Genomic DNA, 56,416 nt, shown 5'->3' with positions numbered 1-56,416 from the left:
CCGACGCCGCCCCGTACGGTCACGCAGCCTTGCCGTGCGTCTGCTCGGGCAATGCGAACGCCGCGCGCGCATGCGCGGCGACGGCCGCGAGCGGTGCGTCGAAGCGGGCCGCATCGTGCCGGCGCAGCAGCCACAGATCGATCTGCGGCTTGAAATCGGCGAGCGGCACGATGTCGAGCGCATCGCGCAGCGGGCTGCCTTCGACGAGCGGCAGCGGCATCAGCCCGACGCCGAAGCCGTTCGCGACGCTCCGCAGTTGCAGGTCGCGGCCGTAGGTGTCGAGCGTGACCGGCATCGGCAGGCCCTGCGCGTCGAGCGCGCGCCGCAGGCCCGCGCGAAAGCCGCAGCCGTCGGGATTGAGCACCCAGCCGCGCGCGTGGCAATCGGCGAGCCGGTAGCTGCGGCGCGGCCAGTCGCCCTTGCGGCCGACCGCGACGAGCCGCGTGGCCAGCAGCCGTTCGCCCTCGACCTGCGCCGGCAGCACCATCTCGCGTGCGAGGAACACGAGCGCCGCATCGAGTTCGCGGCGTGCGACGCGCTCGACGAGCATACCGCCCCACGCGGTCGTGACCTGCGTCGCGAGCGCGGGCCACTGCGCGGCGAGTTCCGCGATGAGTGCGGGCAGCATCAGTTCGCCGAGCCCCTGCGTGAGCCCGATCCGGAATTCGCCGGTGGGCGGCTGCTGGCCGGCCGTCAGTTCGCGCAGCGCATCGACTTCGCGCAGGATCGCGCGACACTGCTCGAATACCTGCCGGCCGATATCGGTCGGGCGCGGCGGCTTCGTGTTGCGATCGAGCAGGATCACGCCGAGCGCTTCTTCGAGATTCTGGACGCGCCGCGTGATCGCGGGCTGCGTCATCCCGAGCTCGGTCGCGGCCTGGCTCAGGGTCTGGCAGCGGACGACCGCTGCAAAAGCGTCGATATCGCTAATTTTCATGTTTGTTCTGCATGGTCTTTCGGGTGCATCATGACGATCCATCATATTCGGCATCATATTCGAGGAGGCAGCCGATGAGTACGCTTTCGTTGGATCAGACGCCGCTGCGTCCGTTCGTCGACGGTCTGGGCGCGCTGCTCGCGTCCGGCGCGAACGAGGCGCGCATCCTCGACGAGGGCGGTGCGCTGCTCGCCGCGCTCGTCGAACACGACGACTGGTTGCCCGACGCGTTCGCCCAGCCCGATCCCGCGCGCTATCGGCAGTACCTGCTGCATCTCGACCCGGACGAGCGGTTCTCGGTCGTCAGCTTTGTGTGGGGGCCCGGCCAGACGACGCCGATCCACAACCACACGGTGTGGGGGTTGATCGGGATGCTGCGCGGCGGCGAGTTCTCGCAACCGTACCGGTTCGACGAAGCGGGCAAGCCGGTGCCGTCCGGCGAAGCCGTGCGGCTGCAGCCGGGCGAGGTTGAAGCCGTGTCGCCGCGCATCGGCGACGTCCATCGCGTGACCAACGCATTCGCCGATCAGGTATCGATCAGCATCCACGTGTACGGCGCGAACATCGGCAAGGTCGAGCGCGCGGTGTACCTGGACGACGGCACCGTGAAGCCTTTCGTGTCGGGCTATTCGAACGCCTGATGCAACGCCCGTTGGCGCGGCCCGTTGCGGGCGCGCGCCGGCGGGCTCAAGATTGATCCGTTTTGTTTTGCTTTCTTCACCGACTTCAACAGAATCCGACAGAGACATCGTGACGCAATCCGCCGATTCCACTTCCCGCTTTCCCGCCGCGTCGTACCAGGACGTGCGCGCGCGCCTGCTTGCCCGCGACGAGATCGCGCTGATCGACGTACGCGAGGAAGATCCGTACGCACAGGGCCACCCGCTGTGGGCCGCCAACTTTCCGCTGTCCAAACTCGAACTCGACGCGTGGACGCGGATTCCGCGCCGCGACACGCCGATCGTCGTGTTCGGCGAAGCGGGCGGCGAGGATCTCGCGCCCCGCGCGGCCGCGAAGCTCGCGCAGCTCGGCTACACCGACGTGCGGCTGCTCGACGGCGGCCTCGCGGGCTGGCTGGCCGCGGGCGGCGAACTGTTCATCGACGTGAACGTGCCGAGCAAGTCGTTCGGCGAATGGGTCGAGGCCGGGCGGCATACGCCGTCGCTGTCCGCGCAGGAAGTGCAGGCGCTGATCGACGCGAAGGCCGACGTCGTGATCGTCGATGCGCGCCGTTTCGACGAATACCGGACGATGAACATCCCGACCTCGACGAGCGTGCCGGGCGCGGAACTCGTGCTGCGCGTGCGCTCGCTCGCGCCGAATCCGCAAACGCAGGTGGTCGTCAACTGCGCGGGCCGCACGCGCAGCATCATCGGCACGCAGTCGCTGATCAACGCGGGGCTGCCGAACCCGATCGCGGCGCTGCGCAACGGCACGATCGGCTGGACGCTTGCCGGCCAGACGCTCGAGCGCGGTGCCGCGCGACGTTTTCCGGACGACATCGATGTAGCGCAGCGCGCCGATGCGCGCCAGGCTGCGCGCGCGGTGGCCGAACGCGCCGGCGTGCCGCGCATCGCGCTCGCGGACGTCGCCGCGTTCGACGAGCCGGGCCGCACGCTGTACCGCTTCGATGTGCGTACGCCGGAGGAATACGAGGCCGGCCATCTGCCGGGCTTCCTGAGCACGCCGGGCGGCCAGCTCGTGCAGGAGACCGACCATCACGCGGCCGTGCGCGGCGCGCGGATCGTGCTCGCCGACGACGACGGCGTGCGCGCGGACATGACCGCGTCGTGGCTCGCGCAGATGGGCTGGGACGTGCGCGTTGTCGAACCGGCCGGTACGGCGGCGTTCGGCGAGCGCGGCCAGCCGCCGCGCGACGTGCCGGCGACGCCGCCCGCAACCGACGTGTCGCCTGCGTCGCTCGCGGGCTGGCTGAAGGAGGCTGCGCCCGGCGAGCTGGCGATCGTCGATGTGACGGCCAGCGCGAACTACGTGAAGCGCCATATCCCGGGCGCGTGGTTCGCCGTGCGCGCGCAGTTGCGCGACGCGCTCGCGGCGATCCCGCCCGCGAAGCGCTACGTGTTCACATGCGGATCGAGCCTGCTTGCGCGGTTCGCGGCGGACGACGCACGCGCGCTGCTGCCGGCTTCGGCCGACATTGCGGTGCTGACCGGCGGCACGGCGGCATGGATCGATGCCGGGCTGCCGCTCGAAAGCGGCGAGACGCACCTCGCGTCACCGCGCGTCGACCGCTACCGGCGCCCGTACGAAGGCACCGACAACGCGGCCGCCGCGATGCAGGCGTATCTCGACTGGGAATACGGGCTGGTCGACCAGCTGAAGCGGGACGGCACGCACCACTTCAGCGTGATCTGACCGATGCGGCACAACCGGGCGCGGCACGCTGTGCGCCGCGCCCGGCTACCGCACGCGCGGCACGCTCGGCACGTTCAGCGCTTGAACGTATCGACGGCCGTGCGGCCCACGGCCGGATCGTCGGTGAAAAAGCCGTCGATGCCTGCGCGCAGGTAAGCCTGGATCTCGCGCACCGAGCCGGCGGTGTTGCGCGTGCCCGGCGTGCCGCCGTCCTTCAGCGACGCGGGCAGGAAGTTGTTCTCCGGGCGGAACGTGTACGGATGCACGACGAGGCCGGCCTCGTGCGCGTAGCGCACGTACGGCGTCGGCTGCTGCAGCGTGCCGTCCGCGGCGACCGCGATGATCGAAGTCTTGTACGGGCCGACGCCGTTCGCATAGGTCGCGATTTCGCGCATGCCGTCGCGCGTCGACAGGTCGCCGTACGTGCGCTTGTCGTTCGCCTTCACGAAGTCGTACGGGCGCTGGCCGGCTTCGTCCATCAACTGCACGAGCTTCCAGTTCGGCTGGCTCGACTTGATCCGGTTGCGGATCGTCTTCAGGTTCGCGACCTCGAACGACTGGATGTAGACGGTCGCCGTGCGCGACGTGTACGGATCCTTCAGCAGCGCGTCGACGAGACGGTCCTCGAGCGGCAGGTCGATCGACTGGAAGTAGGTCGGATGCTTGGTTTCCGGATACAGGTGGATCGTGCGACCGGTCTGCGCGGACATCTGCTTCGCGAGCGCGACGATCTCGTCGAAGGTCGGAATCTCGAACTGGTCGTTGTACGCGGTGTTCGCGGGGCGGACCTGCGGAATGCGCTCGCGGGCGCGCAGCGTCTTCAGCTCGGCGAGCGTGAAATCCTCGGTGAACCAGCCTGTCAGCTGCGCGCCGTCGATCGTCTTGGTCGCCCTGCGGCTCGCGAACTGCGGCAGCGCCGACACGTTCGTGGTGCCCGAGATCTCGTTCTCGTGGTGCGCGACGAGCATGCCGTCGCGCGTCGACACGAGGTCGGGCTCGATGACGTCCGCGCCGTCCTCGATCGCCTTGCGGTACGACGCGAGCGTGTGTTCGGGGCGCAGCGCGCTCGCGCCGCGATGGCCGACCACCTGGACCTTCGCGGAAATCGGCTGCGTGGGATCGGACGTCAGCGCGTCGTCGCCGCCGCACGCGGCGAGCAGGAAGGTGGCGGCACAGGCGAACGGGACGTAGCGCAGGGCGCTCGGGCGCTTGAGGAGCATGTCGATGAACCTTCGAAACGGGAGTCGGAAAGGGCGGTCGCTCCGCCGGCGTGGCTGTCGTACCGTGCCGCGCGGAACCGAACGGGACGCGATCGTCGCATCGAATCATTACATATGTATTACTTATGCCTTTCTGTTTCGTTTGAGGGCGCAATGTGCGCGGCAGGACGAGGGCACGGTAGCCGTGCGCGCGCCGCATTCCGGCCATCGCCGGCAGGCCGCGCGCCGGATGCACTAAACTTGCGGGAATTTTGCATCGCCGCGCCGGGGCCGACGCCCGCCTGGCGCGACGATGCGGCGACTCGCGGGCCGGCGCGGGTGCCCGGCGCCCGTGTGCGTCCGGGGCCCGCGCCGGCCGATTTTTCCCGACCCATGACGACCCATACCGATCCCGCCTATCTGCTCGGCGAGCTGCTGAAGAACGTTTCCCGCTCCTTCTACCTGACGCTGCGCGTGCTGCCCGACGGCATGCGCGACCCGGTCGGCCTCGCGTACCTGCTCGCGCGCGCGGCCGACACGATCGCCGACACGGCGCTCGTCGCGCCCGATCGCCGGGCGGCGTTGCTGACCGACCTGCGCGACGAGATCGAACGGCTCGGCGACGGCGCGGCGCTGTCGCGTTCGCTCGAGGACGTGACGCGGATGCAGACCGATTCGCACGAGCACGTGCTGCTCGGCGCGATGGAGCCGATGCTCGCGCTGCTGCGCGCGCAGCCGGACGCCGACCGCGCGTCGATCCGCAAGGTCGTCGCGACGCTGACGTCGGGGATGGAATTCGACCTGCGCACGTTCCCCGACGAGCAGTCGGGCCAGGTCGCGTCGCTGCCGACGCGCGACGTGCTCGACCGCTACACGTACCTCGTCGCCGGCTGCGTGGGCGAGTTCTGGACCGACATGACGGGCGCGCATACGCACGCCGCGCGCGGCTGGGATTTGCCGGACATGCGCGAGAAGGGCATTCGTTTCGGCAAGGCGCTGCAGATGACCAACATCCTGCGCGACTGCGCGAAGGACCTGCGCATCGGCCGCTGCTACCTGCCCGAGGATGTGCTGGGCGCGCACGGGATCGGCCTGGCCGACCTGATGTCGCCCGACGCGTCGGCGCGTGCGCGCGGCGTGCTGGTCGACCTGCTGCGCGTGGCGCTCGACCAGTATCGCGACGCGAGCCTGTATACGCTCGCGATCCCGCGCCGCTTCGTACGGCTGCGGCTCGCATGCCTGTGGCCGATCATGATCGGCCTCGAAACGCTCGAACTGCTGGCCGGCCACGACGCGTGGCTCGATCCGGCGAAGCCGGCCAAGGTGCCGAGAAAGCGCATCTACCGGATCATGGCGTCGTCGCTCGCGCTCGTCGGCTCGAACACGGCGATCCGTGCGCGCATGACCGTGCTCGCCGATGCCGTGAATACGCGCCTCGCGCAGCCGGCCACGCGCTGAATCGCGCTGAACGATGCCGGTGCGACAGGCGCCGGCATCGCCCCTTGTCCATCGTCCCTCGTCCCGCGTTCGCCGGGCCGTTTCCGTCTGATCTCCCACGCACCGACTGAAACGTTTTCATGATTTCGTTTCCCGAAATGTGGGTGTCATGAATGTCAGCGATCCTGCGCGGCGGCGTGAATCGCGGCGTCAACAGCGGTTGCGCATTGGTAAGACAAGATTTGCCGAAGGCGTCTGACGACATCGGACGGTCTCGATGCACCAGTAAAAATGTAAAGCTAGGGTTTTCACCGGTAAATGCCGGAAAGGCCCGCCGCGTAAGCGTTTTCAGGTGTTATGTAACCGTTTGGTGAACCCGTGCGTTGCGTCGATCATACGATGACCGACTGCGCATATTGGGAAACGATTGGTAATCCGTCAGAATTGCGCCGGCATGTACTCGCACATGTGTCACAAGACCACACCAGATAAGAAATCATTCTTTGAGGACGGAGAATCAATGAAAAAGCGCGTCGCTTTCGCCATGACGGCAGTTGGCCTTGCAGCCGCTACCGCCGCCCACGCCCAGAGCAGCGTGACCCTGTACGGTATCGTCGATAACGCTATCGCTTGGCAGAACAACTCGTCGGCCACCGGTGCGACCACGGGCGGTCACTCGAAGGTGCAGATGGCCACCGGCATTTGGGCGGGTAGCCGCTTCGGCCTGAAGGGCAGCGAAGATCTCGGCGGCGGCACGAAGGCGATTTTCCAGTTGGAAGCCGGCTTCAACGCGAACAACGGCTCGTCGCAATGGACGAACGGCATCTTCACGCGTCAGGCATGGGTCGGTATGACCAACGCGTCGTACGGTACGCTGACGGCTGGCCGTCAGTACACCGCGTACTACACGCTGCTGTCGCCGTATAGCCCGACGACCTGGCTGACCGGTTACTACGGCGCGCACCCGGGCGATATCGATTCGCTGGATACCAGCTACCGCGCGAACAACTCGCTCGTCTACATGTCGCCGAAGTTCTACGGCTTCACGGTCGGCGGTTCGTACTCGTTCGGCGGCGTTGCAGGCGCAACGAACCGCGGCTCGACGTGGAGCGCGGCGATCCAGTACCTGAACGGCCCGGCAGGCATCGCGGTCGGCTACCAGAAGGTCAACAACGCGACGCTCGGCGGCGGCGCGTGGGGTGCGAACTCGACGGTGCAGAACGGTCTGAATGCGGCTGGTACCAACGGCGTCGAGCCGGCGGTGTCGTCGATCAACAACGGGTACCAGTTCGCACAGTCGCAACAGCGTATCGCCGTGACGGCTGGCTACCAGTTCACGCCGTCGTGGGACATTTCGGCGTCGTACTCGAACGTTCAGTACATCCCGGGTACGGGTTCGGGCTTCAAGAACACGGCGATTTTCAACACGGCAGGCGCCGTGCTGCACTGGAAGGCATCGGCTCAGTGGGACTTCGCGGCGGGCTATTCGTACACGGCGGCAACGCAGTCGAACGGTGTCTCGAGTGCGGCGAAGTACCACCAGGTCACGCTGTCGCAGTACTACAGCCTGTCGAAGCGCACGGGCCTGTATGCGGTTGAGGCTTATCAGCACGCAAGCGGTAACACGGTGACCCCGACGGGCGGCATCGTCTCCGCAACGACGTCGATCGGCGACGGCGTGGGCGCAGGTTCGAAGCAGAACCAGATCGCTGCTGGCGTTGGCCTGATCCACCGCTTCTGATGTCGCGCGGCGCGCGAGCGCCGCTTACGGCATGCGGTATGAAGAACCGGCCTTCGGGCCGGTTTTTTTATGTGCGGCATGCGTTGCGCGTATTGCGGGTTCCGTCGCCGGCGGCATCGAACGGAAGCGGGCGGCGACGGAGGCCGAGCCCGACAAGCGCGCCGCTCACGCGGTGCATGGCGTGCAGGCCGGCGGTGTTCGGCCGGTGCCAACGCCATTCTGCCGGTCACTGCGCCGGGTCATCCGTCCGGCTTCCCGCCAGCGCCTGAAACAACGCCGCCGTATCGGCGAGCCGGTCAGCCTGCGCACGCGTGCGGTCGAGCGTCGTCTGCAATGCCTGCCGCTGCGCGTCGAGCAGATCGAACGTGCTGATCCCGCCCGCCGCGTAACGGTCGCCCGCAATCGCGTTGCTGGCCGCCGCTTCCTGCGCGGCGGCGTCTCTCGCCTGCAATTCGGCCGCGTCGTGTTCGACCGCGCGCATCGCGTCGGCTACCTGCTGAAGCGCCTGCAGCACGGTTTCCCGGTAACTCGCGAACGCGGCGTCGTACGCCGCTTCGGCCGCACGTTTCTTCGCGCGCAGTTCGCCGCCGTGAAAGAGCGGCTGCGTCAGGCCAAGACCGACGTTCCAGATATTCAGCCCGCTCACGATATCCGCGATGCGCGTGCGTTCCGAACCGATACCGGCCGAGATCGAGAAGCGCGGATACAGGTTCGCGGTCGCGACGCCGACGTTCGCGCTCGCCTGATGCAGCACGGCTTCGGCCGCGCGGATATCGGGCCGTTCGCGCGCGAGCGTCGATGGCAGCGTCACCGGCAACGCACGCGGCAACGCGAGCGCATCGAGCGCCAGGTCCGGCAGATCGGCATCGGCCGGCGGCGCGCCGAGCAGGATCGCGAGCCGGTGGCCGGCCTGCGCGAGGCGGGCCGCGAGCGGCGGCAGCGACGCCTGCGTCTGCGCGAGCAGCGCGCGTTGCGCGTGCACGTCGGCCCGCGACACGCCGCCCGCCGCGAAGCGCGCTTCGACGATGCGCAACTGCCGCGCCTGCGCGTCGACGAGCTGCTGCGTGAGCGCGACCTGCTGCGCGAGCGACGCGCGCAGGATCGCGGTGGCAACGACATTGCCCGCGAGCGTCAGGCGCGCCGCGTCGAGCGTGTACGCCTGATAGTCGACCTGCGCGCGCAGCGCTTCGAGCGCGCGCCGGTTGCCGCCGAACACGTCGAGCACGTACGACACGCTCACCGACGCGTCATACAGCGTGAACGGCCCCGGATTCGGCACGTTGGCCGGCAACCCGAACGCGGCGATGTCGACCTTCTCGCGCGTCGCGGACAGGTTCGCGTCGACGCGCGGCAGCATCGTCGCGCCGGCTTCGGCCGCATGGTTCTGCCGCGCTTCGTCGAGCCGCGCGCCGGCTTCGGCGAGCGTCGGGCTGTTTTGCCATGCGGTATCGACGAGCCGGTTCAACGGTTCGGAGCCGAACTGCGTCCACCAGCGCTGCGGCGTGTGCGCGGCTGACGCGAACGTCTGCGCGTCGCCGCCCGGGCCGCCGGCGGCGGCCGTCGTCACGGGCGCCGCGCCGCGCGTGTAGTGTTGCGTGGCCGGCGCATCCGGCGTGCGGAAGTCCGGCCCGACTGCGCAGCCGGTGACGAGCAGCGCAGCGGCTGCCCATGCGCAGCCGCGGGCAGCGTGGGAGGCGAGGGGCGCGGCCGGTTTCATCGCGCGGCGCCTAGTCGAGCGTGCGCCGGTAGAAGCGCAGCGCGACGCTCATCACGACGACCGTGAACAGCGCGACCGGCCACACCGACGGCCACAGGTCGGTCCAGCCGTTGCCTTTCAGCAGGATGCCGCGCACGAGGCGGTTGAAGTAGGTGAGCGGCAGCAGGTTGCCGATGAACTGCGCCCACTTCGGCATCCCGGCGAACGGGAACATGAAGCCCGACAGCAGGATGTTCGGCAGGAAATAGAACACCGCGAGCTGCATCGCCTGCAACTGGTTCTGCGCGAGCGACGACAGCGTGATGCCGACCGTCAGGTTCGCGGCGATGAACAGCAGCGCCGACAGGTAGATCGCGAACACACCGCCGACGAACGGCACCTCGAACACGAACCGCGCGGCCGCGAGAATGATCGACACCTGGATCAGCCCGATGAACACGTACGGGACGATCTTGCCCGTCATCACCTCGAGCGGTCGTACGGGCGTCGCGAGCAGGTTCTCCATCGTGCCGCGCTCGCGTTCGCGCGTGATCGCGAGGCCCGTCATCATCACCATCGTCATGGTCAGGATCACGCCCATCAGGCCCGGCACGACGTTGTATTGCGTGATGCCTTCGGGGTTGTACAGCCGGTGCAGCACGACGTCGAACGCGGCCGGGCGCCCGTTCAGGTGCGCGAGCGGGCCGGTCAGGTCCTTGTCCGCAACGGGCTGCACGAGGCCCGGCAGCGCGCCGATCGCCGACGCGGTCGCGACAGGATCGGTCGCGTCCGCCTCGACGAGCAGCGCCGGGCGCTCGCCGCGCAGCAGCCGCCGCGAGAAATCGGCCGGCACGCTCAGCACGAACTGCACGTCGCCGCGTGCGAGCGCATGCCGGCCGGCCGCCTCGTCGGGCAGCGTCTCGACGATGTCGAAATACGCGGAATTGCGCATCGCGGCGATAAAGCTGCGCGCGAACGGGCTCGAATCGCCGACGATCACCGCGGTCGGCAGGTGCTTCGGATCGGTGTTGATCGCGAAGCCGAACAGCGCGAGCTGGATGATCGGCACGCCGACGATCATCGCGAACGTCACGCGGTCGCGGCGCAACTGCAGGAATTCCTTCAGCACGATGCTCCACCAGCGCGCGACCGAGAACGATTCGCGCAGGCCTGCCCACGCGTTCATGACGACCCTCCGCCGGGCGGGCCGGATGCGAGGCCCATCATGTAGATGAAGACGTCCTCGAGCCCGGTGTCGATCGGCGCGACCTGCAGCGATGCGTGGCCGTCGGCTTGCGCCGCGACCTGCGCGAGCGTCGCGTCGAGCAGCGCGCGATCGTGGCCGCTCACGTGCAGCGCCGAGCCGAACACGACCGTCTGGTCGACGCCCGGCATCGTGCGCAGCCGCGCGGACAGTTCGGTCAGGCGCTCGCCGGTGATCGCACGTGTCGACAGGTGCTGCGACGCGACGATCTCCGCCGACGTGCCCTGCGCGAGGAGTTCGCCATACGCGATATACGCGAGCTTGTGGCAACGCTCGGCCTCGTCCATGTAGTGCGTGCTGACGAGCACGGAGATCCCTTGCGCGGCCAGCCGGTGCAGTTCTTCCCAGAAGTCGCGGCGCGCGGCCGGGTCGACGCCGGCGGTCGGCTCGTCGAGCAGCAGCAGTTCGGGTTCGTGCAGCATGCACGCGGCCAGCGCGAGGCGCTGCTTCCAGCCGCCCGACAGTGCACCGGTGAGCTGGTCCGCGCGGCTCGCGAGGCCGAGCCCGTCGAGTGCGCGCGCGACGACCGCCTTGCGGTCGGACATCCCGTACACGCGCGCGACGAAGTCGAGGTTCTCGCGGATCGACAGGTCTTCCCAGTACGAGAAGCGCTGCGTCATGTAGCCGACGCGCCGCTTGATCTGCGCGCTGTCGCGCACGATGTCGTAGCCGAGGCAGGTGCCGCTGCCCGAATCGGGCGTCAGCAGGCCGCACATCATCCGGATCGACGTCGTCTTGCCGCTGCCGTTCGGCCCGAGAAAGCCGAAGATCTCGCCGCGTGCGACGCGCAGCGAGACGTCCTTCACGACGTGCTTGTCGCCGAAACGCTTGTTCAGGCGATCGACGTCGATCGCGTATGGCGCGTTCATTGCACCTCCACGGCGACGGGCTGGCCCGGATGCAGCTTCGGCGCGTCGGCGACGGCGGGGCGCGCCTCGACCATGAACACGAGCTTGGTCCGGCTCTCGTTGCTGTAGATCACGGGCGGCGTGTATTCGGCCTCGCTCGACACGTAGGTGATGCGTGCGGGCACGTCGGCTGCACAGCCGTCGCAGCGGATCGCGACCGTGCGCCCCGGCGCGAGCGACGCGATGGCCGCTTCCGGCACGAAGAAGCGCACCTTCAGGTTTTGCGGCGGAAGCATCTGCACGACCGGATTGCCGGCCTGCACCCATTCGCCGATGCGGTACAGCGTGTCGTACACGCGCCCGGCGGCGGGGGCGGCGACGCGCTTCTGGTCGAGCTTCCATTGCGCAACGGCTAGCGCCGCCTGCGCGGCGTCGACCTGTGCGGCCTGCGCGGCGACCTGCTGCGCGCGGCCCGGCAGGCGCGCGACGTCGACCTGTTTCCGCAGCTCGCGCATCTGCGCGTCGGTGGTTTGAGCGGACGTGCGCGAATCGTCGAGTTGCTGCTTCGACAAGCCGCCGGCCGCGTACTGGCGTTCGTCGCGTGCGAGTTGCGCGGCGGCCCGCGCGGCCTGCGCGGTGGCCTGCGCGAGCTGCGCCTGCGTGACCGCGACTTCCGGCGGGCGCTTGCCGGTCTGCAGGTCGGCAAGCTGTGCGCGTGCCGCCGCGAGCTGATGTTGCGCCTGCAGCAGCGCGGCCGTTTCGCTGGCGGCTTCGAGCGAGAACGCCGGCGTGCCGGCCGCGATGGCCTGGCCGCGTTCGACCGACAACTGCGTCAGCGTGCCCGATTGCGACGACGACAGGTACACGAATTCGCCTTCGACATAGCCCTGGTAGGTCGTGCCGTGGTTCGCCTGCCGTCCGCAACCGGCGAGCAGCGCGACGGCGGCGGCCAGCGCGAACGGCAGCGCGCGGGCCGCGTTCACGACGGCCTCCGCGGCGCGCGTGTGCGGGGCGCGGCGGCCGGCGGCCGCATCCCGGAACCGAGCAGCGCGCGGACGTGCCGGTGCAGCACGTCGCGGTCGATCGGCGGCAGGCCGCGCGCGCTTTGCCACAGTTTCGCGGTCGCGAGCGGCAGCATCACGAGCGCGATGATCGAATGAAACAGGAACGCGGGTTCGAGTGCGGGGTTCAGCGTGCCGGCCTGCTGCGCGGCGCGGATGCGTTCGGCGAAACGCCCGACATGCTCGAGCGGAATGCGTCGGAGCATCCGCTCGCGCAGCAGCCCGCCTTCGTGGACGATCTCGCGCAGCCAGATCGACGGCAGCCACGGCATGCGACGCGTGACGTCGAAGAAGCGGTCGACGAGTTCGGCGACGAGCGCGAACGGATCGTTTTCGATCTGCGGCTCGGTCGGCCGCCACACGAACGCGATGACCTGCGCGAGCCGTTCCTCGACGATCGCGTCGAGCAACTGCTCGCGGTTCGTGAAGTAGTAGTGGACCATCGCCGACGTGACGCCGGCGGCGGCGGCGATCTGCGCGACCGTCGTCGCGGCGATGCCGCGCTCGGCGAACAACTGCATCGCGACGTCGAGCATATGGTCGCGCAGGTCGAAATCGTCCACCGACGGGCGGCGCCCGCGCGGCCTGGCGACGGTGGATTTCGCGTTCATGCAGACGACGCTAATTGATGAGTTAGTTAATTTCAAGGAAGGGTTTTCGCCGCCATTGATCGGGATCAAGCGCGTGTCGAATGGCGGCGCGGACGAGCGGGGACGCGATGCGGCGGCGGGCAGTATGCCGCTGGCGGTGTGTAGGGAGCGGTTAACGGGAACCAGCGGGGAATCGGCGAGAACCGGCAGGAAGCCGATCGCGAAGCCGGGGCGCGGGCAGAATATCGCGCGCCCCGGAACGTCGTTACTGATCGATCGGCGACGTCAGCGGCGCGTGTTCGCCGGTCAGCCCGAACACGACGAGCTGCGCGGGCTCGGTCGCGCTCGCATTGCGCGACACCTGGTGGCGCGAGCCGGGCGCCTCGTACCAGCCTTCGCCGGCGCGGTAGCGGCGCAGCGGGCCGCCGTTCACCTGCGACAGCACTTCGCCTTTCGACACGACCGCGAACACCGAGCCGAGGTGCTTGTGCGCTTCGGAAGCCTGGCCGGGCGCATAGTCGACGGTCGCGACGACGGCGAGCTTGCCGGGCGCTTCGGGCACGGCCTGCCGCATGATCGCGTGCACGTTGTCGCCGGCGTCGTGCGCACGGGCGGCGGCCGGCAGCGCGGCGCCGAGCGCGAGCCACGCGCACAGGGCGGCGCGGCGGAGAGGGGGGCGGATCATCGTCGTCTCCTTACTCGGGCATCTTGCGGAACGCGATCGCGAAGCGGTTCCACGAGTTGATCGTCGCGATCAGCATCGACAGGTCGAACAGCTCCTCGTCGCTGAAATGCGGCTTCACGGCTTCCCAGACGGCGTCGGGCACGTGGTTGCTGGCGACCAGCGTCAGCGCCTCGGTCCACTCCAGCGCGGCACGCTCACGCTCGGTGAAGAAAGGCGTTTCGCGCCACGTGACGACGGTCGCCAGACGGCGGTCGGTTTCGCCGCCCTTGCGCGCGTCGGTCGTATGCATGTCGACGCAGAACGCGCAGCCGTTGATCTGCGACGCGCGCAGGCGGACGAGTTCGGCGAGCGGCTTTTCGATCGAGCTCTTCGCGAGGAATTCCTCCGCGTTGCGCATCACCTTGATCGCATTCGGGCTGGCGGCATAGAAGTTCAGGCGCGGTTGCATGGCAGGTCCTTGTTCGGTTGGAGCGCACGGTGGCGCGACAGGACCCACTTTAAGGCGCGGACTGGCCTGCTTGAATGACCAATTTCTGGAAAATTCAGGTAACCAGTTCCGAGCCGCCGATACTGCCCGAACCGAGCAGGCCGGCCAGCTTCGCGAGCGCCGTGTCGATACGCAGCGCGTCGATCCCGCCATAGCCGAACAGCAGCCCCGCGCGAACCGGCACGCCGACGTGGAACGCCGAGATGCCGTACAGGCCGATGTCCTGCACGCGCGCCGCGCGGACCAGCGCCGCTTCGTCGAGCCCCGGCTTCAGGTGGGCGGCGAGGTGGATGCCGGCGGTCGGCACGATCGCGTCGAACCATGGCGCGAGTTCGCCGCGCAGATGCGCGATCAGCATCTTGCGGCGCGCGTCGTAGTGTTTTTGCACGCGCTTCAGGTGCCGCGCGAAATCGCCTTCGACCATGAAGCGCGCAAGCGCCGCCTGCGTCAGCGTGCATGTGTGCCAGTCGACGATCTGCTTCGCCTTGGCCAGCGCGCCGCGCAGCGCGCGCGGCGGAATCGCGTAGCCGATCCGCAGTTCGGGAAAGATCGTCTTCGAGAACGTGCCCACGTACGCGACGAGGCCCGTGCGGTCGAGGCTCTTCAGCGATTCCACCGGCCGGCCTTCGAAACGGAACTCGCCGTCGTAGTCGTCCTCGATGATCACCGCGCGGCGGCGCTGCGCCCATTCGAGCAGCGCGACGCGCCGGTCCAGCGTCATCGGCATACCGAGCGGGAACTGGTGCGACGGCGTCACGTAGACGAGGCGCGCGTCGTCGGGCAGCCGTTCCGTGACGAGGCCGTGCGCGTCGACCGGCACGCCGATCACCGTCGCGCCGAGCGACGCGAACGCGGCGCGCGCCGGCGGATAGCCGGGATCCTCGACCGCGACGACGTCGCCGGGCCGCACGACCACGCGCGCGATCAGGTCGAGCGCCTGTTGCGCGCCTTGCGTGACGAGCACGTCGTCCCAGCTGCACGCGACCGCGCGGCTGAACGCGACGTAGCGCGCGATCGCGCCGCGCAACTGCGGGTCGCCGGCCGGGTCGTGATACTGGCCGAGGCCGCGCGCCTGCTGGCGCAGCGCGTGATGCAGGCAGCGCCGCCACGCATCGAACGGGAACAGCGCCTTGTCGGTCACGCCGCCGCGGAAGTCGAAGCCGGGCGAGTCCTGCGGACTGGGCATCGCGAGCGCGTCGGGCAGGTCGTTCCACAGCGCGCGCGCATCGACCGCGTCGATGCGCGGCGTGTCCTCGACGATCGACGGCGACGACATGGCGGCGGCGTGCGGGACGCGCGCGAGACCGTCGGCAACGAACGTGCCGTCGCCCGCGCGCGTAGTCAGGTAGCCCTCGGCGACGAGACGCTCGAACGCGTCGAGCGTGGTCTTGCGCGATACGCCGAGCTGTTTCGCGAGATCGCGTGTCGACGGCAGCCGCGCGCCGCCTTCGAGGCGCCCGTCGACGATCGCGGTGCGCAATTGCCGGAAGATTTGCCCTGTCAGGTCGTGACGGCCTTCGATGCGGATCGCGATGTCCATCGCAGTGGTTACCTTGGGTGACGTGATTTCGCGTCAGTCAGCATACCGGAAACAGGCGGATGGATCGGCGGTGCGGGGGGCGTGGCGCGCTTCGCGCGACGCCGATAGCGGTCGTGACGGCGCAGGGAGTCCGAGTACGGTGCGATGGCCGGCCGGCGAACCGGAGAATCGGGTGGGCCTGGCCGGCGCGGCCCGCCCCGTCCCGGGCATCGGCCGACACCGCGCCCCCGTCGTCCGATTGGACCGCGGCCCGCCGCTGCCTTACGATCCACGACAATCCCACGCCGGAGCGACCTCATGCTGTCTACAGACGAACTTGCGCTGCTCGATGCGATCCGCGCCACCGGCAGCCTGTCGCGTGCCGCCGCGCAGCTCGGCAAGGCGCCTTCGACGGTGTCGCACGCGGCGCGCCAGCTCGAAACACGCTTCGACGCGCTGCTGTTCGACCGGCGCGGCTACCGGATGCAGCTCACGCCGGCCGGATGGCTGCTGGCCGACGAGGCGGCGCGGCTGGCGCTGGACGTTGCGCGGCTGACGCAGCGCGTGCGGCAGGTCGCGAGCGGCTGGGAGGACCGGCTGTGGATCGTCAGCGACGAGGTTCTGGAGTTCGACACGCTGCTGCCGGTGGTCCGCACATTCGACGCGCTCGGCTCGGGCGTGTCGCTGCGCTTCACGCACGAAGTGCTCGGCGGCACTTGGGAAGCGCTGCGCGACGGTCGCGCGGACCTGGTGGTCGGCGCGACCAACGAGCCGCCGGCGATTCCGGGCTTCAAATGGTTCGAGCTGGGCGCGATGGAATGGGTGTTCGCGGTGTCGCCGCGTCATCCGCTGGCCTCCGCGAGCGACGTGCTGACGCGGGACGCGATCGGCGCGCATCGCGCGGTCGTCGTCGCCGATTCGTCGCGGCGCGCGGCCGGCCGGGCGTATGGCTTGCTCGGCGGGCAGGCCGTGCTCGCGGTGCCGTCGATGCGCGCGAAGATCCTCGCGCAGCGCGACGGGCTCGGCGTCGGCTGGGTGCCGCGCCGGCGCGTGGCCACGCTGCTCGCACGCGGCGAACTCGTCGAGAAGCAGACGGCCGATCCGCGCGAGCCGAACCTGTTGTATGTCGCGTGGCACAGCGATCGCGATGGCCGTGCGCTGCAATGGTGGCTGGAGCAACTGCGCGAGCCGAGACTCACGCAGCGCCTGCTCGACGGGATCGACGTGGCCGGCTGAGTGCCGTCGCCGGGCCGCGGCCGGTGCGAACACGTTCGATGATTTCGAACATGTTCGCAGCACGCGTCGTACGTCAAGGTCGGGCGCCACGCGCATCCTGTGTTCACGGTCAACTCACCGGTTCACTGGAGAACATCATGCAACGCTTCGAAGGAAAAACGGTCCTCGTCACGGGTGGCAACAGCGGCATCGGCCTGGCGGCCGCCCGCGCATTCGCGGCCGAAGGCGCGCGGGTCATCGTCACCGGGCGCGACGCGCAGACGCTGGAAGCCGCACGGCAAACGCTCGGCGAAGGCGCGCTCGCGATCCGCAACGAGGCCGGCAGCGTCGCGTCGGCCCGCGCGCTGGCGGACGCGATCGCGACCGCGGGCGTGCGGCTCGACGCCGTGTTCATCAACGCGGGCGTCGCGAAACTCGCGCCGTTCGCCGACAGCGACGAGGCCATGTGGGACCTCGTGTTCAACACCAACGTGAAGGGCGCGTATTTCCAGATCCAGTCGCTGGTGCCGCTGCTGAACCGTGGCGCGTCGATCGTGATCAACGGCTCGATCAACGCGCACATCGGGATGCCCGGCTCGTCGGTGTACGCGGCCAGCAAGGCGGCCGTCAATTCGTTCGCGAAGACGCTGTCGGCGGAACTGCTGCCGCACGGCGTGCGCGTGAACGTCGTGAGCCCGGGGCCCGTTCAGACGCCGCTGTACGGCAAGCTCGGGCTCGACGCGGCGACGCTCGACGAGACGGCCGACAAGATCAAGGGCCTCGTCCCGATCGGCCGGTTCGGCACGCCGGACGAAATCGCGTCGACGGTGCTGCACCTCAGCGCGCCGGAATCCGCGTTCATCGTCGGCGCGGAAATCATCGCGTCGGGCGGGATGGGTTTGCTCTGATCCGTGACGCCGGCGGGGCTGCAACCGACCGGCGCAATGCTGGGCGGACGGCCCCCGTCCCGGCCGGACGGCGCGAACGGGGCTCGCGAACCGTACCTATCGCGATGCACAGGCGCCTGGCGTCTCGCCGCGTGCGTCGAGCTGCGTCACCGTGAGTCCGGAGAACGTCGCGCGGCCATGCTCGGCAAACACGGCGATGCGGTCCGCATCGAGCGGCGGGAAGATCAGGTCGGTGAGCGCCACGCGGCCGCCGTTCGCGAACACTTCGACCGATCCGCGATCGACGACGATCTCGAGCCGCAACTGCCCGCGCTCGAGCGGCAGGTCCACGATGTGCTCGCGGCTGAACGTACCGGCGAAATCCGCTTCGCCGGACCGGGAGCGGTCGAGCGTCAGCGTGCGTTTCGCCGTGTCGTACACGATCCGGGTGCCGATCGAGCCGTCCGCCGAACGCCGGACGATCAGGCCCGCGCGTGCCGCGTGCTGCGGCGCGATCGTGACCGTGACGCGCTGGACGTCGCCGCGCGTCGCGGCCGACAGCTCGCGTGTAGCGGAATCGACCGCGAGGTCGCCTTCGTGCGTGACGGGCCTGCCGTCCGCCCATGCGTCGAATGCGGCGGCCGGCGCGACGACGAGCGAGGGTTCGCCGTCGATCGTCTTCAGCGACAGTTCGCGCGGCAGGGTTGTCGCGCCGCGCCATGGCGCCGTCGGCACTTTTGCCGCGTAATCCCAGTTGCTCATCCACGCGATCGCGACCGGGCGCGCGCCGGGTGCGCCGGAAAATGTGCCGGCGGCATAAAAGTCGGCGCCGTGATCGACCCAGCGGAATCGGGCAGGATCCGAACCGGCCGGCGCGACGCGGTCGGGCACGAACGTGCGGCCGTCGAAGTTGCCGACGAAGTACATCGCGCCGGACCCGCCGGCGATCGACCACGGATTGACGTTGACGATCAGCACCCACTTGACGTGTCGAGGATCGCCGTCGACCGGCAGCGGCACGAGATCGGGCATCTCCCACAGTGCGCTCGCATGCGGCACGTCCGGCAGCGTGAAGTCGCTCAGGAACGACCAGTGGATCAGGTCGTCGGAACGGTAGAGCTTCACGACCTGGGCATCGGCGACGACCGTCGTCATCAGCCAGTAGCGCCCGGGCGCATACCACGACACCTTCGGGTCGCGGAACTGCTTCGATTCGGGATCGAGCGTGAGCACGGGGTTGTGCGCGTAGGGCCGCCACGTCGTGCCGTGGTCGACGCTGTACGCGAGCGACTGCGCCTGCGTGCCGGGTGCGTGACCCGAGCCGGCCTTGTAGACGCTCGTGTATAGCGCAACCAGCGGTGTCTCGCCTGGCGCCCCGAGGCCCGACGTGTTGTGCATATCGGCGACGATCGAACCGGAGAAGATTTCCTCGGTGGCGTTCGCGCGCATCGCGACCGGCTGCTCGCGCCAGTGGACGAGATCGGTGCTGGTCGCATGGCCCCACGACATGTTGCCCCAGTCGTTGCCGACCGGGTTGTGTTGATAAAACAGGTGGTAACGACCGTTGTCGTAGACGAGCCCGTTCGGGTCGTTCATCCAGTTGCGTTGCGGCGTGTAATGCAATGCCGGTCGCCATTGCGGCGTGCCGTTTTCGGGCGGTGCGCCGCAGGGCGCCGCGGCGGCCTGCGTGCAGGCCGCGCCCGCCGCACACGCGAGCAGCAGCCGGGCGATCCGGAAGGAAAAGCGGGAAAACGTCGATCTCATGCGGGGTCCCGTGCTCCGTCGCGCGAAGCGGGAAAGGAGGGCGCATGCCGCCTGCGAAGGCAGCACGCGCGATCTGCGGAAGAAAAAACGGCGGCGCGCACGCGACACGCGCGATGTGCGCCGCCTCTACGCTTGCGGGCGGTGCCCGCTGCGGCCGTTACGGACGGGTGCCCGGGCCGTCGTTGTGGCCGGCGCCCGTCGCGGGGAGGTTCGCCGGGATGTCGCCATAACCGCCGAGCCCGCCGCGTCCGTAGGCGCGGTCGACCGCCGTCGATGTGCCGTTGATGTTGACCTTCACCGTCGGCGCGAGCGTGCCGCCGCGACGCGGGCCGATCGCATCGATGAACGACTCGACGAGCCCGCCCGGCATCACGTAGTGCGAATACGACTGGAATTCGCGCGGGTTCTGGTTCGGATCCTGCGAATACGGTGCGCCGGCCGGTGCGGAGAAGTCGGTCGGGTTGCCGAGCACGAGGCCGCTGCCGCCGTTCAGCGGCAGGAAGTCGCTGCGGATGCCGTTGCCGACGAAGCCGTACACGCCGTCCGGTCCGTCGACGCCGGCCGCCATCGTCGTGCGGTGGCTGATCGTGAACAGGTAGTACTTGCCGTCCTTCAGGTAGATCTGCGGGCGCTCGGTCTGGTCGTCGACGCAGTTCGCGGACAGGATCGGCGGCAGGAACTTCCATTCCGTCAGTTGCGGGTTCGTCGCGATCGCGAGGCCGACATTGGCCTTTTGATACACTGCGCCCGAATTCATCACCGCGTTGAGATCTTCCTTGTACGGATCGTTCGGCGCGTAGCCGAGATCGGCTTCGGTGCAGGTGCGTGAGCCGCGCGGGCCGCCCGTATTGCCTTCGAACACCATGTAGGTCTTGCCGGGGTGGGCGGGATCGGTGAACACGAACGGATCACGGAACGAGAAGTAGGTGTTTTGCTGGCCGTTCTGGTAGTAGTTGCCGTCCGGCTGCAGCAGCGCCTTGTGATCGTCGAAGCCGCTGAACCACACGTGCTTGTCGTCGGCGTGGATGTGGCCGTCGGCACGCGTGATGATTGCCTGCGGCGGCGTGATGTCAGCGCCGCCGGGCGCCGAGCGGTTGAACGACGTCGCGGTGTAGTAGAGGTTGACGTTGTCGCCGTGCGTGAGGCGCGCCGAGCCCGACCATTCGGCGTTGTTGGTCATCGGCGAGGTGCCGAACACCTTGACGCTCGAGCCGTCCGGGAACAGGTGGCCGCCCCAGGTCCAGCCGCCGTTCGCGGGGCGCTGCGACGCGGGGATGCCCGCGCGGCGATAGAAGAAGCCGATGCGCGCGTGGACGTGGCGGTCGTCGAACGTGTAGCCCGCATGCGGGTCGGCGGTGAGCGAGAAGATCACCTCCCAGCCCTTGTAGCTGAGCTGGTTCGCGCGCAGGTCGGCCAGCGGCCACGTGTCCCAGACCCACACGTTCGAGTTGATCAGCGGGAAATCCTGCGGGATGTCCGGCATCGTCAGCGCTTGCGGCAGCGAGTTCTTGTCGACGCCGTTCGCAGTGTGCGATTGCGCGACGATCTGGCGGATGTCGGCGCGCGTCCAGCGCATCGTGAAGTTGCCTTCGGGATCGTAGGCCTGCTGGGAATGGGGCGTGGGCGTTGGCGCGCCCGTGCCGCCGGACTGCGCGTGCGCGACGGACGCGAAGGCGGCGAGTGCCGCGCCAGCGAACAGCAAACGTTTGGCCGCAGTCGTGCGGCAAAAATGAAAGTATGTCATCTCGACGTTATTTCAGTTGACGGTGAAAGGGAACGGCTGAAGGTGGCATCGATGTCCAAACCGGTTTTGATACTATTTCAAACCGGTTTGGAACGCAAAAGATATTTATTTGACGGTAATGCTTACCAAATGGAAATAATTACCCGATTGAAGCGTCCGGGCATCCGGGCGGCCTGGCGGACCAACGAATGCGAGGAGCGACGGTGAAGGTGAATCTGAAGGCGCTATCGGACGCGCTCGGGCTGTCGCGGACGACGGTCAGTCGTGCGCTGAACGGTTACGACGACGTCAGCGAGGCGACGCGCGAACGCGTGGCGAGGGCGGCACGGGAAATGGGCTATGTGGCGGATCCGACCGCGCGCCGGCTCGCGACCGGGCGGGCGGACGTGATCGGGATCGTCTATCCGTTCGGCGCGGGCGATCTCGGCGATCCGCGTTTCGGCGAGGTCGTCGCGGGCATCACCGAGCGGCTCGCCGAGCGCAATCTCGATTTCATCATCGCGTCTGCGCGACCGAATGCGGAACTGGACACCTATCGGCGGATCGTCGACGGCAAACTCGTCGACGGACTGATCGTCGCGCGCACGCTCGTCGATGATCCACGCATCGCCTACCTGCAGGCGAGCGCGTTTCCGTACGTCGCTTACGGCCGTACGCAGGCTGCCGAGCCGTATGCGTGGTTCGATTTCGACAACGAGGCCGGCGCGCGGGACGCGGTTCGCCGGCTGATCGGTTTCGGGCACCGGCGGATTGCGATGATCAGCGCGCCGCTTGCGCTGAACTTCGCCGCGCAGCGTCGCGCAGGCTATCTTTCGGCACTGCGCGAAGCCGGCATCGAGCCGGATCCGGCGCTGCTCGTCGAGTGCCCGTTTACGCACGACGGCGGGCAGCAGGCCGTGCAGGCGATGCTCGCGCACGCAGGGCGGCCGACGGCGCTGCTGGTCGACAACAATATCGCGGGCGGCGGCGCGTTTCGGGCGCTCGTGGACAGCGGGCTGCGCCTCGGTGAGGACATCTCGCTGATCGTCTATGACGGCGTGCCGCCGGACATCGCGCATCCCCATCGCGTGACGGCGGTCGTGCAACCGACCGGGCACGCATCGGGGCGCGCGCTGGCCGAACTGATGCTGCGGCTGCTCGGTGACGGTGCGCGCGAGCACCGACTCGAGGCGCCGGTAATCGAGGCCGGCGATACGGACGGTCCGTTGCGCGACTAGCCGACGCGGCGGGTGCGACGGAGCGCGATCGGCAGCGGACGTTGCCGAACCGCGCCCCGTCAAAAAGGCCATGACAACGGCAGGGGCGAATGCCCATTTGCTAGACGACCGGTCTAATCAGCAGATATCATCCGCCCTTGTGAATGCGACGACGTTCGCGGCTGGTGCAACAAAGACGCGAAAATGCCATTTCGCGCTGCGATGCTGTTCGTGCCGCGAGATGCCGTCGTTTTATTTGGGATCTTTCTAGACGACTGGTCTAATAGGCGCGTACCGCATTCGGATACATGAGTCGCACGTTGACGCGTCATCGCTGACTAACCGACAGGCGTGCCGCGCCGACCGGCCGAACCGCCGGTCGCGCGGCCCCGTTCCCGTCCATTTTCGAAGGAGTGTCCGATCATGAAGATTCTGGTTGTCCTGACCTCGCACGACACACTCGGCGACACCGGCAAGAAGACCGGCTTCTGGCTCGAGGAACTGGCCGCGCCGTACTACACATTCAAGGATGCGGGCGTCGAGCTGACGCTCGTGTCGCCGAAGGGCGGCCAGCCGCCGCTCGACCCGAAAAGCAATGATCCGGCCGCGCAGACCGACGCGACGCGCCGCTTCGAAGCCGATGCGGCGGCCAAGGCCGAACTCGCTTCGACACGCAAGCTGGCCGATGTGTCGGTGGACGACTACGACGCCGTGTTCTACCCGGGCGGCCACGGCCCGCTGTGGGATCTCGCCGAGGATCTGCATTCGATCGGCCTGATCGAGCGCGCGCTGTCGGCCGGCAAGCCGGTCGCGGCCGTGTGCCACGCGCCGGGCGTGCTGCGTCACGTGAAGAACCCGGAGACCGGCGAATCGGTCGTGCGCGGCAAGCGCGCGACGGGCTTCACCAACAGCGAGGAAGCGGCCGTCGAACTGACGGAAGTCGTGCCGTTCCTTGTCGAGGACATGCTGAAGACCAACGGCGCGGCGTTCGAGCGCAGCGCCGACTGGGCGCCGCATGTTGTCACTGACGGGCTGCTGATCACGGGGCAGAACCCCGCGTCGTCGGAGCCCGCTGCCGAGGCGCTGCTCGCGAAGCTCGGCCACCTGTAAGCCCATGGCGCCGGCCGGGCCGGCGCCGCTCCGCATTCGTCGCCGGGCGCAGCCGGCCCGCCGACGACCCGAATCGTTCCGCCGGGCGCACCGCATGGCGGATCATCCAGTCGTTTCGCAGAACCAAGCAAAGGAGTGGTGCATGTCTGCCCTGTTCGAACCGTTCAAACTCAAGGATGTCACGCTGCGCAACCGCATCGCGGTGCCGCCGATGTGCCAGTACGTCGCCGAAGACGGCGTCGTCAACGACTGGCATCACGTGCATCTGGCCAGCATTGCGCGCGGCGGCGCGGGCCTCGTGATCGCGGAGGCGACGGCCGTGTCGCCGGAAGGACGCATCACGCCGGGCTGCGCGGGGCTGTGGAACGATGCGCAGGCCGAAGCGTTCGCGCCGTCGGTCGCGGCGATCAAGGCGGCCGGCTCGGTGCCCGGCATCCAGATCGCGCACGCGGGCCGCAAGGCGAGTGCGAACCGTCCGTGGGAAGGCGACGACCATATCGCCGACGGCGATCCGCGCGGCTGGCAGACCATCGCGCCGTCGGCCGTGCCGTTCGGCGCGCATCTGCCGAAGACGCCGCGCGAAATGACGCACGACGACATCGCCCGCGTGCAGGCCGACTTCGTCGCCTCGGCGAAGCGCGCGCGTGACCTGGGCTTCGAGTGGCTTGAACTGCATTTTGCGCACGGCTATCTCGGCCAGAGCTTCTTCTCGGTGCATTCGAACCGACGCGACGACGAATACGGCGGTTCGGCCGAGAATCGCGGCCGCTTCCTCGTCGAGACCGTCGCGGCCGTCCGCAAGGTGTGGCCCGAGCATCTGCCGCTGACCGCGCGCCTGGGCGTGATCGAATACGACGGCCGCGACGAAGAGACGCTCGCCGAGTCGATCGCGCTCACGCAGCGGATGAAGCAGGCAGGGCTCGACATGCTGAGCGTGTCGGTCGGCTTCTCGACGCCCGACGCGCAGATTCCGTGGGGCCCGGCGTTCCTCGCGCCGATCGCCGAGCGGGTGCGCCGCGAGGCCGGGCTGCCGGTGTCGTCCGCGTGGGGGATCGACACGCCGCAACTGGCGAACCGCGTCGTCGCCGAAGCGCAGCTCGATCTCGTGATGGTCGGCCGCGCGCATCTCGCCGATCCGCACTGGCCGTACTACGCGGCAAAGCAGCTCGGCGTCGAGCGTCCGTCGTGGACGCTGCCCGCGTCGTACGCGCACTGGCTCGAGCGTTACCGGCTCGCCGACAAGGTGGCCTGAGCGGAGGCGGCAACACGGCGCGTGGGTGGGCGGCCCGCGCATGACGCGCGCCGCCGATCCGGCGCCGATGGATAGAATGGCGGTTCGCGCAGGCCGGTTGCCTGCGCGAACCGCCATTTTTTCATTTCGACAGAGGTGTCATGGGCACACATGTCCCGTCGTCTCACGATTCCGCCGCACGGCCGCGCGGGCAGCAGATCGCCCGCATCGGGCTGTATGCGGCGCTGCTGGTGCTCGCGCTGTGGGTGATCCGCGACTTCATTCCCGCCATCGCGTGGGCCTGCGTGATCGCCATTGCGATGTGGCCGCTGCTGAAACGCTTCGAATCGCACCGGCTGTTCCGCGACCGGCCGACGGTCATCGCGCTCGTCATCACGGCGGCGATCTCGCTGCTCGTGGTGCTGCCGGTGGCCGTCGCGGCGATCCAGGCGGTCGGGCAGGCGCATGACCTGCGCGTATGGCTGCAGACGATCCAGGACACCGGCATTCCGGTGCCGGACGTGGTCGGCCGGCTGCCTTACGGTTCGGCGCAGATCACCGAATGGTGGCAGGCCAATCTCGGTCATCCGCTGCATGCGGCCAGCGCGATGCACGGCGTCAACAGCGAGAAATTCCTCGCGTTCGGCCGGCAGTTCGGTACGAAGCTCGCGCATGCACTGCTCGAATTCGGTTTCATGCTCGTCACGCTGTTCGTGATCCTGCGCGCCGGCCACAAGCTGTCGGGCGCGTTGCTGCAGGGCGCGCAGCGTGCGTTCGGGCGCAACGGCGCGGAGCTGATCGAGCGGATGGTCGCGGCCGTGTTCGGCACGGTGACGGGGCTCGTCGTCGTCGGGCTCGGCGAGGGCGCTCTGCTGGGCATCGCCTATGCGCTCGCGGGTGTCCCGCATGCGGCGCTGCTCGGCCTCGTGACGGCGGTCGCCGCGATGCTGCCGTTCTGCGCGCCGATCGTGTTCTGCGGCGCGGCGCTCTGGCTGTTCGTGCAGGGCGCGACCGTGTGGGCCGTCGCGGTGGCGGCGCTCGGTTTCGTCGTCGTGTTCGTCGCCGAGCATTTCGTGCGGCCGGTGCTGATCGGCGGCTCGACACGGCTGCCGTTCCTGCTCGTGCTGTTCGGCATCCTCGGCGGCGCCGAGACGTTCGGCCTGATCGGGCTGTTCGTCGGGCCCGCGCTGATGACGGTGCTGACGATGCTGTGGGCCGAATGGATCGCGTGACGACGCACGCCGTTGCGCCGGCTTGAAGTATCGGCGCAGCAGCACGGTGCGCGTGCAGGCATGCGCCGGCCGCAACGATCGGCGACGATCCGGCGTGCGCAGGGGCACGCCAGGCAAGGATTCGGATGCGGATCTCTACATTTCTTTTCGATCCGGACCCAAAGGTCTAGTAGCATGGGGCTTTCGATCACGCCGGCATGGCGCAGCAGATTTCCCCAAGCATGCGATTGATTCCGATGTCCCGTCCCGCAGCGACGCTGTCCCTGGTCGCCGGCTGCCTGATGTTGCACGGCTGCGCGTGGTTCGACCCGTGGCTGCCGTTCTCGTATTCGCGCACGCCGCTCGCGAGGGCCGCGTCGCGGCATGGAGCGACACGCGCCGATGTGGTCCGCGCCGGCGGCAACCCGCGCAGCGTATGGATGGTCCGCAACGGCAGCGGCGTCTGCTACAACTACTTCATCGAGCACGGCGACGACCACCGGTCTTACTTCGTCGTGTTCGACAAGGCCGGCGCGGTCACGCAATACGGCTTCGATTCCTGCATGGACGCCGACCGCAAGGGCACGCTCCAGCCGGGCAAGACCGCTTCGCGCTAGCGCGGCGGCCGTGCGCCGCGCCTGCCGTCACGCGATCGTGTCGACCACGCCGCCGTCGACGCGCAGTGCGGCGCCGGTTGTTGCCGAAGCCTGCGGCGAGCATACGTAAACCACCAGGTTCGCGACTTCCTCGGTCGTCGCGGGCCGCTGGATGATCGAGCTCGCACGATGGTTGCGCACGAAATCCACGGCCACGTCTTCGACGCTGCGGCCGGATGCGTCGGCCGTTTCCTTCAGCAGCGCACGCACGCCTTCCGACATCGTCGGCCCCGGCAGCACCGAATTGACGGTCACGTTCGTGCCGGCCGCGAGCTTCGCGAGGCCGCGCGCGATCGACAACTGCGCGGTTTTCGTGAATCCGTAGTGAATCATGTCGACCGGGATGTTCAGCCCCGATTCCGACGAAATGAACACGATGCGCCCGGCGTTGCGCTCGATCATCCCCTTCAGGTAATGCCGCGCGAGGCGCACGCCGGACATCACGTTCATCTGGAAGTAATGTTCCCATTCGTCGTCGTCGATGTCGAAGAACGCCTTCAGGCCGTAAATGCCCGCGTTGTTGACGAGGATGTCCGCATCGGGCGTGTGCTGCGTGATGCGCGCGACGCCGTCCGCGTCGGACAGGTCGGCGGCGACGCCATCGAAGCGCGCGTCGGGCACGGCAGCGCGCAGTTGCGCGAGCGCGGATTGCACCGACGCGTCGCTGCGGCCGTTGACGACGACGCGCGCGCCGGCGCGCGCGAGCCCTTCGGCGATCGCGAGTCCGATGCCGGCGGTGGAGGCGGTGACGACCGCGGTCTTGCCTTTCAGATCGATGTGCATGAGCGTGACGGGAGAGGAGGGAACGGGAACCGCCGCGCGTGCCGCGACGGACGAAATTCAAAGCTTAGGCGAAACGGCGCGATCCGGCATCGAAGCCGGGCGATCCGGTTGCGCGGCGCCGCACAGTCTTGTACGGTGAGCGTTCGCCGTCCGAACCGGGAGCCCGCCGCGTGAGCCGTACCGTCAACCGATCCGTCGTGCCGTCGCCGTTCTGGCGCGATGCCGCGCTGCCGTTCATCGAGGCACGCACCGTCGACGACGGGCGCGCGATCTGCTACGCGAAGCACACGCACGACACGTTTTCGGTGGGCGCGATCGTCGGCGGCACCAGCACCTATCTGAACGGCGCGACCAACGAGCACGTCGGGCGCGGCGTGCTCGTGATCATCGATCCGGAGCAGGTGCATGCGTGCAATCCGTATGGCCCCGACGTGTGGGCGTACCGGATGGTCTACGTCGACGTGCCATGGCTCGCGCGGCTGCAGCATTCGCTGGGCCGCGATCCGAACTGCGATTTTCACGGGTTTTCGCCGAAGTTGACCGAGCGGCGCGACCTGTTCGCGCAATTTGGCGGCTTCTACCGCACACTCGTGTCGCCCGGCATCGAGCCGCTCGGCAAGGAGAGCGCGGCAGTCGAATTCTTCACGGCGCTGCATGGCGCGCTTGATCGCGAACTGCCCGACACGCGGCCCGGGGACGACAACGCGAAGCTCGCGCGCGCGGCCGACTATATCGCCGCGCACTGCCGCGAGGGCGTCACGCTCGATGCGATCTGCGCGGCGGCCGACCTGTCGCCGTCGTACCTGATCCGCGCATTCAACGCGCGCTACGGCATGACGCCGCATGCGTTCCTGGTCGATCGACGCGTGCAATACGGCCGCACGGAGCTGCGCCGCGGCCGGCCGATCGCCGAGGTCGCGCTCGACGCGGGCTTTGCGGACCAGGCGCATTTCCAGCGTGCGTTCCGGCGGATCGCGGCCGCGACGCCCGGGCAGTACCGCGGTGCGACAAGCTGAGCAGCAGCGCGGCTACACGTCGAGCAGGAACAGCGCGCTGCCCGCGAGCAGCAGTGCCATCAACCGGTTGAACATGCGCATGCGCCGCGCATTCGCGAGCCGGTGCCGCAGCGAAGCCCCCGCATACGCCCAGCATGCGATCGACGCGAAACAGATCACCAGATACAGCGCGGCGAATTGCCAGACCTGCGTGCGGTCGCCATCGGCCGCATATGCGCCCATCGCGGCCACGCACGCGAGCCACGCCTTCGGATTCAGCCACTGCATCGCCGCGCCGGCCGCCGCCGACGGGCCGGCCACGTCCGGGTCGGCCGACAGCCGGCCGTCATCGAGCGCGAGCCGCAGCGCCATATACAGCAGGAACGCGATCCCCGACCATTGCGTGGCGGTCGTCAGCACGGGCCAGCGCACCAGCGCCGCGTGCAGGCCGAGGCCGATCAGCAGGAACAGCGCGACGAAGCCGAGCGTCGCGCCGGCCGCATAGCGCAGGCTCGCGCCGAGGCCGTGGCGCGCACCCGCGCTGAGCGCGACGATGTTGACGGGACCGGGGGTGATCGACGAGGCGAGCGCGAACGCGGCCATCGAAACCAGCATGCTCATCAGGTGTCTCCATGCGAAATGTCGAAAGTCGCATCGAGACTACGGAAGCCGCGTCGGCCCGTATTGAAGAAAACTGCCCTCGGCGGTGCGCGGCCGCCGTCAGTGCAATGCGCGCGGCGCGTGCGCCGGCCGCGTGTCGGGCGCATCGGCCGGGCCGGCTGAATCGTCCGGGCCGGCTGAATCGTCCGGGCGCAGCGGGCCGCTCGCGCAAGGTTGCGTCGACACCGAGAAACCGAACGTATTGACGCCGCCCGAACACGCGACGAACACGCCGCCGCCGTGCATCTCGGCCACGGCCTTGACGATCGACAGCCCGAGCCCGTGGTTTTCCTTGCTGTTCGCGCGTGCTTCCTCGAGCCGGTAGAAGCGCTCGAACACGTGCGAGCGCTGGGCGGCGTCGATCGGCTCGCCGGGGTTCGCGACGGACATTTCGACGAGCGCGTCGCGGCGCGTGATCGTCACGTTCACCGTCGCACCGGGCGCCGAGTGCTGGATCGCATTGATCAGCAGGTTCGTCATCGCGCGGCGGAACAGCGACGGATCGACGGCCGCGCGCGCATCGCCGTGCAGTTCGGCGCGCAGCTGCGCCTCGTCGAGCGGGATTTCGAGGAAGTCGAGCATGCGCCGCACCTCGTCGGCGAGCGACACGTCCTTCAGGTCGGTCGCGCGTTCGCCGCGGTCGCTGCGCGACAGGAACAGCATGTCGTTGATGATCACGCGCAGCCGCTCGAATTCCTCGAGGTTCGATTGCAGTGTCTGACGCATCCGGTCGACCGAGCGGTCGCGGCTCGTCAGCGCGACCTGGGTCTGGCCGATCAGGATGCTGATCGGCGTGCGCAGTTCGTGCGCAACGTCGGCGTTGAACGCTTCGAGCCGCGCGTAGGTTTGCTGGATGCGATCGAGCGCACCGTTGAACGCGGTGGCGAGATCGCGCAACTCGGTCGGCAACGCGTCGGTATGCAGCCGCTGGCGGCGGTTCGTGGCGCTCACGGTCGCCGCGTCCTGCGACAGCCGGTCGAGTGGCGCGAGCCCGAAGCGCGCGACCGCGCGGCTCAGCAGCAGCGTGATGACGGTGGCGGTCGCGATCAGCGCGGCGAGGGTCCAGCCGAAGCGGCGCAGCATCCGCTGGGTACGCTCGCACGACGTCGCGACGATCAGTTGCAGCGTCGGCCGCTCGCCCGCGCCCGCCAGCGTGACGGTCTTCGTCATCACCGCGTAGCTGCTGTCGTTGAGCGCGTAGCGTTGGAACGCGCCGAACGGCGCGCCGACGGGCACGCCGTTGACGGGGCTGCCGAAGCGGAACGCCGGGTTCGGACTGACGACCTGGTAGTGCGTCGAGCCGTCGGGCGGTTCGAGATCGGCGAGCTTTTCCTGCATGAGGCGGCCGCGGGCGGCCGTGGTCGCGTGCGACACGATCATCTGGGCGACCTTGGCGCGCGTGTCGATCGTCGCGCGCAACTCGGCGAACAGCTGGCGCTCCATCATCACGAACAGCCCGCAGCCGACCAGCGTGAACACGAGCAGCGACACGATGCCGAACATCGCCGAGAGCCGCAGGATGATCGAGCGTTTCATGCGCGCCGCTCGCTGTCGCCGTCCTCGCGCGCTTCGAGCACGTAACCCATGCCGCGGATCGTGTGCAGCAGCTTGTCTGCGAACGGGCCGTCGAGTTTCGCGCGCAGGCGCTTGATCGCCGTCTCGACGACGTTCGCGTTGCTGTCGAAGTTCACGTCCCACACGAGTTCGGCGATCGTCGTCTTCGACAGCACGTCGCCGCTGCGCCGCGCGAGCACGCCGAGCAGCTGGAATTCCTGCGCGGTCAGGTCGAGGCGCGTGCCGTCGCGGGTCGCGCGGCGGCCGATCAGGTCGACGCGCAGGTCGCCGATCGAGATCAGCGTCGATTCCTGCACGCGCGCGCGGCGCGTCAGCGCGCGCAGCCGTTCGATCAGTTCGAGGAACGAGAACGGCTTGGTCAGGTAGTCGTCGGCGCCGCCGCGCAGCCCGCGCACGCGATCGTCGACGCGGTCGCGCGCGGTCAGCATGATGACGGGCGTCTGCTTCTGCGCGCGCAACGCGCGCAGCACGCCGAAGCCGTCCAGCTTCGGCAGCATCACGTCGAGCACGACCACGTCGTAGTCGAATTCGACCGCCTTCCACGCACCGTCCTCGCCGTCGAGCGCGGTGTCGACGACCCAGCCTTCCTCGGTCAGGCCGCTCTTCAGGTATTCGACGACTTTCGGTTCGTCTTCGACGATCAGGACTTTCATGTTGGTTGTCCGCCTAATCGGGTTAAGGGCCGACGCCCGCGGTGCGCTGCGGGCCCGCCGCCGCGACGTCGGACGGCGCGGGGCCGCCCGTCGCACCGCCGTCCCAGCCGCCGCCGAGCGCCTTCGCGAGAAATACGACGAGCGCCGCACGCTGGCCCTGGATCTGCACGGCCTGGCGCTCGCTCGTCAGCAGTTGCTGCTGGGCCGTCAGCACGTCGATGAACGGCGTCAGGCCGCCCGCGTAGCGATCCTGCGCGAGCGACACGAGCCGGCGCGCGTCGTCGACGGCCGCCGATGCCTGCTGTGCGGCCTGGGCCAGCACCGACAGGCCCGTCACCGCATTCTGCACCTCCTGGAACGCGGTGAGCACGGTCTGCCGGTAGCCGGCCTGCGCGGCGACATAGCCGGCCTGCGCGAAATCGACGCCGGCCTTCAGCTTGCCGCCTTCGAACAGCGGCTGGCTGACCGACGCGCCGACCGACCACAGCAGCGCCGGCACGGTGAACAGGCCCGCGAAGCGCGTCGCGTCCCAGCCGAGGTCCGGCGACAGCGCGATGCGCGGGAAATACGCGGCGCGCGCGACGCCGATCTGCGCGTTCGCGGCGGCCATCGCGCGCTCGGCCGATGCGACGTCGGGCCGCCGCTGCAGCAGGTCGCTCGGCATGCCGGTCGGCAGCGCGGGCGCGTTGATCGGCACCACGCGCGGCGGCAGCGAGAATGCGGGGGCCGGCGTGCCGACCAGCGTCGCGATCGCGGTTTCGACCTGCGCGCGCTGCTGGATCAGCAACTGCGCCTGCGTGCGCGTTGCGTCGAGCTGCGCGCGCTGCTGGAACAGGTCGAGGCCCGACACCGCGCCGAGGTCGTGGCGTGCGCTCACGTAGTCGAGCGCCTTCTGCTGCAAGTCGATCGAACGCTTGACGACGTCGATCTCGGTGTCGAACTCGCGCAGCGCGAAATAGCTCGATGCGAGATCGGCGGTCAGCACGAGGCGCGCGTTCGCGAAGTCGTCGTGCGCCTGCTCGGTGCTCGCCTGCGCGGATTCGACGCTGCGCCGCACGCGGCCGAACAGGTCGAGTTCGTAGCTGACGCTCGCGCCGACCTGGATATCGTTCTGCACGGTCGACATGCTCTGCGTCGCGTAGTTGGTCTGAGGCCGGTCGGCGGAGATCTTGAAGCGCTGGCCGCTCGCGTTCAGGCCCACGGCCGGATATTGCGCGGACGCGACCGACGCGAGCGTCGCCTTCGCCTGGTCGTAGCGCGCGGCGACGGCCTTGAGGTTCTGGTTGTTGCGCAGCGCGTCGGTTTCCAGCGCGTCGAGCTGCAGATCGCCGAACGCGGTCCACCACGCCGGATCGAGCGGCGCGCGGGCGGGTGCGGCCGGGTGCCAGTACGCGTCGGCCGGGTCGAGCCGCCACGCGGCCGGCGTATCGACGGGCGGGCGCTGGTAGTCGGGGCCGACCGTGCAGCCGGCGAGGGCGGCGGCCGCCGCGACGGCGGCGAGCGCCACGGGCCGCACGCGAACGCGCATTGCGATCACGACTTCGCTCCCGCGACGGCGGATGCCGGTTTCGCGGCCGGCGTCGACACGACGACCGGGTCGCCGTTCGCGAGCGCGTCGCCCGGGTTCGCGACGAGGCGGTCGTTCGGCGTGATCGACCCGTCGACTTCGAGCGTCTGCCCGATCGTGCGCACGATCGTCACCGGTTTCAGGCGGACCTGGCCGTTCGCGTCGACGGTCGCGACAGTCGGGCCTTCGGCGCGGAACAGCAGCGTACTGGCCGGGATCTGCAGGCGTCCGACCGGCGTCATCGGCAGCGTTGCCTGCACGTACGCGCCGGGCAGCAGCCGGCCGTCCGGGTTCGGCAGCGTGATCTCGATCTGCAGCGAACGCGTCGCGACGTCGATCGCCCCGGAGGTGCGCGTGATCGTGCCGTCGAAGGTCTGGCCCGGCAGCTCGGCCTGCGCGACGCGCACGTGCAGGCCGACCTTCACCTGCTGCGCGTAGGCCTGCGGCACCTGCACGTAGAGGCGCAGCCGGTCGCCCTGCACGACCGTGAACAGCGAGCGGCCCGCGTTGCCGGAGCTGACGAGATCGCCGACGTCGACGTTGCGCTGCGTGACGATCCCGTCGATCGGCGCGACGATCCGCTGGAAGCCCTTCAGTTCGGTGAGCCGGCGCATGTTCGCATCGGCCGCGGCGAGGTTCGCGGAGCCCTGGTTGAACGCGCCTTGCCGGTCGTCGAGTTCCTGCTGCGATACGGCATCGCGCTGGCGCAACTGCTGCGCGCGGTCGAACGACGTCTTCGCGAGCGCGAGCGCCGCCTGCGCCTGCTGGCGCTGGGCGGTGGCCTGCGCGAGTTCCTGGTTCAGCTCGGGCGTGTCGAGTTCGGCGAGCAGTTGCCCCTGCTTCACGTGTGCGCCGATGTCGGCCTGCCAGCGCAGCACGTAGCCGCTCGCACGCGCGTAGATCGGCGCTTCGACGAAGCCGCGCAGCGTGCCGGGCAGCGTCAGCTTGCCGCCGGTGGCGGCGTCGACCGGATGCACGACGTTCACGTACTGGCGCGTGTTCTGCTCGGCAACCGCGTCGAGCCGGTTGCGGTTCAGCACGTTGACGACGATCGTACGCGCGGCGCCGGCGGCCAGCAGCACGCCGATCACGATCAAGACGAGCCGTGCGCGCCGCGACACCGACGTGCGCGTCGGCAGGTGCATGCCGTGTTCGTCCACCTGGATGCCGACGGAACTGTGATGTTTCTCTTCCATGAATTAACCGGGTCTATAGGCGAAGGTCAGTGTCCGGCCTGGCGCGCGCGCCGGCGGGCCAGCCGCGAATGCACGCCGCCGAACACGAGCGGCACGAACAGCAAAGTCGAAACGGTCGCGAACAGCAGCCCGCCGATCACCGCGCGGCCGAGCGGCGCGTTCTGCTCGGCGCCTTCGCCGAGCCCGAGCGCCATCGGCACCATCCCGATGATCATCGCGAGCGCCGTCATCAGCACCGGCCGGATCCGCGTCGCGCCGGCCTCCAGCGCGGCCGTGAGCGGCGGCGCGCCGGCCGCGAGGCGCTGGCGCGCGAACGACACGACGAGAATGCTGTTCGCGGTCGCGACGCCCACCGTCATGATCGCGCCCGTCAGCGCGGGCACGCTCAGGTGCGTGCCGGTGATGAACAGCATCCACGCGATGCCGGCGAGCGCGGCCGGCATCGCACTGATGATGATCAGCGGGTCGAGCCACGACTGGAAATTGACGACGATCAGCAGGTAGACGAGCACGATCGCCATCGCGACGCCCGCGCCGAGGCCGATATACGACGTGCGCATCGTCTCGACCTGCCCGCGCATCGTCAGGTCGGTGCCGCGCGGCAGTGTCGCGCGCGCGTCGGACACGATGCGTTCGATCTCGCCCGCGACCGAGCCGAGATCGCGGCCCTCGACGCTCACGTACAGGTCGATTGCCGGGCGGATGTTGTAGTGCGTGATCACGGCCGGGGCTGCGACGCTGCGCATCTGCACCAGGTTGCCGAGCAACTGCAGCGGCATGCCCGTGCGGCCGCTGGCCGAGATCGGCGTGCCGAGCAGGTCGTCGATCGACGAGATGCTGTATTGCGGGGTCTGGATCTGCAGTGGGTACTGGACGCCGGTTCGCGGGTTGATCCAGAACGACGGGGTCGTCTGCGAACTGCCGGACAGCGAGATCAGCATGTTCTGCGCGACGTTCTGCGCGGAGAGATTGAGCTGCTGCATGCGCGTACGGTCCATGTCGGCCAGCAGGGTCGGTTCGTCGTTGCGCTGCAGGACGTGCACGTCGACGGCGCCGGGGATTTGCCTGACCTTTTTCATCAGGCTGCTCGCGATTGTCATGTTACTCGCGAGATCGTTGCCGAGCACCTGCACGTCGATCGCGGCCGGCTGCCCGAAGTTGAGGATCTGCGTGATGATGTCCGACGGCTGGAAGAAGAACTCGACGCCCGGGAAGCGTTCGGGCAGCAGCTTGCGCAGCGTCTGCACGTAATGCTGGGTCGCGCGGTGGCCGGGCTTCAGCGCGATCAGCAGTTCGCCGTCGAGCGAGCCGATGGTGCCGGTGTTGCTGTACGACAGGTTGATGCCGCTCCCGGGCAGGCCGAGGTTGTCGACGATCGCGCCGAGCTCGTCGGGCGGCACGGCTTCGCGGATCACGCGCTCGACCTGGTCGGCGAGGCGCGCGGTTTCCTCGATCCGGTAGCCGGTCGGCGCGCGCATGTGCAGCCGGAGGTTGCCGGAATCGGCGTTCGGAAAGAAGTCGCGGCCGAGCACGAACACGAGGCCGGTCGACAGCACGCAGAAGGCGAGGAAGCACATCGCGTAGAAGCGGCGGCGCACGAGCAGCATGCTGAGCAGCACGATGTACCACGCACGCAGCCGCTCGAACGCGTCGTTGAACGCGTGATGGATGCGCGCGAAATGCGACGTCCCGTGATCGGGGCCGGTGCTGGCCTGCTGCGGGCGGAACAGCAGCATCGCGAGCGTCGGCACGAGCGTGCGCGACAGCACGTACGACGCGAGCATCGCGAACACGACGGCCTCGGCGAGCGGCACGAACAGGAAGCGCGCGACGCCCGTCAGGAAGAACATCGGCACGAACACGATGCAGATGCACAGCGTCGATACGAACGCGGGCACCGCGATCTCGCCGGCGCCTTCGAGGATCGCCTCGTGCAGGTTCGCGCTGAATGACGACCCCCACGCTCCCGTCGGTCGCTGCCCCCCGAGGGGGGCGCTCGGCACGCTTGGGGCGGCCGGGCGCATGCCGAGATGCAGGTGCCGCTCGATGTTCTCGATCGTGACGGTCGCGTCGTCGACCAGGATCCCGACCGCGAGCGCGAGCCCGCCGAGCGTCATGATGTTGATGGTCTCGCCGAGCGCGGCGAGCGCGATCAGCGACGTGAAGATCGACAGCGGGATCGAGATCGCGATGATCAGCGTGCTGCGCCAGTTACCGAGGAACAGCAGGATCATCATCGCGGTCAGCACGGCGGCGATCAGCGCCTCGTGGATCACGCCCTGTACGGCCGCGTTGACGAACACCGACTGGTCGAACAGCGGCGTGATCGTGAGCCCTTCGGGAAGCGTCGGGATCACCTTCGGCAGCAGCGCCTTCAGGTCCGACACGACCTTGAGCGTCGACGCGTCGCCGGTTTTCAGGATCGACACGAGCACGCCGCGCCGGCCGTTCTGGCGCACGACGTTGGTTTGCGGCGCGAAGCCGTCGCGCACCGCCGCGACCTCGCGCAGGTAGGTCGTCGCGCCGTTGACGGTCTGGATCGGCAGGTTGTTGATGTCGGCGATCGTGTCGGCCGACGCGTTCGTGTCGATCCGGTATTCGGTCGGGCCCATCTTCGCGGTGCCGGTCGGCAGCACGAGGTTCTGCGCGTTGACCGCGTTGACGATGTCGGCCGGCGTGAGGCCCTTCGCGAGCAGCGCCTGCGAATCGAGATCGATCGCGACCACGCGCGTGCGGCCGCCATACGGGAACGGCACCTGCGCGCCGGGAATCGTGATCAGTTGCGGGCGCAGGAAGTTGAGCGCGATGTCGGCGAGCGACTGTTCGCTGAGTGTCGTGCTCGACAGCCCGAGCTGGATCACCGGGATGCTCGATGCGGAATAGGTGATCACGAGCGGCGGCGTCGCGCCCTGCGGCATCTGCCGCACGATCGCCTGCGCGGACGACACGGTCTGCGCGATCGCCGTCTGCACGTTCGCGCCGGGCTGCAGGAACACCTTCACGACCGCGATGCCGGGCAGCGACGTCGATTCGACATGCTGGATGTTGTTGACGGTCGTCGTCAGGATCCGTTCATGCACGGCCGTGATGCGGTTCGTCATCGCCGTCGCGGAGAAGCCGCCGTAATTCCAGATCACGCTGATCACGGGGATGTTGATCGCAGGCAGCACGTCGACGGGCGTGCGCATCAGCGCAAGCGGGGTGGCCAGCACGATCATGATGGCCATGACGATGAACGTGTAGGGGCGCCTGAGCGCGAGATTGACGATCCACATGGAGGCAGCGGGGCAGGCGGTGATCAGGCGTCGGTGAAGGGAATTCGAATGATAGGCGTCGGCGTGGAACGGGTTGCTGGCGCGAAACTGGCGGAATTGTCAGGTTGGGGCGCGGCGGGCGTCGGCCGACTCCGCAGACGGAATGTGCGCGTCGTGCCGGCGACGGTTTTGTTCATCGGGCCGCACTCAGAGCTGCTCCATGCCGAAGCGCGCGAGCGCACCCAGATCGACGACATCGATCTGGTTGTACGCGAGCCGCAGCGCGCCAAGCTTCTCGAGCTGCTGCAGCGCCTGGTTGATCCGCTGCCGCGACACGCCGACGAGCATCCCCAGTTCCTCCTGCGAGATCGACAGCGACGGGCCGGTGTCCGGATACAGGTCGGGGTTGAAGAGCTGCGCGAGTGCCTGTGCGACGCGCGCATCGACGTCGAGCAGCCGGCTGTTCTGGATCGACGCGATGAACTCGCCCATCCGGTTGTTCAACTGGTGGATCACGAAGCGCGTGAACGGCAGGCTCGTGTCGAGCAGCGCATGGAACGTGTCGACCGGCACGAACAGCACGATCGAGCGCTGGATCGCGACGACCTCGTACTTGCGCAGCTCGCGCTTGATCACGCTGCCTTCGCCGAACCAGCCGCCCGACGGCACGCCGGAAAACGTGCAGCCGCGCCCCGACACGTTGAAGATCGCGAGCTTCAGCAGCCCGCGATGCACGCCGATCCAGTATTCGGACGGCGCGAGCCGGTGCGCGATCACGTCGCCGGCCTCGCACTGCTCGACGCGCGACTGCGCGAGCACCAGCGCCTGGTGTTCAGGCGCGAGCGTGCGGAACCACGCGCACCGGCCGAACAGCGTCGACAGCGCCGGCATCGGGCCCGGGTCGGGAGGCGCGTCGGCCGGGTGGACAGCCGCGTCGGGCGGTGCAACGAGGTGGTCGTGCATGGGTGCGGGTTTGCGAGGATAGGGATAACGCGCAGCGCTCGAAAGGCACTCTGTCGTTTCGATGACAGACGGCTCACAATAGCGCCCGTTAGGCTGTCGGCAATTGAACCACATCAAAACGATTCGGGGTGCATGCACGCCGGTCGACAGGACACGGGAGACAGGATCATGACGCAGATGTTCGAGGCCGGACTCGGCCGCCGCGACGCCAATTACGTGCCGCTCACACCGATCGACTTTCTGGTCCGGACGGCCGAAGTCTATGGCGAGCGCCTCGCGATCGTGCATGGCGACGTGCGGCGCACGTGGGGCGAAACCTGCACGCGCGCGAAGCAACTGGCGAGCGCGCTTGCGCAGGCCGGCGTCGGACGCGGCGACACCGTCGCGGCGATGCTGCCGAACATTCCCGCGATGGTCGAAGCGCACTTCGGCGTGCCGATGGCCGGCGCCGTGCTCAACACGATCAACACGCGGCTCGACGTGACGTCGGTGCTGTTCATGCTGCGTCACGGCGAGGCGAAGGTGCTGATCGTCGACACCGAATATGCGGAGCTCGCGCACCGCGCGGCGCTCGAGGTACCGGGCCTGAAGATCGTCAGCGTCGCCGACGCGATGCCGGCCGATCCTGCGCGCTTCGCGGGCGCGACCGACTATGAAGCATTCGTCGCAAGCGGCGACGCCGACTACGCATGGACACCGCCCGCCGACGAATGGGACGCGATCGCGCTGAACTACACGTCCGGCACGACCGGCGACCCGAAGGGCGTGGTCTACCACCATCGCGGCGCGTATCTCGCGGCGATCAGCAACCTCCTCGAATGGGACATGCCGAAGCACGCGGTGTATTTGTGGACGCTGCCGATGTTCCACTGCAACGGCTGGTGCTTCCCGTGGGCGGTCGCGGCGCGCGCGGGCGTGAACGTCTGCCTGCGCAAGTTCGACGCGAAGACCGTGTTCGACCTGATTCGCCGCGAACGCATCACGCACTATTGCGGCGCGCCGATCGTGCAGAGTGCGATCGCGAACGCGCCGGCCGAATTCCGCGAAGGCATCGACCACACGGTGCACGCGATGGTCGCGGGTGCGGCGCCCGCGCCGGCGGTGATCGCGAAGATGAAGGAGATCGGCTTCGACCTGCTGCACGTGTACGGGCTGACCGAGGTCTATGGCCCTGCGACCGTGTGCGCGAAGCAGTCGCACTGGGACGAACTGCCCGATGAAGAGTGTGCGCGGCTCAATGCACGACAGGGCGTGCGCTACCACCTCGAAGCGGGGGCGACGGTGCTCGATCCCGACACGATGGCGCCGGTGCCGGCCGACGGCGAGACGCTCGGCGAGATCATGTTCCGCGGCAACATCTGCATGAAGGGTTACCTGAAGAACCCGAAGGCGACCGACGAGGCGTTCCACGGCGGCTGGTTCCATACGGGCGATCTCGGCGTGCTGACGCCGGACGGCTACATCCGCATCAAGGACCGTCGCAAGGACATCATCATTTCGGGTGGCGAGAACATCTCGAGCATCGAGGTCGAGGACGCGCTGTACCGGCATCCGGCCGTCGCCGTTGCGGCCGTCGTCGCGATGCCCGACCCGAAATGGGGCGAGGTGCCGTGCGCGTTCGTCGAGCTGCGCGAAGGCGCGAGCGCGACCGAGGAGGAGATCGTCGCGCACTGCCGGCAACTGCTCGCGAGCTTCAAGGTGCCGAAGGCCGTGCGCTTCGGCGAGTTGCCGAAGACCTCGACCGGCAAGATCCAGAAGTTCCAGCTGCGCAATGCGGTCGGATCGGACAAGGCGATCGACCTGGCGGGCGACAAGAAGAAGTAGCAGGCGAAGTCAAATACGCGTCGCGCGGCTCAATGCACGACGAGCCACGCGACGGCCAGGTAGCGGCCGACCTTCGCGATCGTGACGATCGCCAGAAAGGTCGGCAGCGGCTCGCGCAGCACGCCGGCGATCATCGTCAGCGGATCGCCGACTACCGGCGCCCAGCTCAGCAGCAGCGACCAGCGGCTGTAGCGCGCATACCAGCGCTCGGCGCGCGCGAGCGCGGACGGCTTGACCGGAAACCAGCGGCGCTCGCGGAAGTGCTCGATGCCGCGCCCGAGCGCCCAGTTGATCACGGAGCCGGCGACGTTGCCGATGCTCGCGACGAGCACCAGCGCCCATACGGGTTCGCGGGCGGCGAGCAGCAGGCCGGCGAGCACGGCTTCGGACTGCAGCGGCAACAGGGTCGCGGCGACCATCGACACGGCGAACAGGCCGCCGTAAGTGAGCAATTCGGACATCGCGCGATTGTACCGGCCACACGTCGGCCGGCCCGGGTCGCACGGTCACTGGGTCACGGGGGCATGCGGCATCGACCGTGCGCCCCCGTCCGCTCAGTTCCAGCCGACCATGATCGCCCCCATCCCGACGAGCAGCCCGCCCGTCACGCGGTTCATCGCGCGCATCCGCGCCGGCCGCTGCAACGCGCGGCTCAGCCGGTGCGAGAACAGCGCCATCGACGCGACGCCGCCCGCGAACAGCAGCGCGAACGTCGCGGCGAGCAGCAGGTATTGAAGATTCAGGCTCCAGTCGGCGTTCGGGCTGATGAACTGCGGAAAGAACGACGGAAAGAACAGCAGCGTCTTCGGATTCAGGCCCGACGTCGCGACACCGCGCCAGAACAGTGCACGTCCGGTGTCGGTGTCCGGCACGGCGATCGCGGCCCCGGCTTCGGCCGATGCGGCGGGGGCGGTTGCCGGCGCACGATTGAGCCATTGCTTGACGCCGAGCCACACGAGATACGCGGCGCCGGCCCAGCGCAGCACGGTGAGCGCGTGCTCGTCGAGGTGGACCAGCGAATTCAGGCACAGCGCGGTCAGCACGAGTTGCAGCAGCACGGCGAGCGTGCCGCCCCACACGCATGGCAGCGCGCGGCGCCAGCCGGTGCGCAGCGCCTGGTTCAACGTGAGCAGGTTGACGGGGCCGGGCGCGTAGATGAGAACGACGGAAGCAGCGAGGAACGACAGATAAAGCCTGAACGACATGACGGGAAGTGCGAGAACGGGGATGCAGGCACCGGCTCCGCACGCGGTCGGATAGGCGTGCGGGCGGCGGGGAATCGCATGCCTGCTTGTCCGGCACCGCAACTCGTGATTGCGGCCGTGCGTCCCGGTGCGAAGGGGTTGTCGCGGGGAGCGTGCCGGGCAACAGGCATGGTGAAAATGTATCAAGCGGGCCGGTTAAAAGGCTTCCTGTTTTCCAGCAAAATGGGCCTGTAACCGGAATCCTGTTCAGCTAGAATGCGGATTTTCAGTAGAAGATTCTTCTCATCATGGCTACCCGCGAACGCTCGCCGAAATCCCTCGACAATCAGGACCGCAAGATCCTCGGGGCATTGCAGAAAAATGCGCGCCTGTCGAACGCCGAACTGGCCGAACAGATCGGCATGTCGACGACCGCGTGCTGGAACCGCACGCGGCAGCTCGAAGTCGACGGCTACATCGACGGTTACGTCGCGCTGGTCAACCAGCGCATGCTCGGCTACGCGGATATCGTGATCCTCGAAGTCACGCTCGATCGCCACGAGGACGATGCGCTTGCGCGTTTCGGTTCGGAACTGGCAGCGTTGCCCGAAGTGCTCGAGGCGTATCTCGTGTCGGGTGAATACGACTACTGGATCAAGGTTGCCGTGGACGGCACGGCCGGCTACGAGCGGTTCCTGCGCGAAAAGCTGTACAGGATCTCGAGCATCCGTCACAGCCGCTCGATGTTCGCGCTGCGCTGCATGAAGGACGTGCCGTCGATTCAGGTGTGAAGAAGGGGGCCCGTTTCCACGATACCGGCCCGGCATGCCGATGCCGGACGCAGCGGCCGTTCGGCGCGCGTCCGGGCAAGCGGATCAGGCAGGTCGGTTGTGCGGCTGGCCGGCGGCCGGTCGTTCCGTTCAGCGCGGGAGGCGCGAGTGTGCTTCAGCGATGACTTCGCAGTTCTCGAGGTGGAGTGCCCAAGCTTCTGCAATCAGCTCGCTCACACGTGCGAGCCAGCCAGCGGATTCGGTGGAACGGTTGGAGACATTAGAGGTTTGCATGACGAAGCCCCATATAGGTGGCGAGTTAGGGATAACCCTAATTATAGCGAAACATCACCGCTTTGTGAAATTCGATTTCATTATATGAGAATTACTGACAATTTATGTTGCTGCTGCGCAACATGAATATCGACCGCCTTTGCGTCGCGGACAGGCGCGACGAGGCCGTGCCAGCACGGCCTTGCAAGGAGAAAGAGAGGAGTAATCGAGCGGCGGGGGAGGAAAGGCGGCGCGACGATTACCGGCCGATCCACCCGAACCGCCACGACAGCCGCCGTGTCGCGGCGAGCAGCGTCTGCGCAAGGTCGCTGTCCGGCCCGCGCGGGAAGCCGCGCGATGAGCCGATGATCGCGATCACGAGCCGGATGCTGCCGGTGTGATCGAACACGGGCGCGGCGACCGTTCCGATGCCTGGCACCGGCGCGTCGAACGCAAAATCGAGCCCGTCCGCGCGGATCGTCGCGAGCCGCGCGCGGAACGCGTCGTCGGCCTGCGCGGCACCGCCGCCTGCGAGACGCACGGGTTCGTGGGCGAGCAGGTCGGCCAGCACGTCGTCGGACATGCCGGCCGCGAAGATCCGTCCGATCGCCGTATTGACGAGCGACATCACGGTGCCGACCTGCAGGCTGACGTGCTGCGGCCGCGCGGATTCCTCGAGGCGGATCACGGTCGGGCCGAGCGGTCCGAGCGTCGCGGCGGCCACGCTCATGTCGGTCGTGCCGGCCAGCGCGACGATCTCGGCTTCCGCGTCGCGCGTCGGCGAAACGCGCTGCATCGCGATCAGGCCGAGCGCCTGCCCGAGCGGGCCGCCGTCGAAGCATCCGGCATCGTCGCGGCTCAGCAGGCCGATCTTCTGCAGGCTGACGAGATGCGGAAACGCCTTCGCGGCCGGCATGCCGGCCGCCGCCGCGAGATCGCGCAGCGGCAGCGCGCGGCCCGCCGACACCAGCGCGAGCAGCAACTCGCCGGTGCTGTCGAGCGCATTGATCCCGCGCTGCGCCTTCGCGTCGTCGGCCAGCGCGGGCGGCACGCGCGGTGTGCCCGCCGCCGGTGCGGGGGTCGGTTCGGCATGTTCCGCGCCGAGCGACGCGGTGGCCTGCCGCGCCGCGTCGCGCAGTGCGGCCGCGATCGGGCCGTCCCAGCCGACCTCGATCGACCCCGTCGAACCGATTACCGTCAACGCGAGCTGCAGGCGCCCGTGCGCGTCGAATACCGGCACGCACATCGCGCTGACGCCGGGGCTCGGCCGGTCGATGCTGCGTTCGAGGCCGCGCGCGCGGATCGCATCGAGTTCGGCCTGTTGCGCGTGGGCGTCCGGCGCGGGCTGCGCGCCTTCGGCGCCCGCCAGCGTGTCGCCCGCGCCGGCCTGGCTGGCTGCCATCGCGTCGAGCTGCGCGGGATCGCCGAACGCGCGGAACACACGGCCGGTCGCCGTCGTATCGAGCGACATCACCGAACCGACGTGCAGGTTCACGTGCAACGGATAGCCGCCGTGCTCGATGCGCACGATCGTCGGGCCGAGCGCGCCCGGCACCGACAGCGCGACGCTCAAGCCCACCGCTTCCGCGAGCCGCGCCGCGTGCGGCAGCGCCGCGCGGTAGGCCGGCTGGCGCTCGATCGACATCAGCCCGAGCCGCAGCGACAACGGGCCCGGCTCGTAGTTGCCGGTGATCGCGTCGCGCTTCACGAGCGCGAGCCGCATCAGGCTGACGAGATAGGTGTGCGCCTGCGCGGTCGACAGGTCGGCCGCCGCCGCCAGCTCCGACAGCCCGAGCGGCTTGCGCCGGCGCGCGAGCGCGTCGAGCAGCCGGCCGCCGACCTCGACGCTCTGGATCCCGCGCTGCGCCTTGGGCGGCGCGTCGTCTGCGCTGACTTCGTGGTTCTGCACGCGATGATTCTTCCGTTGACGAAACCCCGCATGGTATCCGACGCCATTTATCGCGCCAGCCCGCAGGTTTACCCGTATTAGACAATAGCAAGCGACTTTGTCATTGACAAATAATCGGCGCGGGAAGATGATCCGTTCACTCCCCTCAACACATGGCTCGCAGCCACGGAACGCAACATGGCCAAAGCATTCGCCTCCCAAGCCGATCTGGAAGAGAAGAAAGTCACCTGGACGAAGCTGTCCGAGAACGCGTACGCGTACACCGCCGAAGGCGACCCGAACTCGGGCGTGATCATCGGCGACGACAGCGTGCTGATCGTCGACACGACCGCGACGCCCGCGATGGCGCAGGACCTGATCGCGAAGATCCGCAGCGTGACCGACAAGCCGATCAAGCACGTGGTGCTGTCGCACTACCACGCGGTGCGCGTGCTTGGCGCATCCGCGTATTTCGACGAAGGCGCGCAGCACGTGATCGCGAGCCGCGGCACGTACGAGATGATCGTCGAGCGCGGCGAGGCCGACATGAAGTCGGAGATCGAACGCTTCCCGCGGCTGTTCGCCGGCGTCGAGACGGTGCCCGGCCTGACCTGGCCGACGCTCGTGTTCGAGCGCGAGATCACGCTGTTCCTCGGCAAGCTCGAAGTGAAGATCATGCATGTCGGCTCGGGCCACACCAAGGGCGACACGATCGTCTGGCTGCCGTCGCAGAAGGTGCTGTTCTCGGGCGATCTCGTCGAATACGACGCCGCGTGCTACTGCGGCGACGCGCAGCTCGAACAGTGGCCGGCCACGCTCGAGGCGCTGCGCGCGCTCGGCGCCGAGAAGCTCGTGCCGGGCCGCGGCCCCGCGCTGCTGAATCCGGCCGAGGTCGACAAGGGCCTCGACTACACGAAGGATTTCGTCACGACGCTGCTCGCGCAGGGCCGCAAGGCCGTCGAGCGCAATCTCGACCTGAAGGCATCGATGGCGCTCACGCGCGAAGCGATGGATCCGAAGTTCGGTCACGTGTTCATCTACGAGCACTGCTTGCCGTTCGACGTGTCGCGCGCGTTCGACGAGGCGAGCGGCATCGCGCATCCGCGCATCTGGACTGCGCAGCGCGACAAGGACATGTGGGCCGCGCTGCAGGACTAAGAGCGGCACACGGCGGCAGCGCGTTCGCGTGAACGCGCTGCCGTTTCCCTGAAGGCGCCGGCATCGGCGGCGTTGCGCCGCGGTTCCGGCAGCCGTATCCGGTCTCACAAGAAAGCAGGGCGCATGCACGCCCTCGGAGACTGCTGCGCGCTCGATTCGCGCGGCCCGTTTGGAGAGAGACATGCCCCAATCGCTTCCCGCCGAAGCGACGCTCGCGCACGCGAGCGTTTCGGCGTCGACTTCCGCATCGGCATCCGCCGACGCGCTGCTGTTCCGCAAGATCGCGTGGCGGATCGTCCCGTTCCTGTTCCTCTGCTACGTCGTGTCGTTCCTCGACCGCATCAACATCGGCTTCGCTCAGTTGCAGATGAAGCACGATCTCGGCTTCAGCGACGCGATGTACGGCCTCGGCGCCGCGGTGTTCTACGTCGGCTACGTATTCTGCGAAGTGCCGAGCAACATGCTGCTCGCGCGTTTCGGCGCGCGTCGCACCTTCACGCGGATCATGCTGCTGTGGGGTATCGCGTCGACAGGGATGATGTTCGTGTCGCAGCCGTCGCATTTCTATGTGATGCGCTTCCTGCTCGGCGTGTTCGAAGCCGGTTTCTTTCCCGGCATCGTGCTGTACCTGACCTACTGGTTCCCGGCGAACCGGCGCGCGGCGGCGATCTCGGTGTTCTTCGCGGGCGTCGCGGTGGCCGGCGTGCTCGGCGGCCTGATGTCGGGCTGGATCATGCGCGACATGAGCGGCGTGCTCGGGCTGCACGGCTGGCAGTGGATGTTCGCGATCGAAGGTGCACCGGCGATCCTGCTCGCGTTCGCCGCGTTCACGTTCCTCGTCGACCGGCCGCAGGACGCCGCGTGGCTGACGTCCGACGAAAAGGCGCGCGTCGCCGCGCTGTGCGCGGACGGTCGCGGGCACGGCGGCGCGCATGACGGGCGCAGCGTCGCGGCCGCGCTCGCGAACCCGCGCGTGTACCTGTTCGCGTTCATCTATTTCTCGCTGACTTGCGCGTCGCTGACGCTCAACTTCTGGATGCCGCTGATGATCCGCGACTTCGGCGTGACCGACGTCGTCGCCGTGAGCCTCTACACGGTCGTGCCGAACGCGGTCGGGGCGGTGGGGCTGATCCTGATCGCGCGCCGCTCGGACCGCACCGGCGAGCGCCGCAAGCACTTCGCGTGCTGCACGATCGGCGGCGGGCTCGCGCTCGCGGCGCTGACGCTGCACCTGCACAGCTTCGCGGCGATGCTTGCGTGCCTGTCGATCGCGGCGACGCTGATTTTTGCCGCGCTGCCGATCTTCTGGGCCGTGCCGACCCGTTACCTGTCCGGCAACGCGGCCGCGGCCGGGATCGCGTTGATCAGCAGCATCGGGATCACGAGCGGCATCGTCAGCCCGTGGGTGATCGGGATGATCCGCACGCGCACGGGCAGCATGGATCTCGCCGTGTATGTGCTGGCCGCGCTGCTGTTTGCCAGCGGCGCCGCGCTGATGCTCGGCGTGAAAGGCGAAGGCGCGCCGCGCGACTGAGCAACGGCCGGTCGCTGCCCGCGGGCGGCGGCGACCGGCGCTTCGTGTCAGCTCCGCATCCGAATCCATCGAGGAGACGATCGATGTCAGCCCCTCTTCAAGCGGCCGCCGCGCCTGCCGTCGCGTCCGGTGCCGGTTCAACGGACGACGACGCGCTGTACCGCCGAATCGGCGCGCGGATCGTGCCGTTCCTGTTCGTCTGCTACATCGTGTCGATCCTCGATCGCAGCAACATCGGCTTCGCCCAGTTGCAGATGCGACAGGATCTCGGCCTGACCGACGCGATGTACAGCCTCGGCGCGGTGCTGTTCTTCGTCGGCTACGTGCTGTTCGAGGTGCCGAGCAACGCGCTGCTGCGCCGCTTCGGCGCGCGCCGTACGTTCGCGCGGATCATGTTCCTGTGGGGCGCCGTGTCGGTCGCGATGATTACCGTCGACAGCGCGAAGCATTTCTACGTGCTGCGCTTCCTGCTCGGGCTGTTCGAGGCCGGGTTCTTCCCGGGCGTGGTGTTCTACCTGACGTACTGGTATCCGGCGCGGCGGCGCGCGTCGGTGCTGTCGATCTTCTATGCGGGCGTCGCGGTGGCCGGGATGGTCGGCGGGCTGCTGTCGGGCTGGCTCATGCGCGGCATGTCGGGCGTGCTCGGGCTGCACGGCTGGCAATGGATGTTCGCGATCGAGGGCGCGCCCGCGATCCTGCTCGGCGTGATCGCGTGGTTCTGGCTGTGCGATCGTCCCGAGCACGCGCACTGGCTGTCCGACGCCGACCGGCAACGGCTCGCGGCCGATCTGGCCGCCGACCGCGGCGGTGCGGGCGCGCCTGCGCCGCATTCGCTGCGGCAGGTGCTGGCCGAACCGCGCACCTACCTGTTCGCGTTCATCTATTTCTCGCTGACCACCGCGCTGCTGATGCTGCTGTTCTGGATGCCGCTGATGATCCGCGAATTCGGCATCCACGATGTCGTGCGGATCAGCCTGCTGTCGGTCGTGCCGAACGCGGTCGGCGCGGCCGGCCTGATCGCGATCGCGCGGCGCTCGGATCGCAAGCGCGAACGGCGCCGGCACTTCGCCGCCTGCGCGTTCGGCGGCGCGGTTGCGCTCGCGCTGCTGACGCTGCACCTGCCGAGCATCGTCGCGATGATGGCGCTGCTGTCGGTCGCGGCGATGCTGATCTTCGCCGCGCATCCGGTGTTCTGGGCCGTGCCGTCCGCGTATTTCTCGGGTGCCGGCGCGGCGGGCGGGATCGCGCTGATCAGCAGCATCGGCGTGTCGAGCGGGATGATTACGCCCTGGCTGATCGGGCTGATCCGCACCAGAACCGGCAGCATGGACCCGGCGATGCTGATGATCGCGGCACTGCTGGCAGCGTGCGCGGTCGCGATGCTGCTGGGCGTGCCGCGCGGAGACGCGGTCGCGCGGGCGGAAGCTCAGCATCGATAGCGAGGTCGGGTGAAGGGGCGTTGCCGTCGTCCTGTTCCAGCCGGAAGCGGGCGCCAGGGCTACGCCCGATACACCTCGATCCGGTTGCGGCCGCGGTCCTTCGCGAGATAGAGCGCCTTGTCGGCGCGGGACAGCGGCTGGTAAGCGCCGAAGTCCGACTCCCGCATCGCGTCGATGCCGATGCTGACGGTCAGCGTGACCTGCTGATCCTCGTACATGAGCTGCGCTTGCATGGCGCGCTGCTGCACACGCCGCGCAAATGCCAGCGCCGTATCGAGATCCGATCTCGGCAGCACGATCGCGAATTCCTCGCCGCCGACCCGGCCGACGATGCCGTCCGGCCCGGTTTCCGCGAGCAGCAGCCGCGCGAAATGCCGGAGCGCCCGATCGCCGAGCGGGTGGCCCCAGCGGTCGTTCAGCGCCTTGAAGTGATCGAGATCGAGCATCAGCACCGCGGCGGGCCGGCCGGTCGCGCGCACGTCGCGCAGCGCGGTTTCGCTTTGCCGCATGAACGCGTGGCGGTTCGACAGTTGCGTCAGATGATCGGTCGTCGCCATCCGGTGCAGTTCGGCCTCGATGTGCTTGCGGTCGGTCGCGTCGGTGATGAAGCCGTGCCAGACGGTGCCGCCGTCGGCCATGCGTTGCGGGCGCGCATCGCCTTCGCGCCATCGCAGGCCCTGGCCGGGCAGCAGCACGCGATATTCGAGGCGCCACGGCGTCAGTCGCGCCGACGACGCTTGCAGCGACTGACGATAGGCGAGCAGGTCGGCCGGATGGATCCGGGTCTCGACCGCCTCCGCGCTGCGGGCGATCTGCTCGGGCGTCAGTTCGTAGATGTCGCTGACACCCGCACTCGCATAGGAAAAGAAGCGGTGCCCGTCCGCCGCCTGCCGCAACTGGAAGACGAGCCCGGGAACCTGGTCGGTGAGATCCGTGATGAGCGCGGCCGAGTCGCGCAGCCGCGCGGCGAGTTCGAGCAGCGCCGTGATGTCGGTGGTCGTGCCGACCATGCGCAGCGCACGGCCATGGCCGTCGCGGCTGATCACCTTGCCGCGGCTGCAGATCCATTTGTACGACCCGTCCTTGCAGCGGACGCGGTGCTCGACCTCGTAGCTGTCGGTGCGGCGCTCGAAGTGCGCGAGCATCGCCGCCTTCACGTCGTCGATATCGTCCGGATGCAGCCGTTCGTACGCATCCTCGATCCGGTTGCTCAGCTCGTGCGGCGCGTAACCGAGCATCGCCTTCCAGGCCGGCGAGTAATGGATCTCGCCGGTTTCCACGTTGCGGTTCCACACGCCGGTGCCGCTTTCGGTCAGTGCGAGCGTCGTCAGCGTGCTGTGTTCCTCGACGAGGTGGAGCCGCGCGTGCAGCGCGGCTTCCGTGGTGGCGCGGGCGATCGTGCGTTCGGCCAGCGCGGCGAGGTCGCGCAGGACAGTGCGCTGCGCGGTGTCGAGCGTTCGGTCGGTGTCGTCCGCGATGCACAGCGCGCCGAAGGGCGCGCCGTCGGGCGCGGTCAGTTCGCAGGCGGTGATCAGGCAGATCGGGTGCGGTGTTCCGTCAGGGTTCGCCGAGACCGGCGCAGGGGCGCTGTTGCGCAGGCGGCGTGCGAAGCAGCGTCGCCCCGGCGACGAATCCGGTTCGGTCGGCGGATGGAAGAGGTCAGGCGGCAGCGTGGCGGGCAGGATGCCGTCGGACGCCAGCAAGCGCGGCGTGCCGACCCCGGCGTCGATCTGCGCGATGCATGCGCCGGCTGCGCCGAAATGCGCGCGCGCCACGCGGCACACGGTTTCCAGCTCGGGCAGCGGCGGGGGATCCGGTGGATGGCCGGCCGATACGCGCGGGAAGACGGGCGGAGAGGCGGGCGCGTTGCCGGTCTCGGTGGTGAACATACGAAACCGCATGGTCGGATTCCGCATCGGTCGATGGTCCGGGTGATCGGACGGATGGCGCCCGATATGGCACTGCTTCGGAGATTGCAACCGTCAAGCTTACTGTTGCGCGGAATGCATGGCAAGCGGGTCGGAATCGGGTTTGGGCGTCGCTCATTTGCGCCGCGGGGGGAAAGAACCCCGCGGCGGCTTCAGGGCGCGCGCGACGTCATGCGACGGGAATCGGATTCTCGGCGATGAACTGGTTGAACTGCTCGACGAACGCGTGCTCGTTCGGCCCCGCGTTGTCGCGCAACGGCTTCGCCGCTTCGACGACGACTTCCGTCGTCGCGGTTTCGAGCAGCTTCAGCGTTTCGGCGACGAACGCGTCCAGCGGCATCGCGCGCGGGTCGCCGCTCTTGTGCACGAGGTCGGTGTCGACCCACGGCGGCGCGATTTCGAGTACGCGCACGCCGGTGTCGCGCAGCATGAAGCGTTGCGACAGCGTGTACGAGTGGATCGCGGCCTTCGTCGCCGAATAGAGGGCCGTCGACGCGAGCGGCACGTACGCGAGCACCGAACTGTTGTTGATGATCGTCGCGTCGGGCTGCCGCTTCAGGTGTTCGACGAACGCCGCGCTCACGCGCACGGGGCCGAGCAGGTTCGTCGTGACGAGCCGCACCGCCTGTTCGTCGTCGAGCGGCCCGCCGGCGTCGTCGAACGGCATGATGCCCGCGTTGTTGATCACGACGTTCAACGCCGGATAGCGCTCGATCAGTTGCGCGGCGACCTTGCGGATCTGCGCCGCGTCGCCGATATCGAGCTCGACGGTGTCGATGCCGGGATTTTGCTTCGCGATTTCATCGAGCAGCGCCTTGCGACGGCCGGCGACGATGACCTTGTTGCCGCGCTGGTGAAAGGCTTCCGCCAGCGTACGGCCGATACCCGACGTGCCGCCGGTGATGAAGATGGTATTTCCGCTGAGTTTCATGATGACGTGCTCCTGGTCTGATGGGAGGGGCTCGGGGGGACGGATGCCGGTGCTCAGCGTGCCGCTGCGTAGCGCGGGGCGGGCGAGTCGGTGGACAGGTGCGGCGCCATTGCGCGGCGCGCGCCTTCATAGGCGTCCCATTCCTCGCCTGCGTGCAGCGACGGAATCGTCACGCGTTCGCCGCGATCGAAGCCGACCAGCGCCGCGTCGACCAGGTCGGAGGCGGACATCACGATGTCCTGAGGCAGGTGCTCGAGCGGCAGGCCGCCGGTCTGCCAGAAATCGGTGGCCGTCGCGCCCGGCAGTACGGCCTGCACCTGCACGCCCTTGTCGGCGAGTTCGTGCTGCAGCGACTGGCTGAACGCGAGCACGAACGCCTTGCTGCCGCCGTAGACGCCGTTCAGCGTTTCCGGCGAGATTGCGACGATCGACGAGATGTTGATCACGGCACCGTTGCCGCGCGCGACGAAGCCGGGCACAGCCGCGTACGTGAGGCGCGTGACGGCGGTGACGTTCAGGTCGATCAAGCGCGTCATCGCATCGACGTCGCTGTCGAGCAGCGGCGTGTGCGTGCCGATGCCCGCGTTGTTCACGAGCAGCGTGATGCTCGCGTCCTGCTTCAGCGTCGTTTCGACGGTAGCCAGCGCCGCGCGATCGTTGAGGTCGGCGTCGACGATCTCGACGCTGCGCTGCGTGTCGTTGGTGATGCGCTCGGCGAGCGCGATCAGCCGGTCGCGGTTGCGCGCGACCAGGATCAGGTCATAGCCGCGGCGCGCGAGCCGGTCGGCGTAAATGGCGCCGATGCCCGACGAGGCGCCGGTAATGAGGGCGGTACCGCGATGCGCTTGAGTCATGATGTGCTCCGTTTCGATGAGGGCTGGCCGAATGGCGTAAATGCATTCTGGCTTCGAACCGGCGCGACACAAATGACGTAGATGGGTATGATTCAGGACATCGGATGTCCGCTTGATCGCGGGACGGGAGAACGCACATGCACCGAATCGGCTTTTTGATCAGCGACGGCTTCCAGATCATGGCGCTCGCCGCGCAGTCGGTGTTCGAGTACGCGAACATGGGCACCGGCGAGCCGTTCTACGCGATGGACAACTACTCGGTCGACGGCGGCGACGTGCGCTCGTCGCTCGGGCTGTCGGTCGCGACGCGAGCGCTGCGCGGGCGAATCGACGTCGATACGTGGATCGTCGCGGGCGTCAACGATCCGTTCGCTGCACCGGCGCCGGCGGGCGTCGTCGCATACCTGCGCCGTGCGAACGCGCGCGCGCGGCGGATCGCCGGGATCTGCACGGGCGCGTTCGTGCTGGCGGAAGCGGGCCTGCTCGCGCAGCGCCGCGCGACCACGCACTGGGCATACGGCCGCGACATGCAGCGGCATTACCCGGAGATTCGCGTCGAGGAAGACCGGATCTACATCGTCGACGGGCCGATCTGGACCTCGGCCGGGATGACGGCCGGCCTCGACCTCGCGCTCGCGATGGTGGAAAAGGATCTCGGCGCGGACGCGGCGCGTTCGGTCGCGCACAAGCTCGTGATGCACCAGCGCCGTGCCGGCGGCCAGTCGCAGCATTCGGAGATGCTCGATCTCGCGCCGAAATCCGACCGGATCCAGAACGCGCTGAACTACGCGCGGCAGCACCTCGGCCGCGCGCTGACCGTCGAGGAACTAGCCGAGGCTGTCCACCTGAGCCCGCGCCAGTTCAGCCGGGTGTTCACGCTCGAAACGGGGCAGTCGCCGGCGAAGGCGATCGAACGGCTGCGGCTCGAGGCCGCGCGGCTGATGATCGAGCAGAGCCGGCACCCGCTCGACGTGATCGCGAAGGAGAGCGGCTTTCGCGACCGGCGCCACATGCGCGAGGCGTTCGTGCGCGGCTTCGGCGTGCCGCCGCAGGCGATGCGGCGCGAGGCGCGCGCGGACGAGCGGGAAATCGCCTGAAGCGAAGGCCCGACGCTCAGCGCGTGACGAACGGCGCGGCGTCGTCCGGCGCCGTACGCGCATGCTTGCGCTGGCGCAGCAGCGCGACACGGCAATTCTCGCGCGCGGTCTCGCGGCCGTCGTCGTCGAGCAGCACGAGATCGCCGCGCATCACGTTGAGCGTGATCACGTCGTCGCCCGGCGCGCCGAGCGTTTCCGGCGTATGCACCGACCCGGCCGGCTCGAGCACCGTCGAACCGGCGTGCGCGACCCAGTCGTATTCGCGGTAGCGCCACGCGCCCTGCAACGTATGGACGAACACCTCGCCGTCGTGACGATGGCGCGGCAGCGTGCCGCCGGCCGGCATCTTCAGCAGCGCGGTCAACGTGTCCTCGGCCGCGTTGATGTGCAGGTACTTGATCGCCAGCCCCGGCAGGTCCGGGCTCATCGGCAGCCACGGCAGCGCGTCGCCGGGCAGGCACGAGATCGGCGGCAGGTCGGTGGAGAGCGGGGCGGACGGCTGCGTCATGGCGGGAGGCGGAGCGGAAATGGGGAGCCCGCATTATCGCAGAGCCGGATCGGGCGGCTGAACCGTGCGGTTCGCATGCGGCGCAAGCGCATCCGACGGCACGCCCGTTGCGGCCCGATATATACAGTCAAACTGTACAGTTTTTCTGCATATATGCTATCTTGCGCCCATGAGCACGCCATCTTCATCCCCCGAAACGCCCCCACTGGCCGGTCTCGCCGGCGAACTCCGCATCTCGGTCGGCAAGCTGATGCGGCGGATGCGGGAGCAGACCCACCCGAACGACCTCACGTCTTCCCAGAAATCGGTTTTGCTGCGGCTCGATCGCGACGGCCCCGCGACCGTGTCGGCGCTTGCGCGTGCCGAAAGCGTCCGCCCGCAGTCGATGCGCGTGACGGTCGCGACGCTCGATGCGCTGGGCGCCGTCAGCGGCGCGCCCGATCCGACCGACGGCCGGCAGACGCTAATCACGCTCACGCCCGGTTTCCGCAAGGTGCTGCAGGCCAACCGCGCGGCCAAGGACGACTGGCTGTTCCGCGCGCTGCACGCGCAACTGTCGGAGCGGGAACAGGCCGAGCTTGCGTCGGCCGTGAAGCTGCTGCAGCGGTTGGCGGAATTCCAGGACGCGACGCGCTCGTGAACCCCATCGATCCGCCCGCCGGGAGGAACGCCTGACCATGGACATCCTGCATCTCGTGTCGTACTTCTTCGGCGGCGCGTTCCTGACGAACGCCGTACCGCATCTCGTCAGCGGGTTGCGCGGCGAGCCATTCCAGACGCCCTTCGCGAACCCGCCGGGCCGTGGGCTGTCGTCGTCTACCGTGAACGTCGTCTGGGGCTTCGTCAATCTCGCGATCGGCTATGGGCTGGTCGGCCGGATCGGGGCTTTCGACCTGAGGGTCACAGCCGACGCAGCCGCGCTCGGCCTCGGCGTACTGGCGCTCGGCCTGTTCCTCGCGCGGCACTTCGGCGCGCTGCACGGCGGCAATGAACCGGACCGGGAGCGGCCATGAGCGTGCCGGCAGCCGGCGTGTTCCGCTCGCTTCGCAGCTTCAACTATCGCGTGTGGGCGATCGGCGCGCTGGTGTCGAACATCGGCACGTGGATCCAGCGCACCGCGCAGGACTGGCTCGTCCTCACGCAGCTCACGCATCACGACGCATCGGCGGTTGGTACGGTGATGGCGCTGCAGTTCGGGCCGCAACTCCTGCTGTTGCCGTGGACCGGTTACGCGGCCGATCGCTTCGATCAGCGCAAGCTGCTGATGGCGACGCAGGCGCTGATGGGCGTGCTGGCGCTGGCGCTCGGCGTGCTGACGGTCACGGGTGTCGCGCGGCTCGAGCACGTGTACGTGTTCGCGTTCCTGTTCGGTTGCGCGTCGGCGTTCGACGCGCCCGTGCGGCAGACCTTCGTCGCGGAACTGGTCGGCGACCGGGAACTGGCGAACGCGGTCGCGCTCAATTCGACGTCGTTCAACGCCGCGCGGATGATCGGCCCGGCGGCGGCGGGGTTCCTGATCGCGTCGGTCGGCACGGGCTGGGCGTTCCTCGCCAACGGGCTCAGCTTTTTCGCGGTGCTGGCGTCGCTGTCGCTGCTTCGGGCGGACGAACTGCGCGCGAATGTGCGGGCAAGCCGCTCGCGCAGCAGCTTGCTCGACGGGTTCCGCTACGTATGGCAGCGCGACGACCTGACGGCGATCCTCGTGATGCTGTTCCTGATCGGCACGTTCGGGCTCAATTTCCAGTTGTTCATTTCGACGATGGCCGCCAGCGTGTTTCACGTCGATGCGCGCGGCTTCGGCGTCCTGTCGTCGATGATGGCGGTCGGCACGATCTCGGGCGCGCTGCTCGCGGCCCGCCGCGAGCAACCGCGCTTCCGGCATCTGTGGATCGGCGCGGCTCTGTTCGGGCTCGGCTGCACGCTCGCCGCGCTGGCGCCGAGCTACTGGCTGTTCGCCGCCGCGCTCGTGCTGACCGGGATCGCCGCGATCACCTTCATGAACTCGACCAACAGCCTGATGCAACTGTCCACCGAGCCGGCGATGCGCGGCCGCGTGATGGCGCTGCGCCTCGCGGTCGCGCTCGGCGGCACGCCGATCGGTGCGCCGGTGGCGGGCTGGGTCGCGAACCATCTCGGCCCGCGCTGGGCGCTCGGCGTCGGCGCCGCGTCCGGCTTTGCGGCGGCGCTCGTCGCAACGCATTTCGTGAAGCGCAACCGGGACAGGCTGCGCGCAGGCGGCGCGATCGACCGGGGCGACGGCGCGTGACATAAAAGGGCGGGGATGACGGCGCCGCCGCGCCTGCCTGTCGCGCGATGTCGCACACCGCACACCGCCGGGGACCGGATTCTCCGCGTGAGCTGCCTACGCCGCCGGCTGCGCCGCCGCATGCGCGGCTTCCAGGCACGACTGAAACAGCAGCGCGGCCCGCGACGGCCTTGGCGAGCGCCGCAGCAGGCTCACGAACCGGCACCGGTAATTGAACCGGTGCGGCGCGATCGCCTGCATCAGCCCCTTGTTTTCGAAGCTT

Annotated in this window: 50 protein-coding genes (1 of these 50 only partly in view); 22 read left to right on the top strand and 28 right to left on the bottom strand. The window is 68.6% G+C overall.

The annotated features are described in order from the left end of the window. Positions 1-19: 19 nt before the first annotated feature. Positions 20-994 carry a LysR family transcriptional regulator gene (locus CUJ89_RS25050; RefSeq protein ID WP_201752393.1) on the bottom strand — a complete coding sequence of 325 codons (975 nt, stop codon included), beginning with the start codon at positions 992-994 and terminating at the stop codon, positions 20-22. A gap of 17 nt (positions 995-1,011) precedes the next feature. Between CUJ89_RS25050 and CUJ89_RS25045 the strand changes: the two genes are divergently transcribed. Further along, positions 1,012-1,578 (top strand): cysteine dioxygenase, encoded by a 567-nt coding sequence (locus CUJ89_RS25045; RefSeq protein ID WP_114180070.1) that lies wholly within the window; start codon positions 1,012-1,014, stop codon positions 1,576-1,578. A gap of 109 nt (positions 1,579-1,687) precedes the next feature. Next, positions 1,688-3,313, top strand: a complete 1,626-nt coding sequence (locus tag CUJ89_RS25040) for a rhodanese-related sulfurtransferase (protein ID WP_114180069.1) — start codon at positions 1,688-1,690, stop codon at positions 3,311-3,313. Positions 3,314-3,387: 74 nt separating this feature from the next. Here CUJ89_RS25040 and CUJ89_RS25035 read toward each other — a convergent pair whose 3' ends face one another. Continuing rightward, a complete protein-coding gene (locus tag CUJ89_RS25035; RefSeq protein WP_114180068.1) occupies positions 3,388-4,533 on the bottom strand; it encodes a glycerophosphodiester phosphodiesterase in 1,146 nt (381 codons plus the stop codon). 372 nt (positions 4,534-4,905) lie between these two features. Between CUJ89_RS25035 and CUJ89_RS25030 the strand changes: the two genes are divergently transcribed. Together CUJ89_RS25030 and CUJ89_RS25020 are read left to right on the top strand one after the other, a co-directional pair. After that, complete coding sequence (locus tag CUJ89_RS25030) at positions 4,906-5,970, top strand: phytoene/squalene synthase family protein (RefSeq protein WP_114180067.1); 1,065 nt, start codon at positions 4,906-4,908, stop codon at positions 5,968-5,970. 499 nt (positions 5,971-6,469) lie between these two features. Further along, a complete protein-coding gene (locus CUJ89_RS25020) occupies positions 6,470-7,690 on the top strand; it encodes a porin (protein ID WP_114180065.1) in 1,221 nt (406 codons plus the stop codon). A 226-nt stretch (positions 7,691-7,916) separates the two neighbouring features. Here CUJ89_RS25020 and CUJ89_RS25015 read toward each other — a convergent pair whose 3' ends face one another. The 8 genes from CUJ89_RS25015 to CUJ89_RS24980 form a co-directional block, all read right to left on the bottom strand. Beyond that, positions 7,917-9,407, bottom strand: a complete 1,491-nt coding sequence (locus tag CUJ89_RS25015) for an efflux transporter outer membrane subunit (RefSeq protein WP_114180064.1) — start codon at positions 9,405-9,407, stop codon at positions 7,917-7,919. Positions 9,408-9,417: 10 nt separating this feature from the next. Continuing rightward, the gene (locus CUJ89_RS25010; protein WP_114180063.1) at positions 9,418-10,572 is read right to left on the bottom strand and encodes an ABC transporter permease; all 1,155 of its coding nucleotides are present in this window, start codon (positions 10,570-10,572) and stop codon (positions 9,418-9,420) included. Next, positions 10,569-11,519 carry an ABC transporter ATP-binding protein gene (locus CUJ89_RS25005; protein ID WP_114180062.1) on the bottom strand — a complete coding sequence of 317 codons (951 nt, stop codon included), beginning with the start codon at positions 11,517-11,519 and terminating at the stop codon, positions 10,569-10,571. Before CUJ89_RS25005 ends, CUJ89_RS25010 begins: the two co-directional genes overlap by 4 nt. Continuing rightward, entirely contained in the window at positions 11,516-12,481 is a 966-nt protein-coding gene (locus CUJ89_RS25000; RefSeq protein WP_114180061.1) for an HlyD family secretion protein, read from the bottom strand. Before CUJ89_RS25000 ends, CUJ89_RS25005 begins: the two co-directional genes overlap by 4 nt. After that, positions 12,478-13,170 carry a TetR/AcrR family transcriptional regulator gene (locus CUJ89_RS24995; RefSeq protein WP_114180060.1) on the bottom strand — a complete coding sequence of 231 codons (693 nt, stop codon included), beginning with the start codon at positions 13,168-13,170 and terminating at the stop codon, positions 12,478-12,480. Before CUJ89_RS24995 ends, CUJ89_RS25000 begins: the two co-directional genes overlap by 4 nt. 244 nt (positions 13,171-13,414) lie before the next feature. After that, positions 13,415-13,834: a cupin domain-containing protein gene (locus CUJ89_RS24990; protein WP_114180059.1), complete on the bottom strand. Its 420-nt coding sequence runs from the start codon at positions 13,832-13,834 to the stop codon at positions 13,415-13,417. A 10-nt stretch (positions 13,835-13,844) separates the two neighbouring features. Beyond that, on the bottom strand, positions 13,845-14,282 hold the full coding sequence (locus CUJ89_RS24985) for a carboxymuconolactone decarboxylase family protein (protein WP_114180058.1): 438 nt from the start codon (positions 14,280-14,282) through the stop codon (positions 13,845-13,847). A gap of 94 nt (positions 14,283-14,376) precedes the next feature. Further along, positions 14,377-15,861, bottom strand: coding sequence for a PLP-dependent aminotransferase family protein (locus CUJ89_RS24980; protein ID WP_114180057.1), 1,485 nt, complete (start codon positions 15,859-15,861; stop codon positions 14,377-14,379). A 297-nt stretch (positions 15,862-16,158) separates the two neighbouring features. On the opposite strand from CUJ89_RS24980, the gene CUJ89_RS24975 reads away from it, so the two are divergent. Next, entirely contained in the window at positions 16,159-17,076 is a 918-nt protein-coding gene (locus CUJ89_RS24975) for a LysR family transcriptional regulator (RefSeq protein ID WP_114180056.1), read from the top strand. 137 nt (positions 17,077-17,213) lie between these two features. After that, positions 17,214-17,963, top strand: coding sequence for an SDR family oxidoreductase (locus CUJ89_RS24970; RefSeq protein WP_114180055.1), 750 nt, complete (start codon positions 17,214-17,216; stop codon positions 17,961-17,963). Positions 17,964-18,059: 96 nt separating this feature from the next. Here CUJ89_RS24970 and CUJ89_RS24965 read toward each other — a convergent pair whose 3' ends face one another. Together CUJ89_RS24965 and CUJ89_RS24960 are read right to left on the bottom strand one after the other, a co-directional pair. Then, positions 18,060-19,706 (bottom strand): glycoside hydrolase family 32 protein, encoded by a 1,647-nt coding sequence (locus tag CUJ89_RS24965; protein ID WP_114180054.1) that lies wholly within the window; start codon positions 19,704-19,706, stop codon positions 18,060-18,062. Positions 19,707-19,863: 157 nt separating this feature from the next. After that, complete coding sequence (locus tag CUJ89_RS24960; RefSeq protein ID WP_236655078.1) at positions 19,864-21,282, bottom strand: glycoside hydrolase family 68 protein; 1,419 nt, start codon at positions 21,280-21,282, stop codon at positions 19,864-19,866. On the opposite strand from CUJ89_RS24960, the gene CUJ89_RS38620 reads away from it, so the two are divergent. The 6 genes from CUJ89_RS38620 (at position 21,241) to CUJ89_RS24935 (ending at position 26,815) form a co-directional block, all read left to right on the top strand. Then, on the top strand, positions 21,241-21,657 hold the full coding sequence (locus tag CUJ89_RS38620) for a hypothetical protein (protein WP_236655076.1): 417 nt from the start codon (positions 21,241-21,243) through the stop codon (positions 21,655-21,657). The two genes, CUJ89_RS24960 and CUJ89_RS38620, sit on opposite strands and share 42 nt — an antisense overlap. After that, positions 21,639-22,667 (top strand): substrate-binding domain-containing protein, encoded by a 1,029-nt coding sequence (locus CUJ89_RS24955; protein WP_114180052.1) that lies wholly within the window; start codon positions 21,639-21,641, stop codon positions 22,665-22,667. Before CUJ89_RS38620 ends, CUJ89_RS24955 begins: the two co-directional genes overlap by 19 nt. A 402-nt stretch (positions 22,668-23,069) precedes the next feature. Beyond that, positions 23,070-23,756, top strand: a complete 687-nt coding sequence (locus CUJ89_RS24950) for a type 1 glutamine amidotransferase domain-containing protein (protein ID WP_114180051.1) — start codon at positions 23,070-23,072, stop codon at positions 23,754-23,756. Positions 23,757-23,898: 142 nt separating this feature from the next. Continuing rightward, positions 23,899-25,008, top strand: coding sequence for an NADH:flavin oxidoreductase/NADH oxidase (locus CUJ89_RS24945; protein ID WP_114180050.1), 1,110 nt, complete (start codon positions 23,899-23,901; stop codon positions 25,006-25,008). A gap of 140 nt (positions 25,009-25,148) precedes the next feature. Continuing rightward, positions 25,149-26,219, top strand: a complete 1,071-nt coding sequence (locus CUJ89_RS24940; RefSeq protein WP_114180049.1) for an AI-2E family transporter — start codon at positions 25,149-25,151, stop codon at positions 26,217-26,219. A gap of 221 nt (positions 26,220-26,440) precedes the next feature. After that, the gene (locus tag CUJ89_RS24935; protein ID WP_114180048.1) at positions 26,441-26,815 is read left to right on the top strand and encodes a hypothetical protein; all 375 of its coding nucleotides are present in this window, start codon (positions 26,441-26,443) and stop codon (positions 26,813-26,815) included. A 27-nt stretch (positions 26,816-26,842) separates the two neighbouring features. Here the strand turns inward: CUJ89_RS24935 and CUJ89_RS24930 are convergent, their stop codons facing one another. Then, entirely contained in the window at positions 26,843-27,637 is a 795-nt protein-coding gene (locus CUJ89_RS24930; protein ID WP_114180047.1) for an SDR family NAD(P)-dependent oxidoreductase, read from the bottom strand. 170 nt (positions 27,638-27,807) lie between these two features. Here CUJ89_RS24930 and CUJ89_RS24925 point away from each other — a divergent pair, with 170 nt between their 5' ends. After that, a complete protein-coding gene (locus CUJ89_RS24925; RefSeq protein WP_114180046.1) occupies positions 27,808-28,653 on the top strand; it encodes an AraC family transcriptional regulator in 846 nt (281 codons plus the stop codon). A gap of 12 nt (positions 28,654-28,665) precedes the next feature. Here CUJ89_RS24925 and CUJ89_RS24920 read toward each other — a convergent pair whose 3' ends face one another. The 7 genes from CUJ89_RS24920 to CUJ89_RS24890 all read right to left on the bottom strand — a co-directional run bounded on the left by CUJ89_RS24920 (position 28,666) and on the right by CUJ89_RS24890 (position 38,500). Next, positions 28,666-29,253 carry a LysE family translocator gene (locus CUJ89_RS24920; RefSeq protein ID WP_114180045.1) on the bottom strand — a complete coding sequence of 196 codons (588 nt, stop codon included), beginning with the start codon at positions 29,251-29,253 and terminating at the stop codon, positions 28,666-28,668. A gap of 99 nt (positions 29,254-29,352) precedes the next feature. Further along, positions 29,353-30,828: a heavy metal sensor histidine kinase gene (locus tag CUJ89_RS24915; protein ID WP_114180044.1), complete on the bottom strand. Its 1,476-nt coding sequence runs from the start codon at positions 30,826-30,828 to the stop codon at positions 29,353-29,355. Next, positions 30,825-31,520, bottom strand: a complete 696-nt coding sequence (locus tag CUJ89_RS24910) for a heavy metal response regulator transcription factor (RefSeq protein WP_114180043.1) — start codon at positions 31,518-31,520, stop codon at positions 30,825-30,827. The genes CUJ89_RS24915 and CUJ89_RS24910 overlap by 4 nt, the downstream gene beginning before the upstream one ends. 22 nt (positions 31,521-31,542) lie before the next feature. After that, positions 31,543-33,048 carry an efflux transporter outer membrane subunit gene (locus CUJ89_RS24905; RefSeq protein ID WP_114181546.1) on the bottom strand — a complete coding sequence of 502 codons (1,506 nt, stop codon included), beginning with the start codon at positions 33,046-33,048 and terminating at the stop codon, positions 31,543-31,545. Positions 33,049-33,053: 5 nt separating this feature from the next. Next, on the bottom strand, positions 33,054-34,283 hold the full coding sequence (locus CUJ89_RS24900; protein ID WP_114180042.1) for an efflux RND transporter periplasmic adaptor subunit: 1,230 nt from the start codon (positions 34,281-34,283) through the stop codon (positions 33,054-33,056). Between the two features lie 26 nt (positions 34,284-34,309). Beyond that, complete coding sequence (locus tag CUJ89_RS24895) at positions 34,310-37,558, bottom strand: efflux RND transporter permease subunit (RefSeq protein WP_114180041.1); 3,249 nt, start codon at positions 37,556-37,558, stop codon at positions 34,310-34,312. A 186-nt stretch (positions 37,559-37,744) separates the two neighbouring features. After that, positions 37,745-38,500 (bottom strand): Crp/Fnr family transcriptional regulator, encoded by a 756-nt coding sequence (locus CUJ89_RS24890; protein ID WP_201752392.1) that lies wholly within the window; start codon positions 38,498-38,500, stop codon positions 37,745-37,747. A gap of 168 nt (positions 38,501-38,668) precedes the next feature. On the opposite strand from CUJ89_RS24890, the gene CUJ89_RS24885 reads away from it, so the two are divergent. Then, the gene (locus CUJ89_RS24885) at positions 38,669-40,324 is read left to right on the top strand and encodes an acyl-CoA synthetase (RefSeq protein WP_114180040.1); all 1,656 of its coding nucleotides are present in this window, start codon (positions 38,669-38,671) and stop codon (positions 40,322-40,324) included. A gap of 29 nt (positions 40,325-40,353) precedes the next feature. Here CUJ89_RS24885 and CUJ89_RS24880 read toward each other — a convergent pair whose 3' ends face one another. Together CUJ89_RS24880 and CUJ89_RS24875 are read right to left on the bottom strand one after the other, a co-directional pair. Continuing rightward, positions 40,354-40,785, bottom strand: coding sequence for a YqaA family protein (locus CUJ89_RS24880; RefSeq protein WP_114180039.1), 432 nt, complete (start codon positions 40,783-40,785; stop codon positions 40,354-40,356). Between the two features lie 93 nt (positions 40,786-40,878). Further along, the gene (locus CUJ89_RS24875) at positions 40,879-41,529 is read right to left on the bottom strand and encodes a LysE family translocator (protein WP_114180038.1); all 651 of its coding nucleotides are present in this window, start codon (positions 41,527-41,529) and stop codon (positions 40,879-40,881) included. A 287-nt stretch (positions 41,530-41,816) separates the two neighbouring features. Between CUJ89_RS24875 and CUJ89_RS24870 the strand changes: the two genes are divergently transcribed. After that, entirely contained in the window at positions 41,817-42,299 is a 483-nt protein-coding gene (locus CUJ89_RS24870; protein ID WP_114180037.1) for an Lrp/AsnC family transcriptional regulator, read from the top strand. Positions 42,300-42,810: 511 nt separating this feature from the next. On the opposite strand, the gene CUJ89_RS24865 is transcribed toward CUJ89_RS24870, so the two are convergent. Further along, a complete protein-coding gene (locus CUJ89_RS24865; protein ID WP_114180036.1) occupies positions 42,811-44,460 on the bottom strand; it encodes an IclR family transcriptional regulator in 1,650 nt (549 codons plus the stop codon). Between the two features lie 177 nt (positions 44,461-44,637). Here CUJ89_RS24865 and CUJ89_RS24860 point away from each other — a divergent pair, with 177 nt between their 5' ends. The 3 genes from CUJ89_RS24860 to CUJ89_RS24850 all read left to right on the top strand — a co-directional run bounded on the left by CUJ89_RS24860 (position 44,638) and on the right by CUJ89_RS24850 (position 48,570). After that, positions 44,638-45,597 carry an MBL fold metallo-hydrolase gene (locus CUJ89_RS24860; protein WP_114180035.1) on the top strand — a complete coding sequence of 320 codons (960 nt, stop codon included), beginning with the start codon at positions 44,638-44,640 and terminating at the stop codon, positions 45,595-45,597. 181 nt (positions 45,598-45,778) lie between these two features. After that, complete coding sequence (locus tag CUJ89_RS24855) at positions 45,779-47,131, top strand: MFS transporter (RefSeq protein ID WP_114180034.1); 1,353 nt, start codon at positions 45,779-45,781, stop codon at positions 47,129-47,131. A gap of 83 nt (positions 47,132-47,214) precedes the next feature. Beyond that, the gene (locus CUJ89_RS24850; protein ID WP_114180033.1) at positions 47,215-48,570 is read left to right on the top strand and encodes an MFS transporter; all 1,356 of its coding nucleotides are present in this window, start codon (positions 47,215-47,217) and stop codon (positions 48,568-48,570) included. A 59-nt stretch (positions 48,571-48,629) separates the two neighbouring features. Here CUJ89_RS24850 and CUJ89_RS24845 read toward each other — a convergent pair whose 3' ends face one another. From CUJ89_RS24845 to CUJ89_RS24835, 3 genes are all read right to left on the bottom strand, one after another. Continuing rightward, a complete protein-coding gene (locus CUJ89_RS24845) occupies positions 48,630-50,471 on the bottom strand; it encodes a sensor domain-containing diguanylate cyclase (RefSeq protein ID WP_236655075.1) in 1,842 nt (613 codons plus the stop codon). Positions 50,472-50,667: 196 nt separating this feature from the next. Continuing rightward, positions 50,668-51,429, bottom strand: coding sequence for an SDR family oxidoreductase (locus CUJ89_RS24840; RefSeq protein ID WP_114180031.1), 762 nt, complete (start codon positions 51,427-51,429; stop codon positions 50,668-50,670). Positions 51,430-51,482: 53 nt separating this feature from the next. Next, positions 51,483-52,283: an SDR family NAD(P)-dependent oxidoreductase gene (locus tag CUJ89_RS24835; RefSeq protein ID WP_114180030.1), complete on the bottom strand. Its 801-nt coding sequence runs from the start codon at positions 52,281-52,283 to the stop codon at positions 51,483-51,485. A gap of 137 nt (positions 52,284-52,420) precedes the next feature. On the opposite strand from CUJ89_RS24835, the gene CUJ89_RS24830 reads away from it, so the two are divergent. Further along, positions 52,421-53,380, top strand: a complete 960-nt coding sequence (locus CUJ89_RS24830) for a GlxA family transcriptional regulator (RefSeq protein WP_114180029.1) — start codon at positions 52,421-52,423, stop codon at positions 53,378-53,380. 16 nt (positions 53,381-53,396) lie between these two features. Here CUJ89_RS24830 and CUJ89_RS24825 read toward each other — a convergent pair whose 3' ends face one another. Then, the gene (locus CUJ89_RS24825; protein WP_114180028.1) at positions 53,397-53,888 is read right to left on the bottom strand and encodes a 2,4'-dihydroxyacetophenone dioxygenase family protein; all 492 of its coding nucleotides are present in this window, start codon (positions 53,886-53,888) and stop codon (positions 53,397-53,399) included. Between the two features lie 169 nt (positions 53,889-54,057). Here CUJ89_RS24825 and CUJ89_RS24820 point away from each other — a divergent pair, with 169 nt between their 5' ends. From CUJ89_RS24820 to CUJ89_RS24810, 3 genes are read left to right on the top strand one after another with little or no spacing between them, the layout of a single operon-like run. Beyond that, complete coding sequence (locus tag CUJ89_RS24820; RefSeq protein WP_114180027.1) at positions 54,058-54,528, top strand: MarR family winged helix-turn-helix transcriptional regulator; 471 nt, start codon at positions 54,058-54,060, stop codon at positions 54,526-54,528. Positions 54,529-54,565: 37 nt separating this feature from the next. Next, on the top strand, positions 54,566-54,901 hold the full coding sequence (locus tag CUJ89_RS24815) for a hypothetical protein (protein WP_114180026.1): 336 nt from the start codon (positions 54,566-54,568) through the stop codon (positions 54,899-54,901). Further along, positions 54,898-56,154, top strand: a complete 1,257-nt coding sequence (locus tag CUJ89_RS24810) for an MFS transporter (RefSeq protein ID WP_114180025.1) — start codon at positions 54,898-54,900, stop codon at positions 56,152-56,154. Before CUJ89_RS24815 ends, CUJ89_RS24810 begins: the two co-directional genes overlap by 4 nt. 96 nt (positions 56,155-56,250) lie before the next feature. On the opposite strand, the gene CUJ89_RS24805 is transcribed toward CUJ89_RS24810, so the two are convergent. Next, positions 56,251-56,416: the final stretch of a LysR family transcriptional regulator gene (locus CUJ89_RS24805; protein WP_114180024.1), read on the bottom strand. The gene runs 785 nt beyond the window's last position; 166 of the gene's 951 nt are visible here — the last part of the coding sequence; the start codon falls outside the window, past its right edge; the stop codon is at positions 56,251-56,253.

Origin of the sequence: Burkholderia pyrrocinia, assembly GCF_003330765.1 — a bacterium.
Lineage (GTDB): Bacteria > Pseudomonadota > Gammaproteobacteria > Burkholderiales > Burkholderiaceae > Burkholderia > Burkholderia pyrrocinia_B.
Note: the sequence above shows the minus strand (reverse complement) of the source record. Positions and strands in the feature narration are given on the sequence as shown.

Bases quoted from the DNA above. Each gene is read 5' to 3' on its own strand.
- CUJ89_RS25050 (WP_201752393.1), bottom strand. From the start codon at position 994: ATGATGCCGAATATGATGGATCGTCATGATGCACCCGAAAGACCATGC.
- CUJ89_RS25045 (WP_114180070.1), top strand. From the start codon at position 1,012: ATGAGTACGCTTTCGTTGGATCAGACGCCGCTGCGTCCGTTCGTCGAC.
- CUJ89_RS25035 (WP_114180068.1), bottom strand. From the start codon at position 4,533: ATGCTCCTCAAGCGCCCGAGCGCCCTGCGCTACGTCCCGTTCGCCTGT.
- CUJ89_RS25030 (WP_114180067.1), top strand. From the start codon at position 4,906: ATGACGACCCATACCGATCCCGCCTATCTGCTCGGCGAGCTGCTGAAG.
- CUJ89_RS25020 (WP_114180065.1), top strand. From the start codon at position 6,470: ATGAAAAAGCGCGTCGCTTTCGCCATGACGGCAGTTGGCCTTGCAGCC.
- CUJ89_RS25015 (WP_114180064.1), bottom strand. From the start codon at position 9,407: ATGAAACCGGCCGCGCCCCTCGCCTCCCACGCTGCCCGCGGCTGCGCA.
- CUJ89_RS25010 (WP_114180063.1), bottom strand. From the start codon at position 10,572: ATGAACGCGTGGGCAGGCCTGCGCGAATCGTTCTCGGTCGCGCGCTGG.
- CUJ89_RS25005 (WP_114180062.1), bottom strand. From the start codon at position 11,519: ATGAACGCGCCATACGCGATCGACGTCGATCGCCTGAACAAGCGTTTC.
- CUJ89_RS24995 (WP_114180060.1), bottom strand. From the start codon at position 13,170: ATGAACGCGAAATCCACCGTCGCCAGGCCGCGCGGGCGCCGCCCGTCG.
- CUJ89_RS24990 (WP_114180059.1), bottom strand. From the start codon at position 13,834: ATGATCCGCCCCCCTCTCCGCCGCGCCGCCCTGTGCGCGTGGCTCGCG.
- CUJ89_RS24985 (WP_114180058.1), bottom strand. From the start codon at position 14,282: ATGCAACCGCGCCTGAACTTCTATGCCGCCAGCCCGAATGCGATCAAG.
- CUJ89_RS24980 (WP_114180057.1), bottom strand. From the start codon at position 15,861: ATGGACATCGCGATCCGCATCGAAGGCCGTCACGACCTGACAGGGCAA.
- CUJ89_RS24975 (WP_114180056.1), top strand. From the start codon at position 16,159: ATGCTGTCTACAGACGAACTTGCGCTGCTCGATGCGATCCGCGCCACC.
- CUJ89_RS24970 (WP_114180055.1), top strand. From the start codon at position 17,214: ATGCAACGCTTCGAAGGAAAAACGGTCCTCGTCACGGGTGGCAACAGC.
- CUJ89_RS24965 (WP_114180054.1), bottom strand. From the start codon at position 19,706: ATGAGATCGACGTTTTCCCGCTTTTCCTTCCGGATCGCCCGGCTGCTG.
- CUJ89_RS24960 (WP_236655078.1), bottom strand. From the start codon at position 21,282: ATGCGCTGGACGCGCGCCGACATCCGCCAGATCGTCGCGCAATCGCAC.
- CUJ89_RS24955 (WP_114180052.1), top strand. From the start codon at position 21,639: ATGCGAGGAGCGACGGTGAAGGTGAATCTGAAGGCGCTATCGGACGCG.
- CUJ89_RS24950 (WP_114180051.1), top strand. From the start codon at position 23,070: ATGAAGATTCTGGTTGTCCTGACCTCGCACGACACACTCGGCGACACC.
- CUJ89_RS24945 (WP_114180050.1), top strand. From the start codon at position 23,899: ATGTCTGCCCTGTTCGAACCGTTCAAACTCAAGGATGTCACGCTGCGC.
- CUJ89_RS24940 (WP_114180049.1), top strand. From the start codon at position 25,149: ATGGGCACACATGTCCCGTCGTCTCACGATTCCGCCGCACGGCCGCGC.
- CUJ89_RS24935 (WP_114180048.1), top strand. From the start codon at position 26,441: ATGCGATTGATTCCGATGTCCCGTCCCGCAGCGACGCTGTCCCTGGTC.
- CUJ89_RS24930 (WP_114180047.1), bottom strand. From the start codon at position 27,637: ATGCACATCGATCTGAAAGGCAAGACCGCGGTCGTCACCGCCTCCACC.
- CUJ89_RS24920 (WP_114180045.1), bottom strand. From the start codon at position 29,253: ATGAGCATGCTGGTTTCGATGGCCGCGTTCGCGCTCGCCTCGTCGATC.
- CUJ89_RS24915 (WP_114180044.1), bottom strand. From the start codon at position 30,828: ATGAAACGCTCGATCATCCTGCGGCTCTCGGCGATGTTCGGCATCGTG.
- CUJ89_RS24910 (WP_114180043.1), bottom strand. From the start codon at position 31,520: ATGAAAGTCCTGATCGTCGAAGACGAACCGAAAGTCGTCGAATACCTG.
- CUJ89_RS24905 (WP_114181546.1), bottom strand. From the start codon at position 33,048: ATGCGCGTTCGCGTGCGGCCCGTGGCGCTCGCCGCCGTCGCGGCGGCC.
- CUJ89_RS24900 (WP_114180042.1), bottom strand. From the start codon at position 34,283: ATGGAAGAGAAACATCACAGTTCCGTCGGCATCCAGGTGGACGAACAC.
- CUJ89_RS24895 (WP_114180041.1), bottom strand. From the start codon at position 37,558: ATGTGGATCGTCAATCTCGCGCTCAGGCGCCCCTACACGTTCATCGTC.
- CUJ89_RS24890 (WP_201752392.1), bottom strand. From the start codon at position 38,500: ATGCACGACCACCTCGTTGCACCGCCCGACGCGGCTGTCCACCCGGCC.
- CUJ89_RS24885 (WP_114180040.1), top strand. From the start codon at position 38,669: ATGACGCAGATGTTCGAGGCCGGACTCGGCCGCCGCGACGCCAATTAC.
- CUJ89_RS24880 (WP_114180039.1), bottom strand. From the start codon at position 40,785: ATGTCCGAATTGCTCACTTACGGCGGCCTGTTCGCCGTGTCGATGGTC.
- CUJ89_RS24875 (WP_114180038.1), bottom strand. From the start codon at position 41,529: ATGTCGTTCAGGCTTTATCTGTCGTTCCTCGCTGCTTCCGTCGTTCTC.
- CUJ89_RS24870 (WP_114180037.1), top strand. From the start codon at position 41,817: ATGGCTACCCGCGAACGCTCGCCGAAATCCCTCGACAATCAGGACCGC.
- CUJ89_RS24860 (WP_114180035.1), top strand. From the start codon at position 44,638: ATGGCCAAAGCATTCGCCTCCCAAGCCGATCTGGAAGAGAAGAAAGTC.
- CUJ89_RS24855 (WP_114180034.1), top strand. From the start codon at position 45,779: ATGCCCCAATCGCTTCCCGCCGAAGCGACGCTCGCGCACGCGAGCGTT.
- CUJ89_RS24850 (WP_114180033.1), top strand. From the start codon at position 47,215: ATGTCAGCCCCTCTTCAAGCGGCCGCCGCGCCTGCCGTCGCGTCCGGT.
- CUJ89_RS24845 (WP_236655075.1), bottom strand. From the start codon at position 50,471: ATGCGGTTTCGTATGTTCACCACCGAGACCGGCAACGCGCCCGCCTCT.
- CUJ89_RS24840 (WP_114180031.1), bottom strand. From the start codon at position 51,429: ATGAAACTCAGCGGAAATACCATCTTCATCACCGGCGGCACGTCGGGT.
- CUJ89_RS24835 (WP_114180030.1), bottom strand. From the start codon at position 52,283: ATGACTCAAGCGCATCGCGGTACCGCCCTCATTACCGGCGCCTCGTCG.
- CUJ89_RS24830 (WP_114180029.1), top strand. From the start codon at position 52,421: ATGCACCGAATCGGCTTTTTGATCAGCGACGGCTTCCAGATCATGGCG.
- CUJ89_RS24825 (WP_114180028.1), bottom strand. From the start codon at position 53,888: ATGACGCAGCCGTCCGCCCCGCTCTCCACCGACCTGCCGCCGATCTCG.
- CUJ89_RS24820 (WP_114180027.1), top strand. From the start codon at position 54,058: ATGAGCACGCCATCTTCATCCCCCGAAACGCCCCCACTGGCCGGTCTC.
- CUJ89_RS24815 (WP_114180026.1), top strand. From the start codon at position 54,566: ATGGACATCCTGCATCTCGTGTCGTACTTCTTCGGCGGCGCGTTCCTG.
- CUJ89_RS24810 (WP_114180025.1), top strand. From the start codon at position 54,898: ATGAGCGTGCCGGCAGCCGGCGTGTTCCGCTCGCTTCGCAGCTTCAAC.